We start from the raw sequence: 55,664 nt of genomic DNA, 5'->3' as shown, positions 1-55,664 counted from the left end.
CTCGATGGATGAAATCAAAAACAGTTCATCCAATTTAGCGGATATGGCAGAGAATTTAAACGACCTTGTTAGGAAATTTAAATTGTAATTAAGTCTGTTGGAATTTTCGAATTGCATTAAATGCGGAATCAAATTTAGACAGAAAATGCTACACAGAAAATTAATAATCAGGTAAACCAGCAATTGACGAGAAAATCGTGTGATTGCTGGTTTTATTTTTTTATGTGGTATAGAAGGGAAGTTGAATTCGTAGGAATACATAAATCGTATTGTCATAACTCTAAATAAAAAACGGCTGTAAATTATTTGTACAAAATTGAATAATAGGAAGTTCAATGGGGATATAAATAAAATAAAACCGACAAGAGGAGTGTAGAGATGGCGACACTTGTTGTAAAGAGAAGTATTATGCACCGATATCAAAGCATTGGGCAGGCGATTCAAGAGGCAGAGCCGGGGGATTTTATTGAAATCCGGGATGGGATATATGAAGAAAGCTTCGAAATTTCCAAAAGGCTGACACTTTATGGAGTGGGGAATGTAGTCATAAAAGGTGGCGTTTTTATACGCTATCGGACACTTGTAAATATGCGGAATCTGCGTTTTACTCAAGGGCAAGGCATTTATGTAAAGGGAGATTTACAGTTAGAAAACTGTATCATTGAGCAGCAAATGGTGCAGGCACAAGTGACCGTAAGCTTCGGTAGTTTAATGATGAAAAATGTTGATATTTTAGCGAGCCCAATCAATCATTTTGGCTTAAATATTGATAATGGCTCAAGCGTTATTCTAGTGGATACAACGATTCAGCACCATGTTAAAGCTCAAATTAATGTGCAAAATAGTGAAATCGCATTGACGAATTGCATGCTGTTGGAAGGGCATAAGAATGGTATTTTTGCAACACGTGATGTAAAAATGGAGCTTGTAGATTGTGAAATTCATGGACATAAAAAGGCACAAATTGTAGCAGGCTCCAGTTCTATTTCAATGACCAATACACTTATTCACCAAGGGCAAGATGTAGGGATGCAAGTTTTCGATAGCTCGAAACTAACAATGGATGGCTGTGAAATAAAGCAGCATCAAGATACTCACTTAGTTGTTCATCAAAGTGAATTGTTGGTGACAGATTCCATTTTTTCTGATGGAGTAGGGAATGGGCTTTATCTTGGTGAGAAATCTAAGGCGGTACTGTATGATTGTAAGATCCATCATCATGGGAAATCACAGGTGTTAATAGAAAATAGTAAAGCTGAGTTTCGTACATGTAGGATAAATAAGGGGGAAGCAACGGGAGTTACGGTTATAAACGAAGCCGATGTTTCAATGACAGAGTGCGATCTCCAAGAACACCCGAAATTTCACTTTATTATTGACTCAAGTGCGTTAAAGCTCAACCAGTGCATGATTCAATTTGGGCGGTCGGGAGGTATTTATGGCAATGATCACGCCAAGATTACACTTCAGAACACAACAATTCGAGAGCTCAAAAGTCATCACATTTATATAAATAATGCTCGACTGTTTACTGATAATTGTACTTTTGAACATATTAGCGGGAATGCGATTACTTGTATCGATGCTATTTTTGAAGTTGCGAATAGTGAATTTAACTGCTGTTATGAAGGCCCTTACGCAATAGTTTGGTCTGATAAATCAATGGGGCGTATTAGGCATTGTACAATTGATAAAGCAGATCGTCCATTTTTAGCGATGTCCAATCTATCTTTACTTGAGATGGTGTGCACAGATTTAACTGCTGTGAAAATACCGGCTATTGTACAGGGGAAGAGTCAATTATTCATCGAAGGCTATACTAACAAGACAAGATGGAAAACTGATGCAACGTCAAGAATAGTTAATTTGCCAGTCAATACTAGTGACAAGACAAAGAATGTTATATTAAATCAAGTAACTAATATCGAGAAATTAGATGAAAAATTACAAATATCAGTTGAAAATTTACAAAAATTTAACATTAATCCACCGGAGAATAATATCAACAAAACAGTATAGGAACCGAATAAAGCATTAGGATAAGTAGTTTCAATTATTTATTTTGAAATTACTTTTTTTGTGCTAAAAGCACTGAAATAATGGTGAGGAATAAATAATTAAGATTAATATATATTAAAAAAATGTGTATTTTGTATGTTGTTCTTATCCATTCAATTTTTAAGCAAATATAAATGCAAACGCTTTCGTTTTTTGACTTTTAAGTTATGCTAAAATTCGACAAAAGGACTTGTAATTTTTATAATATTAATAAATGACAGGGATCATTACAGGTATTTCATTAAATATTATTATTAAATAATAATATTGATTTTTTATAGAGGTTATAATTTTATTAAATAAAATAGATTTGGATTAATTTGGTTCCTTGTGATATCCTATAATTAGTGAAAATAGGACAAGGAATGATTGTGTTCGTTCTTTTTTTTGAGAAAAATGAATAATAATTATGAAATAATAAATGGTTTAATTGGAGGTGAAAAGAAGTATGTTTGGGCTTTCGAAGGAAGAAATTATGTTAATGCTTGAGAAGGTGGGAATAGAAGAGAAACAAAAAAATGCAATTGCGGACATTTTGCATCTTAATAATGCACGAATTGAGCAACAACTTGCATTTATTATCCATCTAGTAATTGATGAGCGCGAAAGAAGTATTTCAAACAATACATATTTAAATTAATAAATATTACATAATTTTTACTATCCAAAATAAAAGGAATTTTAAGATTTGTGTTCCTATAAAAGATCCTTTATATAACCAAAAAATATAAATCACAAGTGTGTAAAAAGCACTTGTGATTTTTTCCTTTTTGTAATTAACTACTCACAGCTATAGGGGTTATAAGGTTATTCCATAGGGGGATAACCTCATTTTTATAATTTCTTCGTAAAACAAATAATACGGTTAGCCTCTACGAAACCTAATTTAAGATGGACTGCTAAACTTTCGAGGTTTTGCATTTCACAATCACTAGCGAATTCTAAACAACCCTTATGTTTAGCCCAATGCTCACACCTGTCAATAAGAAGCTTTGCAAATCCTTTCTGTCGATATTGTTCTTTTACGAAGAGTCCTTCTAAATAGCCGACTGGGCTTGAGTGGGTACCTTCAACATAATCTGTTCGAAGTTGACATTGAGCAAAACCGACTGCTTCCTCATCCTCATAGGCAAGGAAAATCGTAGCGTTTTCATCATTAATTAGTTGGGCCATCTCCTCGCAAAATTCTTCTAACGTATGATTTGGCCAAAGTTGTAGTGCTAATAATGCTGCTGTTTGAACATCTTCCATGACGGCTTGTTTAATCATATCAATTCTCCTTTTTGAAAAAATGGTAAAAATTGAAACTTTTTGTTTTTTAGAACGTAAAAATATGAGATATAAAAATACAGGGAGGTTAATATTTTGAAGCAAGCGTTACTGGTACTTGATATTCAAAATGATTACCTTAGTACTCAAGCCCGAATGCCTGTGGCAAAGCATCAAATTGAGTCAACTTTAAATTGTATTAATGACCTGATAAAAAGAGCTGATAAGTCAAATGTCCCTATCCTCTATATTAAGAATGAATTTGAGCGAAAGCAATTATTTTCCAACCTTTTACGAAAATTCACTGCGTTAAAAGGCAGTAAAGGTGCTGAATTGGATGAACGACTTTTAAGACTCGAGGGTCCGTGTTTTTCAAAAAATGAAGCGGATGCATTTAGTAATCCCAGTTTAATAACGTATTTAAATAATAATGGCATCAACTATTTAATAGTAACAGGTATTTTTATAGAAGGTTGTGTCACTGCAACAGTGGAAGGTGCTTTAGCTAGAGATTTAGTTGTAACTGTTGTAGAAGATGCAGTCGCCGGAGCTACTGATCTAAGTAAGGAAGCTGCCTTAACAAAGTTAGCCACTCAAGAAATCTTAATCCTTAGTTCGGAGCATATTTTTGAAAGTGAATATGATAAGGAGGAATTTTGAAATGTCGCTTTTACAACGATTAATTGAGCAAGCGAAGAAACCAAGAGGATTCGTAGGTTCATTGATGTTACGAATTATGAATAAGGCACATAGTGGTATGAATACTTGGCTAATTAGACAAGAAGTAATAAATGACGGAGATATTGTGTTAGATATTGGATGTGGGGGTGGAAAAACACTTCAATCCTTATCGAAAATTAATCGAAGTGGTAAAATCTATGGTATAGACTTTTCTGAGCAAGCTGTCAAAGACTCCATAAAAACAAATCAAATGGATGTAGCAAATGGTAAAGTGATTGTGACGCAAGCAAGTGTTTCGAGCATTCCGTACACAGATAAGTATTTCGATAAAATTACAGCGTTCCAAACACATTATTTTTGGCCAGACTTAGCAAATGATGTGAAGGAAGTATTTAGAGTGTTGAAGGACGATGGGAAATTTATTATTATTTCGGAGCTTTATAAAATTAATTATCATATGAAAGCCTATAAAACAAAACCTGAAATCAAGCAGTTGTTTGAAAGTGTTGGGTTTAAAACTGTTACTATACAGGAAAACAAACAAAAAGGATGGCTTTGTATAACAGGGATTAAATGATACATAAAAATGGAGGATATATAAATGAAAAGATGTGAATGGGTCAAATTAGATGAACCTTTATACGTTGAGTATCATGATAAGGAATGGGGTATTCCTGTCTATGATGATCAGCATTTATTTGAGATGCTCTGTCTGGAAGGAGCACAAGCTGGACTTAGCTGGTGGACAATTTTACAAAAAAGAGAGGGATACCGGGTAGCTTTCGACCAATTCGATGCTTCGAAAATCATTCTCTATACGGAGGACAAGCTACAGGAGCTTCGTCAGGATTCTCGCATCGTTCGTAATAAGCTTAAAATTGCTAGTGTTGTGACGAATGCTCAAGCCTTTCTTCGTATACAGGAGAAATATGGCTCCTTCTCTGAATATATTTGGGGCTTTGTAGATCATCAGCCAATCATCAATGAGTGGTCGTCCATAGCAGATGTACCTGCTACAACAGAAATTAGTGATCGAATGAGTAAGCAATTAAAAAAAGACGGCTTTAAGTTTGTAGGTAGTACGATTTGCTATTCATTTATGCAAGCAACAGGGATGGTTAATGATCACATCGTAGATTGTATTTGTCGGAGTGAGGGTTAGTTAATGAAAATTAATGAAATAAAGGCACAGCTAGTGAGACAGGCAACCATCTTTAAAACAGGTGGAGTTAGACCTACACATGATCTGCATGAAAGTTGGATTGGCTATGTAGGCTGGTCCTTACCTGCAGAACAGTGGCCACAAGGGTTTCAGCCACTAGCTACATTATTTTTAAGGGACCTTCCTTTTGTACCCATATCACTAAAGCATATTGAGCTGCTAACGTTATTTATCAATGAAGAAATATTTGATCACCTTATAGAAGATGATTTGAGCCGTTTTTTTGAAATAAGAGCATATACATCTATAGAAGGATTAATCCAGCAAAATTGGCAGCATGATCGTATTCGTGCTTTCCCGCTTATTCCAAAACTTATTGAAAATGATTATCCGACATGGGATGGAGGAGGGATTCCATCTGATGTGGAGGATGAAATTTTGAGGCTAGAGCACGAGGAGGATTGTGAATACTTCGATGATATCGTAGAGGAAATTTACGCAATTCATAAAATAGGTGGTTATCCCGCTTTTTGCCAAAGTGGTCATGATTACGGTGAGAACTTCCCATTTGTATTACAAATCGCCTCAGACGAGAAGGCGCAGTTCAATATAGTCGATAATGGAAATTTCTATTTCTTTTTTAATCCAGAGCTACATGAGTGGCGTGTGCATTGTGATTTTTATTAGCAGTGAAATCATAAATCTATAAGGAATAAGTGAAGCAAATAAAGCATACCTAAGATAGATGTTTCAGTCATACGTACTTTGATGACATGATTAGGAGGAATAATGATGAGGAGGCAAACTTCTGAATTTAGAAAAGTAAAGAAGGTGAAGAAAATGGAAAACAAAACAGTTATTAAGAGCGGTATTAGTTTTGGCTCCGTATTGGCCATTACTATTTCTTGGAGTGTAAATCATTCAATAATATGGGCGATCATACATGGTTGTTTAAGTTGGTTGTATGTAATTTATTACGCAATAATAAGATAAAAAGTGAATAGAATGTGAAATCCAATTAAAGAAGCGGGATGAATGTGGAACCTGACGCTGTGCAATTGTTTAGAGGGAAATTGCATCGTATACATACAATAGTGATGTGCTTCGTTCATAACTTTTGAGCATTTAGCATAAATAACAAAGTGCTCTTTTTTCGATGAAAAGCTCATATTAAGAAAGATTGCAGATATCTTTCCATGTATCGTAGAAGAAAGGTTGATAGGATGACACATCAAGTGACCGCCACAAGCAATATTGATTCTAATGCTACAGGCGTTGATGAAATATTACAAAATGTTGCTTTTATTTTATCTACTTTCGTAATATCTTGCCCTTTTTACAGAGATTTAGGTTTAAGATTTGACACTCTTCCACCTTTCCAGCTTGTCAAAAGACGTAATACCGCACGTCTTTTGGAAAGCCTTCAACGTTTCGTACCACGAGCAATAGTAATAGATGTTGATTATGTTGGGGATGCATATGTAGGAAAATTAGAACCTGTTGTGAAAGTCATCGTAAACGAATAAACGATTAGGGTGAATGTTGTCCTTACCTAACACAAATTTGCCAGGCTATTTAAATGTTAGCCTGGTAAGCTATGTTATAAAAAAATCCAGGAGAGTGGGATTCATTATTTAATAAGAAAAACGTATTCTATTAAAAAGATGGAATGGAGAGAATGTATGAGAGGGTTAATAAAAGGCCTTTTTATGTTATTTTCCTTGATAGTAATAACTGCAGCCTTGATTAAATATAATCAACCTTCAATTATAGAAAAACCCATTCAAAAAAATCCCGATACAAATTATAGTGAAGAAATTGGAGGGAAATTACAAAACACGAATTTTACAAAAAAAATTATAGTAGCGTTACGAGCAGCAGGCTATTTTCCAGATAGTACAATAGGTTACTTAATTGAATCTCCAAGCAATCAACTAATAACGATACAATTACATAATTTAGATAAACTTGAGAAGAGTACAGAAAGCGAAATCCAAAGTATCGTCAACAGTATTGCGGAAACTAATGATCTTCAGTTGTTTATGGTTAATGTCAAACTTACTGATGTTCATTAAGGATGGTAAGAGCCTCTAAATAGTTACTGAAAATTTATGTGCTATAATCAAGAAAAGAGGTGATCATTCTGGGAGTATTAGTTTTAGGTGCCACTGGGCGAGTTGGTAGCCACATTGTGTCCCTAGCGTTAAAAGATGAATATAGCGTTACAGCTTTAGTTCGTAACCCAAAAAAGCTACAAATAAATGATGAAAATTTACATATCGTACAAGGAAATGTCTTAGAAAAACAAGATATAGAAAATGTCATGGCGAATGTAGATATTGTCATTAGTGCATTAAACACAGGTGGCGCAAATACTTTAACTGAAAGTATGCCGCTAATTCTTGACGCAATGGACAAAGAGCATGTGAAAAGAATTATAACTGTCGGAACGGCTGGTATTCTACAAAGTAGACTGACACCAAGCATTTTACGTTATCAATCGAGCGAATCAAAAAGAAAAACAACCTTTGCGGCAGAGGAACACCATAAAGTCTATAATTTCTTGAAGAAATCTGACACTGATTGGACAATCGTCTGTCCTACATACTTACCTGATGGTGAATACACGGGCATTTATCGTATCGAACGAGACTTTTTACCAGATGGTGGGGCAGAAATATCTGTAGCAGACACAGCAGAGTTTGTCTATCAACAAATTCAGAACAAAGAATATGTGAAATCGCGTGTAGGTATTGCGTATTAGATTTTTAAACAATTAAATAACAGAAGCGGATAAAAAGAGGCTGAAAAACCAATGTTTAAAGGTTGGGAAGCTTTGTTCATCAAAAAAGAGGGCGTTAATCTAAAAAGGTTAACGCTTTTTTCGTCTCCTTTCTTGAAAATCAGCCTTCAGATAGAATTAAATATCGTTTAACCACATTGTCATATTTCACGATGAAAGTGTCATTACGTTCTTTTACAGAATAAATCTTTGCACCAATTGGTAGAAGGTTAGCTGTACCGTTTTTAAAATCTTTAGCTTTACTAGATTTAAATTTTATTTCACCAATATATTTATCTTCATTGAGTTCAAGTTCATCGATCCATTCTATATTGGTCTTTAAAATGTTACCTTCCCATTGAAAAATATCTGCTTCTTTGTCCAATCTTAAAGCTTCTGCTGCATTAGGTTTTTTAGATTCAATAGTTTCTTCTGTGACTGTTGCACAACCAACTAAAAATAAACTAATTAATACCACAAATAATAAACAGAATTTTTTCTTCAATATTCCACCTCTCACATAAGACATGCTTCTAAGCGGTCTCACTCGCCAAATTAATTAGGCTGACAATTACAGTTTAATGGAAAAACTGGTGATAGTAAATATTGCCAATTACTAAAGGGATTATGGGGAATGAGAAGGTTGATTGACAAAGTGTATACCATTGGGAGGGGTATGAAAATGAGAAGTGAAAAATTTAAGGAGTTTAAAGAAGAGGGACATCATCGTGGGGGACGTCACAGAGGACGAGACGGCTCTCATCAACGTGGAGCTAAAACCTTCAGACGTGAAGATCCATTGCTTTTTTAGAGATGATGAATTTAAAGCGTACAACGATTAAGCAACAACTAGAGCAATCAGAGTTTCAATCTATTCAGCCAATATTAGTGGGTGAATTAAAAGCTATTGATATGGTCATCAATGAATTCATACAATTATTTGAAATACATGAAAGTGAAATGATGGCTTCATCCGACAGTCAAGAAGATGATGAAAAATCTTTAAATCATGATGAGGAAGGGAATAATCTGAATGCAAATAATTAATAATTACATTAATTCCGTGTTTTATAAGCAAGACGCTATTTTAGAGGCGGTCATTACATCTATTGAAGAAAACGGAATGCCCGCCATTTCTGTTTCTGCTTCCTCTGGAAAACTTTTATCTATGCTTGTCTCGATGACAGGGGCAAAAAACATTCTTGAAGTAGGGGCTCTCGGGGGATATAGCGGAATTTGTCTAGCTAGAGGGTTCGGCAGTGACGGGAAATTAACTTCTCTAGAATCAGAGGAGAAATATGCGCAGTTAGCATACAGTAATTTAGCGAAAGCGGGTTTTGGTGAACAAGTGACATATTTAACAGGACCTGCATTGCAAAGCCTTGAAAAACTGGTACAAAGTAATGAACGATTCGATTTTTTCTTTATCGATGCTGATAAGGATAATTATGAAAATTACTTAAATTATTGTGTGAAGCTAGCAAAACCCGATGCTATCATAGTTACTGACAATGTCCTTGCTGCAGGGAGTGTGGCAGATCCAAATGCCAAACCAAAACGTTATACGGAATTAATGAAGAAATTCAATGTAGCAGTAGCAAAACATCCTCAATTAGAGTCAATTATTATTCCAATTGGTGATGGTATGACACTTTCAAAAGTGAAGAAATAAGCACTGTTTTCATATGAGAAGGCACTGACGGATTGCATGTTAGTGCTTTTTTTAATTCTTAGCCTATAAAAACAAATAATTGAGGATCCATCCGGTAATCCCAGTTATAATTCCTACAATAATTAAGACAAGTCCATGCTTTTTCGCATTATAATCACTTCTTAAAACGATACCCATACAAACGGCAATAATACCACAAAACAATTGGAAAAAGACAAGTGCAAACAAAGCATTTATCCAACCAATCGTAATGAGTAAGGATTTAAAGCTTTTATTATTTTCCATATACATTCCTCTTTTCATGTTTTGTATATATACCATTTTATTGGAAAATCGGATTAGCGTACATGATATAATTTGGATAATAACAGTAGTATAAAATAGGGGAGCCAAGATAAGTTGCATGTAAATTACAAAAAGACTCAAAATTGTAGACATAAACTTGATTTCAGTCTAATTTCATGCGGTAGGAACAATGTACATAAAGGTGAAAAAGAGATTCTTTATCAACCATTTTATAAAGGTTAATGTTTTTTTAGGAGTTGTTTGGAATGAAGAAAAAAATAATTTTTGTTATAGCTTTAATTTTTATAGCAATTGTCTCAATCTATTTTTTTAATGAATACAAAACAAAAAGCCTTGTAAAAGATTTTCTTCATGCAAATAATTTAAGCGAAGAAATCCTTAAAATTGGTGTATTAAATGATTCAACGACAACCATAACGAACGTGGATAAAGACAATCCTATATTTCCAACATTAATAGATTTACTGGAAGATTTAACAGTGAAACGGTCTCACTCTGATTTTTCTTATACAGAAGGATACACGTTCATTATTTATCGCAATAACAATTTTTACCATATATCTGTCAATGAAAGTGGCATACTACTGATTGATGGTAAAAATTACGAAACACAAGAGGATGAATCTATTAAAGAATTGTTTGCCCTCATTAAAAAAAGCACCCAATAAAGGGCGCTTCTTCACTCTTTTCCCATACGTTTGAACTTGCTATGCTGATGCAATGAAAGCAGGAATAGCTGTATAAGCTGATTTGTTAATAATTGCTTCAACTACAGTAGTGCCAAGACTTGTTAATGTACTTGCAAATCTAGCTTGTGTAATTTTCCCTTGCCCAAAAACCGTACCCTTTCTTACTTAATTCAATTCAAGATGTAATATTGGATATGGGCGACCTGAACTATCTGTTGGTTCTTCACTGACAATCGTAAAACCATTTTTCAAATAAAACATCTTTGCGTTTTCATTGTCTTTATTTACATCAACAGACCTTATATTAAAATCTTTAATGAGTTGTTGTATTATTTGTTTTCCAAAACCTTTCCCAATTTCAGCAGGTTCTAAAAATAGCATTTCTAAGTGCTGATTATTGATACCTGAAAAACCTATCAACTCATTTTCCATAAACCAAAGCCTCACATCAAGATGTGGGAAATACATAGGAATTTCCTGTTTAATGTCTTCTTTATCTTTTAAACTTAAAAAATCATGTGTTTTGGTAACGGATCTATCCCAAAGATTGATAATAGTTTCATAGTCATTAGTTGTTGATTGTCTGTTTTTCATAAAGTTCTCTCCTTTTCTCCTTTTCTCCTTTATCACGCTCCTTTCTTTTTTTCATTTGAAGATTTTAATGATGTAGCACCAATCAAAATAAATTTTCATTTTCTATGATCCTCTCGATTTAGGGGAATTGTTCTTTTAATACTTATTAAGTAACAAAAATGGTAACATATATAGTACTAAATGAAGCGAAATAATAAAAGGGCCACATATTCGTGCCTCTTATAAGGCTAAATTAGCTTTACACTACTATTTATACCTGCAAAATAGGTTTCATCTTTTTAATATCACTATCACAAAACCCTAGACTTAACTAATTTTAGTTCCGTTTGGTACAGGCTGATCAGGTGATAATAAAATCACATCTCCTTCTACAGGAACTCCGCCAATCACTAAAACTTCAGATTTAAAGCCTGCTACACGACGGGGAGGGAAATTAACGATCGCTACTACTTGCTTATTAATAATTCCTTCTGTTGTATAGCGTTTAGTAATTTGAGCAGAGGATTGCTTGATTCCAAAATCTTCACCAAAATCAATTTTCATTTTAATAGCAGGAACTCTTGCTTTCGGAAGTTCCTCAGCTTGGATAACAGTGCCAATTCTTATATCAAGGTTTACAAAGTCTTCTATAGTTGCCATATAAAATACTCCTTCATTAATTTTCAATTAGAATAAATTCTTGTAAGTTCTTTTCGATATAATTATTAATTTTTTCCATAGTAGCTGGATAAATGTTATCGAATATTACATATAAAGATTCAAATGATGCATGGAGCTCTTTGTTTTGAATTAATTCATCTCGAGTGATTGAAAAATTATCCAATGTTGTAGGATGATTATGTTGTTTTAGTTCTTGTTCAATTTTCTCAAGGAGTAAAAGAAAAGGTTCATCGTGAAAATACTTAAAACATGTTTTGAGAGCTGCCCATTTTTTAGACTGTGCCATGAAATAGGCACTCCACCAATAAAATTCGATAAGAGATTCACTAATGTGACAATAATAAACATAAAACATAAATAATGCTCTTTGACCTTCCGTAAGTTCCTCAAAAAAACGTTCTTTCACATCGATATTAGTTTCTTCGGACATTCTTCTCTTATAGATATTAATGAGTGGTTCAAAACACCTTTGACTTAGACTGGAGCAATTAGAAACAAAATCCTCTTCTTTTACCTTTATTATCAAAATAATCACACTCCTTCCCAATAATATAACATTATTGGAATTGGGATGTGCAGTGTTTTTATCATTCATTTTGGATTGTTATTGGTTTTATATACAATTAAAAGAACAAAAATTAAAGCATTTTTTAGTTTAAACCTCAAATAATAATGATTAGAAATAATTATTGCAGGAGGTGAAAACTTGAGGAAATATTATCTGCTGATCTCTTTATGCATTTTCGGGCTATTTTTATTTTTTATAAATGAAAAAACCTTTGCAGACAAGGGAAGGAAGTATTACGAAGAAGCAGGGCAAATTTTGTGGGATATTAATACGGATGAAAAAGTTATCGCCTTAACCTTTGATGATGGTCCTCATAAAAAGTACACTCCTGACATTTTAGATATATTAGACAAGTATAATGCAAAGGCCACGTTCTTTATTGTGGGTGAAAATGCAGAAAAATACCCTGAGCTTGCTTTACGTATACATGAAGAAGGGCACGAACTAGCTATTCACACATATACGCATCCTTTTAGAACTAATGTTTCCAATTTGATAAAAGAAATAAAACAAACACATGCGACAATTTATGGTATTACTGGATATGTCCCTGTTTTATTTAGACCGGTTGAAGGGCAATACACGGATTCCATGATCGATGCGATAGCAAAAGAAGGGTATAAGGTTGTCATGTGGTCATGGCATTTAGATACATTTGATTGGAAAAGTCCTGGAGAAAAGAAAATTATTAATACTGTTTTAAAAGGAGCTAAGCCTGGAAGTGTCGTGTTATTTCATGACGGCGGTGGAAATCGTGAGCAAACGGTAAGGGCGTTGGAAAAAATCTTACCAGAGCTTGAAGACCAGGGATATCGATTTGTAACGATTTCTGAGCTACTGGAGATTCAAAAATTAAATAAGAAGGATGGAAAATGAAAAGTAAAGCTCAGTTCCCAGTATGAACTGGGCTTTACTTTTCAGTAATTTTTTTAAATTCAAAAAACGGTAGAATGGAAGTGGTAAAAATGAAACAAATTATTACATTAGGAGGAGGGGGCTTTTCTATGGAGCCTCATAATCCATTATTAGATACATATATTTTACGGCAGTCTAACAAAGTTAATCCTAAGATTTGCTTTGTTCCTACTGCAAGTGGAGACTCAGAAAATTATATTGCAGGATTTTATTATCACAACAATGCATTCCGTCCCACTTATCACTATTTTCACCTCCAACTCGAGATTTAGAAAGTTTTATTATGGAAAAGGATATTATTTATGTTGGGGGAGGAAATACTAAAAACCTTTTAGCGTTATGGAAAGAATGGAAGTTAGATAGCATTTTTAAGACAGCTTGGCATGAGGGAATCCTTTTAACAGGCATTAGTGCTGGCTCAATTTGTTGGTTTGAGGAAGGAATAACAGATTCATTTGGAGGAGATCTAGAGCCGATAACATGTTTAGGGTTTCTTCCAGGAAGTAATTGCCCTCATTATGATGGGGAAATCAATAGAAGACCAGCTTATCATAATTTGGTTAAAACTAATAAACTCTCATCTGGAATAGCTGCTGATGATGGAGTAGCTGTCCATTTTATCGATCAAGAAATTCATAAAATTGTTAGTTCAAAACCTGATGGTAAAGCATATAAGGTCTCCTTGGATAATGATATTAATGAACAAGAGTTATCTGTAGAATATTTAGGAAATATGTAATTATAAAAAATAAGCGTATTCATGACTTTTTCTGTCTTGAATACGCTTGGATTTTTCTAAGTCTGTTTTAGCTTTACAAAAAAGTACAAACAGTACTTTTCATCGTCAAACCATGTGTACCTTTCAAATTGGGTCATTCGTGCATCACACTCTTGGATCTCTTTCAACTATGCAGCATCCCAAAACTGGCCACAGTCGTATTCGAGATCTCCTAGGTCTGGGCCTCCGTCTCGGCTTGTTAGCTTTTGGTCGCAGTTCGTGCAGATGGCGACTAAAGTGGGGTTGGCTTGAAGGAACATTGAGTTCTTAAGATTGAAGACGCCTCTTACGGAATTCACTCCATGATCGCGGATTCCCTGTTGCAAGAACTCAAACCCTCCATATATATGTCCGCACTCACACTGGATAGGGCTAAAGCGGAAGGAATGGACTTCGATCCCCAGTTCATCCTTAATCCTGGCCTTCTTGTCGTTCGATATGGGCTGGATTTTGGAAGTTTTCATTCGTTCCGGCGACCAGTACCACGCCTTGACCGCTTTGGCTTGGTCATTGGTCAAGTAGAACGATGCGGACTTTCCGCTATTGATTGTCTCCTTTACGATTTCTACAACGGTGGAGTCATTCGCAGAAATTATGACCTTTCCGCTGCACGCAACAGCATCGATGTGGGTCAACATTGATTCATACATTGTAATATCATCCCTCCATTTTTAGTTTCAGCTCAACTGATTTTAACCTTGCACTATCTAATATTTCCATAAAAAGAGTTTACAGAAATTTGGTTATGTTTTATTTATTTCAGGTATTTTTTATTTGGTTTAATGCACCTGGCAATTGCTTTATTCATTCCTAATATAACAGTTGGGGTGACCACCCTAAGTTACAAATAAAAATGATCAGGCGCTCAAAAATAGTGAGTACCTGATCAAGATATAAATGATATATTTACGATAAATAAAGCTGATACATTGAAGTTTCTTCATCCAAAGATTTTGCAATGTCAAAAGCCTCTTGCTGAGTTTTATTATTTTGAATAATTTCATACATAAATCGTATTAAAAACATTAGATTTGCAGTTCCATCTATGTAATCATTTGGAGCGATATAAGAATGACAGCCACTTTTTAAGAATGCTGATGCTAATTGTTCAACACCTAATGTACAGCCAGTCGCGATAACTTTTGTATCATTTAATTTTGAATAACGCATCACCTCCTCAGGACCAAAAAATTCTCCTCGGGGCTCGTTTATTTCATAAACGTCTTCTCCTAGCTCATTAATACATAATCTTCCTTCATCACCGTGAAAATTCAGAATTAAATAATCAATCTTTTCGTCTCGATCTTCTCCTGATAACAAATCTATAAGATCGTTGGGTCTGCCTATCCAATGTACTGTAACTCTTGCCCCAAAGTACTCAAGGATTGAACGAAAGGCAAACGATTCCATATCAGTATTTGGACCAACAGCTAAACTAACATATAATTCTGGTTTACTCATTTTAATAACTCCTTTTTATCTTTATTAGGAAAGTGTACTCACTTTACAAGTCTTGATTTCTCGAAACCAAGAGCACGCTAACATTTAAAGATTAGTTAAAAAAACTGGCAAAATAATTGCCCTTGTTGTTTAGAAACGTTCCTTGTTTAGGTAACATTTTCCTATTATTGATTATAATAGGGTGTATAGTTACTATACTGTCAATGGTATGGGTGGATTTTGTTTAAAATGGGTAAATTTATAAAAATTGTTTTTTTTTAAATTAGTTGAAAAAGTACCTAGTAGAAAATTATACGGCATTAAATATCTTATTTTACCTTTTGCCCCAACGATCGTATCTCAACGAGGGATAGTCGATAAAGCTAGCAATGACGTGGATTGGTCTCCATAATCTCAAAACCAACCATCTAGTTAATCTTTCAACAAGCTTTTACATGAATTTAACGCTCACGATGAATATTAGCTGGCGACTGGGTAATCATATCTTTTTGTTGTAAAAATAAGAACGCTAATTCTATGGTGTATACAAACGAACGTTCTTGATGAGAGGGCGAGGTTATGATAAAAGACCGTGGAAATATGAAGTGGACAGTGATGATGCTACGGAGCATTTAGCTGAAATTTGAGAGAGAGCAATTTTATGATAAAAAGCGAGAATTAATTGAGTGGGAGCTAGAGGAAATTGAGCAAATGATTCAACGTGCCTTCAAATTACGGCAACTAGTTACATTAACGCTATGGCAAAATCATAATTTGGGTAACAAAACTGGATTCGTTACAGGGATAAAAAGAATGGGTTCCATTAGCCGAAGAGGGCATACTTCCGCAAATACATTTTGACTTTTGCAGCGTGTGTGGATTAGAAAAGGAACTCCGCATATACGTAGACAATGACAAAGACAAACGTTGTTATGATTGTGGTAAGGAATAAGGGAAATCAGTATGTTGGAAAGTTTGTAAAATATTAAATGAGGTGCTTCAGGGCAATAAGGATATATGAGCATGTTTTGAAAAAAGATTGATCAAAACATGCTTTTTATATTTATTCTCATATAAAGGATAAAAATTTAGTAAGACTTTACAAAGTTACAATCGCATTAAAATTTTACTGAAACAGGGAGGAGAATAATTAACAAGTATCCTTTCTATCACTATTTATTAAATTCTAATTCTTCAAGTATATGTAACGTTTCTTGTAAAAATAAATCTTGTTCTTCTTTACTTTCTAACAAAATACCATCTTCTACACGGTCAAAACGAAAAGCACGTATAATAGCTTTTGTGTAATCAGCATAAGCTCTTTCTAATTCATTTAAGGGGCGTTCTTTGTTATATGAATCAATAAATAATTTAAACCGTTCTGTTTCATTTAATCTACCTTTGTAGGGGACATGCCAAGCATGATATACACCAACTGCAATACATTCATTTAAATAAACTTCATTTCCAGCTAGATTAAAATCATAAATTGCCAGACTTCCTTGATATTGTTTTAACATGTTGTAATAACAAAAATCACCTTGAATCGCCCCTTGAGGTAAATTACCCCAAATTAGCTTTAATTTTTGACGATAATCATTATATAAAGATTCTATTTTAGAATATGTGGGGTGCGATTTAAATTGTTTTTCAAAGTCTAAAAAGCTTAACTCATTTTCATCGTAATCCCCAATTGCATCAGTTTGATTTCCACCAAATAAACTCCAAGAAGTAGCTGTGTTGAATGGAGTTGATAGTTGTTGAGAGATGTAGTGCTGAACACCTAACAAACTCCCGATTTCAACAAGTTCTGCATCTGTTATAGCTTCAATTATTTCGCCCTTTAGTTCTCTTTCTAATGAATATACTTTCTCATCAATTTCTACAACATAATAACCACTATTAGATTTTACATATTGAGAAACATTCATCCCTTTTTCTGATAGATTATTAGCAAAATTACAACATTGTTCCCAATAGGTTTTATTAGCTTGTTCTCCTTTTAAGAAATATGTATACTCAGCTTCAATTTTTGCTAAAACTCTTTCACCCATTCTAAAAATCTCTATCTCTTTGGGGATAACATCGTAATGACTACATATAAACATTATTTTTTGATTATCCATCTCAACCTCCATAAGTTTAAAAACATTCTCTTATCCAGATGTCAAATCTGTAATTTCATTTTATAGGAAATATTTACAATTGTGTATTGAAAAAAGATATTGTATCCACCGCTTAAACTAAGTGATGTAACAAACAAATGGGATATAAAAGTGAAATCGGTACACATTCAAATCGATCATCTTCGTTGTTAATAGCACCAAATCTTGTTTGAATTGGATTGACTTCAACACCATTTGCTTAACATTAATCAACCTATGCAATGGAACGGCTAGGGATGCTATAGCACCACTCCGGAAAAAATTAGCGAATGCTGGTTGAGATGGTGGTTCTTGGGGTGGGGGAATTTCACATGCCTCTATCGCTTTTATTACTCTTGATGGGATACCACATTTTTTTACAACGTTCGCATGAACAATTTTTATCACATAAATTCAAAAAAATACTCTTTTCCTAATTTCTAATTAATACTATTGTATTTAAATTATGCTTACTCGTTTGGATGTTTGTTGATATATGTCTGATAATTAATAACTTGATAGTAAGTAATATTACATAATCTATAAAAGGAGTTGAGAGAGTTGACGACAACAGTCGAGAAAGAAGTGAATACACATTTCGAAGATTTACTTTTCGAATGGCGTTGTAAAAATCAACTCCTTGTCGGGGGATATTGTTCTTCAAAATCCTACCATGTGGCTACTCAAAATACTTTTAAAACTACTTGAAGAAAAACGTACAGCTCTAGTCGTTCGTGAAGGTTACGACACACATAGAGACAGTACGTTTTCTTTGTTTACAAAAATTATTGAAGACCTCAGGCTTTCTGGAAAAGTGAAGACGAGTTCATCACCGATGACAGTGAAGTTTCCGAACGGTTCAAAGATACTCTTTCGAGGGATGGAAAAGCCTGAAAAGCTAAAATCCATCAACAACATATCACTACTCAACTCTTGTACTATGATACAAAGTTCGGAGGTTACGTGTTTTTAAATGTTTATTAAGCAATAAGAATGTCTAATTTTTAAGAGATGATTCGTCCTTTACCAAAAGGAATACATAATGGTGTACCAAATATAGGATCATTCGTCATTTTACAATCTAGATCAAAGACATGCTTTACCAACGTCTTCGTCATGATCTCTTCAGGTCTTCCTTGTTGAAAGACACCTTGGTCTCGGACAGTTATGATGTGGTCAGCATATCGACATGCTAAGTTAATATCGTGTAATACCATAATAATTGTCCGTTTTTGCTGTTGATTTAATTCAAATAATAAATCTAAAATTTCTATTTGATGTGTTAGATCTAAGTAAGTAGTTGGTTCATCTAATAAGATAATATCTGTATCCTGTGCAAGTGTCATGGCAATCCAGGCACGTTGACGTTGACCGCCTGAAAGCTCATCCACTGGTTTATCCTGTAAATGATCAACACCTGTTGCTTTTAAGGAGTTTAATACTATTTCTTCATCTTTTTCTGTCCATTGTTTGCGCCAACTTTGATGTGGGTAACGGCCTTGTTTAACAAGTTGTAGTACTGTTAATCCCTCTGGTGCTACTGGTGACTGAGGAAGAATAGAAAGTTTTTTTGCTACTTGTTTAGTAGATAATTTAAAAATATCTTGTCCATCCAATAATACTGATCCATGCTTTGGCTTTAATAATCGAGCAATGGAGCGTAAAAGTGTAGATTTTCCACAACCATTGGCGCCAATCAGCACGGTAATTTCATTCATCGGAATAGATAAATCTAGATTTTCAATGATATTGGAATCACCATAATTTAACGTAAGTGATTTAGTTTCTAAAGTTTCAGTCATGAAATTTGACTCCTTTATTTTCTAGGGTTTCTAAATAATAAATAGATGAAATAAGGAGCACCAATGGCAGCTGTAAACACACCAGCTGGTACTTCTAAAGGATTAAATGCAGTTCGTCCGATAATATCTGCTACCATTACTAGTAAAGCGCCAATTGCAGCAGATGTCGGTATTAGAACACCGAATGAAGGCCCTACAATTCGTCTCGCAATATGAGGTGCCATTAAACCGACAAAACCGATAGCTCCTGCAAAAGAAATAGCACTAGCAACTAGACTTGAACTTAATAGTAATAAGAATAAACGAGTTTTTTGTACAGATTGTCCTAAACTAGCAGATGTATCATCACCCAATTCTTGAACATTTAATTGTCGTGTAATAAAAAATGTTATTAGTAGCAGGATTAATATCAATGGAACTACAATTTGAACTTGACTCCAATCTGCACTTTTAACGCTCCCTGTAATCCACTTATTGGCTTCACTGGCTTGATAGATGGGTCCGATAATCATCAACATCGTCGTAATGGCTTGCATAAATGCAGAGACTCCGATACCGATTAATACAAGACGGGTAGGTGTCACACCATCTTTCCAAGCAAATATGTAAACAATAAGTCCAACAATGGTTGCTCCGATAAAACCTGCGAGGGGTAACCATTCAATACTAACTGTTAAGGAATGATTGGAATCACTAAACATTGCTAAAAAACCAACAACCGCAGCTCCACCACCAGCAGAAATACCGATAATATCGGGGGAGGCTAATGGGTTTTTGATAATTCCTTGTAATATTGCTCCTGCTACCGCTAATGCCATTCCAGCAAAAGCAGCAATAAAAATTCTAGGCATTCGGAAATCAACAATAATTAATTGATCAAAGTCAGATCCCTTGCCAATGAGGACTTGTAAAACTTTAATTGGATTTATAAATGAATCACCAAATGAGGCACTAAAGAAAAAAACAGCTAGTGCAATAATGCTAATTAAGGTAAGTTTTTTGGAAGCTTTTATATCAAGTAAAAAGGATACTTTATCTTGTAGTAAACGTATTGTTTTTAAATTTTTCATTATTTTTTTCCACCTTTTCGCGCAAGGTAAATAAAGAATGGTGTACCGATCATGGCTGTCATTACTCCTACTGGTACTTCTTGAGGCATAATGATATAGCGTGCTGCAACGTCCGCTAACAATAATAGAATGCCACCTAATAGTGCAGCCATTGGAATGAGCCAACGATGATCTGTGCCAACAAACTTGCGCGCAAAATGGGGTACCACAATTCCTACAAACCCTATAGGACCAGCTATTGCAACCGAACCACCTGCTAATAAAATAACAATAAGACCTACCATCAACTTCATGAATCCTAGTGGTAGTCCTAGGCCTCTCGCTACATCGTCTCCAAGGGCAAGAATATTCATTTTGGAAGAAATCAATAGAGCAGCAATCCATCCAATAACTAAATAAGGAAGTACAGATAAAAGGATTTCAAGCTTTCTCCCTTGTACGGAACCAGCTAACCAAAACAATACTTGTTCGAGTTCTGCTTCATTTGTTGCTAATAAACCTTGAGTAAAAGAAGCAAATAATGCACTAATAGCGGCACCTGCTAAAGTTATTTTGACTGGCGTTACCGCGTCCCGTCCAGCCGAACTAATAGCATAAACAGATAGAGCAGCAATCGTGGCACCTAAAAATGCAATCCATGCAAAAGATTGCAAACTTGATACATGGAAGAAAATCATTGCAAATACGACGGCAAACCCAGCTCCCGCATTAATTCCTAATATTCCTGGAGATGCTAAAGGATTTTTTGTTAATGTCTGCATGAGCACACCTGTAATAGCTAAGGAAGCACCCACACAAGTAGCGATTAGAGCTCTTGGAATACGAACATTTTGAATAATAATATGCTCGTTAGAATGATTAAACTGTGTAAAAGATTCAATAGTCGTTTGAATGGACGTATTTGCATAGCCGTATACAATACTTATCCCCATACAAAGGAGTAGGAGGGATGTTCCTACTATTAATGCAATTGTTTTTGAAAAATTATTTTTTAAAATCATATAAACTTGTACTCTTCTTTCAATAGAATGTGCTTGTAAAATAGTTAAATAAATTATTGACAATGATAGATTCTTACAATATGATTAATTTCGTTATCAGTAGATGAAAGTGATTCTCATTATCATTAAATCCACTTAAACATTCTATCATATACGTTGGGGGAAGAAAAGATGCAAAAGGCATTTCAAAAACTACTAGTTTTGCTTACTGTTGTCGCTGTATTTGTTTTAGCTGCATGTGGCAATAATAAGGAAAACACAAAAGAAGAAAGTTCAGCTGTGGGTAATTCTTACAGTGTCGAACATGCAATGGGAACAACTGAAATTAAAGACACGCCAAAACGTGTTGTCGTTTTAACTAACGAAGGAACAGAAGCACTTCTAGCTTTAGGTATTAAGCCGGTAGGGGCAGTGAAAGCATTTTCAGGTGATCCTTGGTATGACCATTTAAAGGATAAGATGGAAGGCGTAGAAGTTGTTGGGGTTGAAAGTGAAATTAACATTGAAAAAATAGCTTCTTTAAAACCAGATTTAATCATTGGAAATAAAATAAGACAAGAGAAAGAATATGCAAAATTAAGCAAGATTGCTCCGACAGTTTTCGCAGAGACATTACGCGGTGATTGGCAAGATAACTTTAAACTTTATTCAAAAGCGGTAAATCAAGAAGCTAAAGGCGAAGAAGTTTTAAAAGCATACAATGAAAAAGTTCAAGCTGTTAAAGAAAAGCTTGGCGATAAAACAAACCAAGAGGTTTCATTCGTACGCTTTATGGCCGATAAATCTCGAATCTACTATACAGATTCATTCTCTGGTGTTATTTTTGATTCATTAGGATTCAAACGTGTACCAGAGCAAGCAGAACTATTTAAAGATAATGCGAAATTAGGCAAATTAGCTGTTGAGGTAGGAAAAGAAGTAATTCCTAAAATGGACGGAGATGTACTTTTCTACTTTACTTACATGCCAACAGATGATGATTCAACATTAGCTACTGAAAAAGAATGGACAGAAGATCCACTATGGAAAAACCTAAGTGCAGTACAAAAAGGGAATGTCCATAAAGTTGACGATGTAATTTGGAACACAGCAGGCGGAATCCTAGCTGCCGAAATTATGCTTGACCAAATTGAAGAAATCTTTACTAAATAATAATAACCTGAATTAAAAAAGCGCTATACATTCATTGATGATGAATGTATAGCGTTTTTCATTTGCGCAAGTTTCGACAGCGACCACATTGAAGACTCTAGCTCTATCCAAAATCACGAAATCATTTTATGTTCACGAAGAAAAGAGAGACAATCTATTTTCACTTTAACTAACACATATTTCTTCTATTGAAACAATAATCATCCTTTTTAATGGCTAATCATTTTCAGAGGTAGCCAGGCCAGTGTAACAATAATTCCAACTAACATAAATTTGGCTAGGTGGGCTTATTACCTCAAGAAGGGTGGAAACAATATCATACATAGTTACAATAAAGTCCAAGTGAAAAATTTACCTTATAGTTGAAACAAAATATGTAATTAAACGTAAAATAAAAAAGGGGGCGTTTGAACTGAGGTATTTATTAATTGGTGTTCTATTATCACTTTGCGGTGTTTTGATATCGATGATCATTTGGGGAATGGAAAAGATTTATTTAGTTTCAGGCACGATTGGCTGTATCTTCTTTGTAATTTCAATGATTTTTTCAGGATCCATGGTTAGTGGGGATAGGATGAGGGCAAATCTTGCTTCCGAAACGACAGAACACAGGGATGAACGCAATAAAATCACTTTAAATTCCTTATACATTGCTTTACCAAATATTATAGTTGCGGTTTTATTTTATTATTTAAGAAAATGATAAGTTGAAAAAAAAATAAAAGGCCACTTGGACAGAAGTGACCTTTTTAGTTTTAAATTGTAGTATGTTAGGCTGGTTAGTTATCCTACTATTACTAGGTATATGATTTTTAGCAACAGAGGTTATGGAAATGATTAATTGTGACAATGATAAATAGCATTAACTTTTTTCGTTATAGAACTGAATAGAAACTAAATTATTGGAAAATTTAATACATGAATGTTGCACCAACAATGATTAAAAGAATGAATAGAACTACAATTAATGCGAATGCTGAACCATGGCCTCCGCCATGGCCATATCCATAGTAACCGCCACCGCAGCCACCGCCGTAGTAACCACCTCCGCCGTAGCCACCACCGTAGCCACCGCCATATCCTCCGTAACAACAGTTACCATAATTTCCACCGTAATATCCCATGAAATATCCCTCCCTTCTACAATCTATAATATGCACAGGTGTACAAAGGAAGGGAGGTTATTCATCTTGGTTTTTCACAGTTTGAATTAAAAATCCCAAAAAATTAATGATAAAAGAGTTACTAATTTTAACTTTCTTCTAGCTGGTAGCGAAAACGCAGCGTCAGCTACAAGTGTTTTCTGTAACGAAAGTGAAACGACAGGTACAGATGTTATTTGTACCGAAAGCGAAGCGACAGGTACAGAAGTCTCCCACTTGCTTTCATAGGAGATAAAATGAGAAAACAACATTTTTATAGAATAATAAAATTGAAACTAATCCAAATTTCAATCGTATAAAATAAGGAAGGTTATTAGGAGGTGTTTGTCTATGCCATTTATTGGGGTGGCTTTTTTAACTTTTTCAATCGTATGTTACGTACCGTTCTTCATCTGGCTTTCGGCTAGTTATCTAAATAACGGTGATCAATCAAAAAGAAAAAAAAACTTTTGGTTATTATTGGTGACAGTTGGATTATTAAATCCTTTGAACTTATTATTATTTAAGTTTCAGGATACATATTCTTTAGTAGTAACAATCATCATCATTTTATTATTTAGCCTATACATGTTTTCTGTTGTTCGGAAAGATAAAAGAAAAAGTATCGTTTAGTGGTGGAATGACTAACAAAAACGTTACAACTGTGACACAATAAATAATCCCCTAGAAGTAGACAATGTACACGTCTAATTTCAAGGGGATATTTTACTTTTAAAGTGGTTTATTAATTATTTGTTTCCAGACCAAAGTTGCTACTGTACCTAGACATATACAAACGGCATATATAATACCGCTAATGTTACCCCAAAATTCAAGTCCAAAAGGTAATAGAAAAGTAGCGATACCTACTATGTATGAGAAAATACCAAATAGCTTAGCTAGTTTATCTTTATCGCCAATAAAATTTTCTTCTTGGTAACCAGCTATAAGCCAAAGTTTCTTTTTTATATGGACTAGATAACCCATGAAAATAAAAATAAAAGCAAGAACAATACATGTAATATATCCACCAATCATTTTAAGTCTCCTCACATATGTTAGTTTTAAATAAATATACGAATATAACAAGAAAAAGGTTTTCCAAATTATTACTGCAGTTAATTTATTTCGCAATAGTAGAAGCGACAATCAAAAATAAATGATAGAACTACTAAAATAATATAAGAGTGACATTAATCTAAAAAAGAGTTTAGAGGGAAGGTATGGATATAAAAGCCTGGAAGTAATCATACAAAATCTGAGATATTTCATTGAATAATGCTTATATCTTTATCAGTATATGTATGAAAAAGTTAAGGGATTTCGGATAACAATGAAAGACAAATAGATAAGGGTCACTTGAACCAAAGTGACCCTAAACCACAAACTAGGAGGTGCAAAGCTAGGTTAGCTTTACACTACTATTAATATGATTTGGTAGCTATATTTATATAGTGAAATGCCTGAGAATTAGATTAAAAAAATAAATTTATAGGTAAGGTTTTAAAATTTTGTATCAATCACTTTTTCTACATGCTGTTCTTATTTATTTTATAAGAAGGCTTGTTACTTAAAGCTGCTTGTAATATTGTGTTTGCAAACTCATGGTCATTAATTACATAAGGAACTTCTTCCGGCTCAACCCAAATGCGCGAAATCGTTTCATGCTCTCGAAGAAATGGGAAACACTCTTGAATTTCCATGCTATAAAACATTTGATATCCGATTAAAGGGTACTTACTACTATCAGCATTGAATAAAGGGTTTTCTTCGTGACTGACTTCAATTGCTCCAATGAAGTTAATATTCCCAATTACATAACCTTCTTCCAATGCCTCTCTATGAAATGCTTCTTCAGGTGTTTCTCCTATTTCTATATGACCTCCGGGAAAGTTAAATCCTCTCCCGTCTACATGAACTAACAAAACATTCCCTTGATAAAAACAAACTCCGTGTACACTTGTTACTTTGCTGAAATCGTCAATTCTATGATTTTGTAACCATGTCAGTTTAAGTTGATGCCCGCTCCAGTTCACATAAGTTTGGTTGTTCATATGGTACCTCCCTTATTACTAATTAATAAAGTCATTATATTCCCATTTTAGTTAATTGGAAGATTTATGTATATTAATTTTAAACTCTGTTTTTAGTCTCCGGATGCAATTAAACAGTGCATATTTCCTTTAAAGTAAAGATTATTGAAGCGGTATCTAAGAGTTAATGAATTTAGCATGTAAAACTAAACAAAAATACAAAAAGTGTCACATTTAACTAGGTGTGGCTTTTTCTAATGCATTTACTAGCTATGAATAGAAGAGATGGGTGCAATCTTAATGCCATTAAATTAAGGTGTAGCCATATTTGTCATCAACTTTATGCAATGAAAGAGGTGGTACTATGCAAATAACAGATGGTACATGGACATTTGATTCGGAAACGATCGATGAAGCGGCAAAAAAATTACAACGAGATGAGCAGGAGAGGGAGATGCTAAATGCGTTTGCTCGGTATGCTTACCTTCGTTACAAGCAGATTAGAGATTGTGTAAACCCTCGGAAATGTAAATACATGAGAATTGATCAAGTGCGTGAACAATTAAAATCACCAGCCAAACTACGAAAAGTTAGCAGTCGATTCAATATTTCAGAAGAAGAAGTGCTTTACATTGTAGAGTTTGTGAAAAAGTATTTGAAGTATGTTAAATAAATGTAATTCTCCCGGTCAAAAATTTCAACCGGGAGATTGTTATTTTTCGTAAACTCTAATACCTTGTTCCCCAGATCAAATTTCACAAAGCAGTTTATTGTTTCTTTAGAAGTGGGAATGTCATATGAAGCCGATTGTGTTCTGGTCCGTCTCGAACTTAATGATTTTTTTCATTCTTTACTCGAATTTGTCTAAAGAGGAATGATAATGAAAAAGCCTTGTAAGCAAGGTTATCATTTCTCATCTTTCTACACTATATAGTATTATTATGTTTAGATTAAGGAGTGTGAGAGTATGAGATTTATTAAATTTCTTCTGGTCATTGTCATTTTACTCGGTGTTATAGGTTATGGGGTTTATCATTATGGTATAAAATTTGCATCCGATAAAGTTGTTAATACTATTTCAACAGAATTAGAAGAAAGCGGTCAAATGGATGAAATTAAAAATACGATTGAAAGTGACCCTCAATTAAAATCATTTATGGAAGAGGCTAAAACTGCAGACAGCAGCAAGCTACCGTTTACAACAAAAGAAGAGGCTACAAAAGTAATTATTCAAAAAGTTGGTATTTCGGAGCTTAATAATATAAGAACGAAAGTACAAAATGGTTCAATGACGAAAGAGCAGGTTATACAAGAAATGGAAGGTAAATTAACAGACGAAGAAATGACGGCTCTAAAAGTAGTTGTTTATAAAGAGTTATATAAATAAAACGTTGAAGGACCATAAAAAGGAAAAAACAGGACGTGCTATTGCAGCATGTCCTTATTTTTTTGCCTTCTTAAGCGATGATATTCTTTTTTTATCAAAATTATTAGTCCCTTATTTTATGTCAAATCAGTATATAAGTTAATGAATGACTCAACGTACTTATAAAACAAAAGGTGGGACATTATGGCAATATTTAGAGTTCGTAAAAAGGAGAATTATGTTGTGTTGGACAAAGGGTTTCTGAATGACACTCGCTTAAGTTGGAAAGCAAAAGGTTTGCTTGCTTACATGTTGTCATTGCCAGATGATTGGTCTTTTTGTATTTCTGATTTAGCCACTCATAGCAAATGCAGTCGTGAATCTACTGCTAACATTATTAAGGAGCTATCGAAAGTTGGCTATGTTCACAAAGTGCAGGGGAGAACTAATGGGGGTAAATTTAGGAAAGTGGAACTCTCAGTGTTCGAAACGCCACAAGTTGAACCGTTTAGTGAAAATCCGGTAACGGTCAATCCGGTGGTGGATAAACCGTTGACGGAATACCCGTTAACGGAAAAACCGTCAATACTAATTAATAATAAATCACTAAATAATAATTTATTAAATAATAATTATTATAAGAGCCATTCCTCAGAAGAAGACCCTCCAAAACCACAAACAGCATTCCAATGTTATGAGCAAGGTGATGGGGGTCATTGGGGAGGCAGCGAAATCCCGATTAGGTTTGGAATTAGGGGCGTTGATCATAGGAGCCGTTATAGCTTTTCTGAACGTCGGTTGGTATTTACTTCCCTCGGTTAGCATGTTCGTAGAGGAACCGTCGCCAGCAATTTCTTTGGCAGCTCGAATATTACCATCAGGTTGGGCTATGGTAGCGATCGAAGCCGTAAATCGGTCCCATTACTTTTTAGCTGTAGGTGTTCTCTGTGGGTTGGCTTTATTGTGTGGATTACTATTGATGACATGGGCAAGACTGCTGTCAGGGAGCACGAAAAATGAGGCACGTATAAATCGTTATAGCAGAAATAAATCATTGTTTCTTACTTGGGCCAACATTCTAACGCCGAAAACTTCGAAAATTGGGGTAGTTGTTCTTAAGGAACTGAAGACTTGGATGCGTGATCCGCAGCGAGGGCGATTATTGCGTATGGGGCTGTGGACGGGATTATTCTATGGCTTATTTGTATCGTTGAGCGATGTTACTTTATTAATGCCCTGGGTCGGCGTAGTCCTTGTGATGTTCACTTGCATGTTCTCGAACAATCTTTATGGGTTTGATGGCGGTGCTCTTTGGATGACTATTACTACACCGGGTGCAGAGCGAAATGATGTGCGGGGCAGGCAGATTGCATGATTATTGATTGTAGCACCCGTCTCAATCGTAATATCTCTCATATTCCTTTATTTCAGCAAGTTGGACTGGGCATGGGTTTTGGCTCTGCTTCCATCGCTATGGGGTGGAGGAGCAGGACTAATCTTGTTCCTCTCAGTTTACAAACTCATACCTGTGACAGATCCTCATCGGCGTGGACGCGGAACAATTGTCTCTGGCGATGACATGAACGCAGGGAAATTATTTATAACTAATTTATTGTTGTTGATATTGCTGTTTTTTGTTTCGATACCTACAATATTCATTTTGACCTTAGGGACGTTGCTGCTTCAAAACTTACTAATATGGACCGGTGTACCTATGGGATTGTGTACCGGCTTACTCATGTCTTGGTATTTCGGACGCTTGGCATACCGTCGTTTGGAATCTCATGGTTCAGATATCCTCTCTATCATGCACAGCGGCGGAATAACTCAAACTGTGGATAATAAAGTAGCTCAAACAGACGATACCCTTTCTAATCTCTCTGCAGGAAAGTCCGTTTTGGTAGGTCTACTCGTTACGATGGGGATAATCTTCACATTACCACAGGGGATTGTGCCCATTATTCTAAAGCTTTCAGGCGTAAAAGTACGAAGTTGGTTTATTGCTCTATATCTTCCAGAACGTCCAATTACTTATATGCATCTTCTTTGTGCTTGCTGGTGTAAGTGCTTTGATTATAACTAGAATAATAGTTCGTAAACATAAGAATATGTAGCAGTAAAACACAATGATCATTGATTTATCGGTAACAGCTTCGCTAATTACCCTAAAAATTGATCTTCCATAGCGCTTTTACAATAATGCCGGATTTCCTTAGTGTAAAGGAAATCCGGTTTTTTGGAAGCAGTTCGTAGATTTTTTAAAGATGACAATTTTGTCAGCTAACTGTCATGTTGCGAAATTTAAGGTAGTGGAGAGTTTATCTATACTCTTATGTAACGAGACGATTTCGTTATAAAAAGAGGAGGCATAAGAAATGAAGATTATGAAACTCTTAGCAATGACAATGTTATTCACTACTTTCTTAGTTGGTTGTGGTGACAAGGGTGCTTTGATAGAAAAAGACTACTATGTTCAAATTAACGAGGAATTACAATCTCCGAATAGTAATGGTCATTACGTATATGCACAAGTAGGCTATGATAAAGATGGAAATGAAAAGGTTGTAAGTTTTTTTGCAGAAAAACCTTTTAAAGAAGGAACAATCGTCTGTATCCCTAGAAGCTTAGAAGGATATACTGGTGATCCCAAAGTAATTAATATGGATGACTTACCAGAAAATATTAAGGGGAAATTTATTCAGAGCTAGATTCAAGAAGTCATTTTAAATAAATATAAATGTATCTTTAAAACAAAGTTTAACCGTTTGTAAGAAAGTTGTACCGTTTATAAAAAGATGAACTGTTTTTTAGATCTTAGAATGATAATTTATAAAAGTTTGATCAAAAATCCTGTTATATGCAGGATTTTCTCCTTATTCATCAATCGGGCCATTTATTTAAATAAAATAATTACATTTGACTTGGAGATTGTGAAGAAGATTTTTTTGTTCCTGAGTTCTTTATAAATAAAAGCAAAAATCACTATTGATTCTACCGTTACGTTAGAAACTATAATGAATGTATTAAAAGAAAAGGAGAGAAATAAATGATGTTTCCAATTGGTCAATTTTCTAGGAAAACAGGTGTCTCGATCCGTACTCTTCGCTATTATGATGAAATGAACTTGTTAAAGCCATCTTACATTTCGGGAACGGGACGTAGATTTTATGAAAATGAGGATGTAATTACACTACAAAAAATTACAGGATTAAAAACGTTAGGATTTTCGTTAAAAGATATTCAACAGCTAATGAGGCAATCACAATGGGACATAACAGAATCTTTAGAGTACCAAAAGGAGAAATTGCTTCATAAATTGGTGGACATTAAAAAGAATATTGAACTACTTGAATACACAATTTCGTTAGCCCAATCAAATCAGGTAATTGAGCCAGAGATATTTATTGCATTAATTCATAATAATTTACATATAGAATCTCAGCAGCGATGGTTAAAGGGTTATTTACCAAATGAAATTGTAGATGAGAGTTATGATGTATCAAATGGTCAAAACGTTCGTTATGATGCACACTTAATAAACATTATAAATCAATTAAAAATAGCTTATAAAAACCAATTTACGGATATCGAAGTACATACTATTCTCGAAGAGCTTTTTTCTCAAGTACCACAATTATTTAATTGGTTACTAACAGAACCAAAACTTATGGATATACAGTTGGATAGCAAGTTATTTTCGTCACCATTTAGTAAACAAGAAGAAAAATGGTTAATTGAAAAAATAGAGAACATGCTAAAGGAGCATAAAACAAAATGAACATAATATTATGGGGATTCATTGGGTTTACTCTTTTATATGAACCAATTATAGGTTATTGGTTATATCAAAGATTTAAAATACGTGTTCTGACTAATCCAGCAAGCAGGATACACTATTATAAGATTGTTATGCTAGGTTTGTGGTTACCGACACTAATTATTTTAATAGTAGTGGCAAATTCTGAACTTACATTAGAAGAACTACGCGTAATAATGCCGAGTATTAACACAAAAGCATTAGGATCAATTGTTACATATATTGTTATAGGGGGAGCTCTATTATATAGTGTTTTTCTTTTATATTACGCGATTGGATATTTTATAAGTGATAAAGTTAAAAATAAGATGAAAATAATGAAGCAAAAACAAATGAAGCAAATAACGTTTACTGAGTTACTACCTGTTACAAAGAAAGACAAAGCCATTTGGAATAAAGTAGCATGGACAGCAGGGGTCACAGAAGAAATTATTTACCGCGGATTGCTTATATTTGCATTTAACACATTATTTCCAGAATGGTCAATTTGGTTCGTTCTATTGTGTACCTCAATAATATTTGGTCTTGCACATACATATCAGAGTTTATCTGGTGTCATTCGGACAACCATTTTTGGCTTTGTGTTCGGGATGCTTGCAGTCTCATTGAACTCCATAATACCTCTTATACTTCTTCATGCTTTGATTGATTACGTGGGGAAATTAGGCAATGAGAATGAAAAAGATTAAAATTACATATTATTTTCTTTTGATTATTTGTATATGAAATTATTATGGTTGAATTCTTAATTGCAACGCTCTTTTTGATAGGTATTAAATTTTATGCTTACATGAAGAATATTCGAATTAAAACATAAGAAGTGTTATTGATTTTTCCTCTTCAATTGAATACAACTAACTATAGGAACGGTGAAAACCGTTCCTCGTATTACAGTTATTCAACTAAAGGGTGCTTGCCTTTTCATCATCATAAGGGCCATTTTATCTGGAATAGAAAATTAATGAAAATTGCTATGAGTAGAATTTTTAATTTATGTTAAAGAATTAACGCTAGTTTACTGGTATAACGAGGATATTGGAATAGTGCTGAAGAAATAACTGAAATTAAGAGTTTGGACAAAGAATACAAAAATAGATGTATAAATAATCTTGAAAAATTGATTAAGCTAATAAATAGAGATATGGATAATGGAATATTAATTAACGGTTTAGCTCAAGTAATTGAAAAATATTTAATTCCATTGATTGAGGATAAAGTTAATGAGTTGAAAGGTACTACTGAATATTAAGAAGATATAATATATAATATATATATGGGTCCTTTCCACAAACGGGCTCGGTTGTTGAGCAACACAGGAAGAAAATAATCAAACTTTTTTATAAAAACCTAACTTAAAACTGCTAAAGAGGAATTCCTTTTGATCAATCTTTTTTCAAAAGGGATTCTTCTTATTTATCGGAAAATAAGGGTTAGCGAGGTTTTTTGCTCAAACTTTATTTCAAAGCAACAATAAAGCCCAATTTCTTAATATTAAAATTAAGAAATTGGACTTTTCTCAGGAATAGCGCTCGATTGTTAAATCCAATCTTTCTTAGCCAATGATGCCATTAACTTCATAAATTTTAATCAAATATCGTATCTTTATGAGGATCTCTTAAGAATTCAAAAAGCAATTTTATTTGAGTATCTGTATTTCTACCTAAAGAGAGTTTTGGTAAATTATCTTCATGATAAAAGTGTACACCTTTTGTTTCCAAACCATTTCTTGCTTGCCCACCAATAATCTCACATTGAATAAACAATTTATAATAATGATAAGCTTGAGGTGGATGAGGGTGCTTATTCATATCCAATAAAGCAAGTAATTTCGTAGGGACTACATCGTATCCTGCTTCTTCTTTAATTTCCTTGACAATGTTTTCGCTAGGCGACAAACCTATCTCACAGAAACCACCTGGCAAAGACCATCTGTCATCAATTTTTTCTTTTACTAATAGGATTTTATTGTTATTAAATACTGCTCCTCGAACATCTATTTTTGGTGTTTGATAACCTGTTTCATTCGTAAATAAATCCTTGATTTTTTGCATTTCTAATCCAGTGTATTCTCTCATTATCTGGGCACTTAAATTTCTTAATTCTTCATAACGTTCAATATCGTAAACGTCTTTTGAAAAAGTTAATCCTGCCTGGGATATTGATTGGATCTTCTTTGCCCATTCTAACCATTTATAACTCATGACGACTACCTATATTAAGAAAATTAATAAAATGATTCACGCTGTTAAAGAAAGAATTAGGTTTTATATTAAATTCTGAAGCTTGATAATCCTGCGACCACTTAACGCCTACTGTATGTACATTTGCTTCAATTCCTGCTTGTATATCAGCATCACTATCTCCAACATACATAGCCTCATTATTTCGCACACTTAATAATGATAGTGCCTTGATTAGTCCCTCTGGATGAGGTTTTGGGTTACTAACATCATCGCCTGTTATTATGACATCAAACAGATGAACCATTTGAAGAGCTTTTAGTGAAATATCTAAACTCCTTCTTGCTTTGCCTGTAACGATACCTATTTTAATACCATTGTCTTTTAAATGTTTGATCATTTCATCAATTTCCACATTATGTTTAACTAAGTTTGAATGGTTCTCTAAATACTTTTTATAATACATTTCAATAGCTTGCGCTGTATTTGGATTTATTAGATTTTCTCTAATAATTCCGGTTTCTGATGGCCCGAACATTGCTTTAATTTCTTCTGAAGAAAGGTCTTTATTGTCAAATTCTTTGAAGACATTCTGAAAGGCGTAATAACAAATCGGTAATGTGTTTGCTAAAGTTCCATCAAAGTCAAAAATAATAGCTTTCATAAAATCCATCCCTTCATTTTTCTGTTCTAATTCCAATATTATCAAATAAAAAATTTGAAAGGGGTTAAATTTATGAAATTTTCCAGAAACATTCGAAAAAGAAAGGGAAGTGTTCAGGAAGCCGAAAATGACTGTTGTAGTTGAGAGGTCACAACTAACATAGAAACAGAATGCTTTAAATAGATAGTTCTTGAACAGATGAAAATTAGGGGGTAGCATTAAAGAACCAATCATATTGTTTGTGAAATAAAGTAATTGGAGAAGAGAGGCTGCTATATGTTGAAATTTATCGGCTCTGGAAGTGCATTTAATACAAGACTAGGTAATACTTCAGCGTATTATAAAGAAGGACATCAGATGTTGCTGATTGATTGTGGCAGCAATATTTTTCACCGCATTAAGGAAAATAATTTACTGGAAGGTATCGATCACATCCATGTATTGATAACTCATACTCATGCGGACCACGTAGGAAGCCTTGCTGATTTTATTTTTTATAGCTATTATAGCCATGGCGAAATGGCAAAACCTAATGTTTCTGTATATTCCGTTTATGATGTGAAAATTGAAGAATTGTTGGCCATTAATGGCATTATGCCAGGGGTTCATTGCTTAACAAAAAAATGTCAATCGGATACACAGTACACATTTAATATCTGTAAAGTACTTTTCGAAAGATCTAGTCATGTGAAAGAGATTCCTTCTTATTCAATTGAATTATCTATAGATGACAAGCTTATTTATTATACAGGAGATACAAATAACCTTAAAGAATCTTTACGAAATCCAATGGCATACGATTATGTTTATGTGGATACTTGTAAAGCTGATTATGAGGGCAATGTGCACTTGTCATTACGAAAACTTAGTGAGTTAGTGAATTTCGATGTACGTTCAAAATTTTGGTGTATGCATTTAGACGAAGGCTTTGTCCGTCAAGAAGCTGAAAAGTTAGGGTTCAATGTTGTAATGAACGAATTTTAAGGACGTTCGCCATCAGGAAAGCGAGTAGCGTCCATTAATGAAATTGGTTAAAAATGGTTTATCAACTCGTTTTTTGATGATAAAGTTGAATTGTTATCGGAAAGGGGGAGTAAAGAATGGGGTTCTTTATTGTAATTATGGGATTCATTATTTTAGTAGGAATGATTAGCTTAATAAAAAAGGAATTCTCTAATCATGATAGTTCAACAAGAAGTCATTCCAATCATTCGAATACTCATATTGATTATAGTTCAACAAATACATCCGTAGAAGATTTAAATAGACATGATTGTTCGGACAGTCCTTCTACTAGTTATAGTGATACAACTAGTTGTAGTGATAGTGGTTCGTCGTCTGAATAAGCGCCCAGATATTTTTTTAACAATGTAAAATGCTGTAGCGTGTGACAACGCTACAGCTAAGAATTGGTCTTGCCCTTTTAATGGCTTAGCCATCAACTGCATTATAACACATAGAACTAAAAATCATAGTTCGAATGAGATTTTGATTGAATATATCGTTGGATAGCTGACACAAATGTGTTAAAAATAGCTATTCTTTAAGTGTTTCAGCAAATGTTTTTCGACCAGGATTAACTTTATTTACGGTAACTTTTATTTTACTAAGTGAGTCTGCTTTCAATGGGATTTTGCCATCTTTCTGTATTTTTTTCCATACTTTCACGTTTTTTCGATATAGCTGCTCTGATAAGCGGAAAATATCAACATCCAATTTTAGACCTGCTTCATATGATGCTTTTATATCTTTTGTTACTTCCTTAATAATACCTTCCCTTATTTCGTCGGTGCTTACTTTTCCTTTGAAACCATTGATGATGGCATTTAATTTTATTTCCGCTTCAAATGTGACTTCATTGTTTTTTACAATTGGTTTAATAGTTGTACTTAATTTTTCTAAATCAACTGTTAAGTATTCTTTTTCTTTATTGCCTAATTTAAAGGTTACGTCTCCTCGAGTTTTTTTATGATACATCCATTGGATACCTCTTGCATCCCCATCATTTAGGTAGCCTTTAAATCCATTCTTTGAAACTATTCCGAACCCTGTTAATGCAGTTTCCGTTTTTGGTCCATCAATCGTTTCCCATTTTTTGTTAATTGTTACGAGCGGAAGATTCACTTCATGACTTGGCTCATTTAAAAAGATAACCAGTTTTCGTAAATCAACGGGCTCTACAAATGTGTTTAGATCTTTTGTATGCAATGGATTGCTTAGTTTTGAAGCTGTTAGTGATTTATTTAATACCGGTGTGATTAAAAGAACTTCTTTAATAGGTTCTTTTGTTACAAAAGCCAATATTTGATACCTCGTAGCCCGAAAACGTAAAAAACTGTCAATGACAGGAATGGAATTCTCATTTTTTAAGGCATCCTCAGAGAAAAGAATATAAGTCAAATTTCCCCAGAATACTTTTTGGTCGATGGAGCGATATAATTCAAAAAAGGCTTCTTCCATCGTTTTACCTTTAGCATATCCAATTTCTGACGGTGCTGCTTGAGGAGTAGGCCCTTCAGATTTAGCTACATTCGCAAAATTAATAATTTGCATATAAATTTCATATTGACCATCTTTATAGTCGATACCAATTCCGTCAACATAGTACATTCTTTGTGGTTCTTTAGAATCCCAACATCCAGAAAGCAATAGTGCAGCTGTTAAACTTACTATCAACGTAATTGTTTTCTTCATTTTTTGATCCCTACTTTTAAAAATTCTGTGTAATTTAAAGGGGTTTTGTATATAGCTTGGACAAAAAATGAGAGAATTATAAGTAGTGAAGAATTTAGGATAGCTATATTTAGCCATTTAAACAAAAGACCAGGTCTCATATTTTTATAATGAGACCTGGCGTATTTCTGAAAAAAACGAAAAGGGATGAAGAAAATCCCTTGATTACTTTAAATTCCTTTATTATCACGAATTTCTATAATAGTGCCTTCAGGCGATATTAACTTACAAAGCTGGCCATTTTCAACCTTATAAATAATTTCATCATTTTTTCGAATGAAATGAACATCCATATTCTTCAATCGTTCTACTTCTTGACAAAGATTGTCAACCCATAAACAGAAATGTACAATACCTTGAGCATTTGAATTGCATGTATCCAGATCTTCATTATACTTTCCAGTTTGGAGTTCAATATAAAATGCTCCAAGTTTTAACCAAGTATTAAAATGTCTATCGTGGAAATTTGGTGACTTCTGTGCTAGTTCAAATCCTAATACTTCAGTGTAAAAATTTAAAGATTCAACATATGTATTCGTTTGTATGCAAATGTGGTGCACATATTTTTCAGCCATAAATTAATTCTCCTTCTGATTTATATTCATAGTTTAATATAAATTACATCACTAATGATATGATATAACATCTAACTAACTTTAAAGACAACTATACAGCGCATTCCGTAGGGCAAGTTCCCTTGGTTCATTAGCCATGCCAAATCCATGTTTATTCATAGCGTACGCATATCCTAATCCCTCGTCTGGGTCAGCAAAGCAGAACGAACCGCCAGCTCCAGGATGTCCAAAAGAGCTTTCGCTTCGACCAAATTGCATATTAGAGAAGTGTTTCCAAAAGCCTAAAGAATATGCTATGTCAATACAATTTACATGGTCGTAGAAGCCTTCTTTTGGAGGTGTGGCGCCCATGCTTAATTCATTCAATGTTAAAGAGCTTAATCCGAGTATTTTTGCGCGGCTTGCAAATGCACCATAAATTTTTGCCATTCCTCTGACTTGCCCAACTCCGTTACCTGAAGGGAATTCAATAGATAGAATAGGACGATGATTAAAATTATTATTGGCAACAAATTTTTTAGGATCAACTAAACTTCGAGCTACTAGTGACTTAGAGTTTAAAAAGTTAAGTAACATTTTTGGCGGCAATTTAGTCATTCCTTTAAGTAACTGGATAGGGTGGTTTATTCCTTCAATAGTTGTAATTCTCTCTTCCGAAATTTCTGCAGGTAATCCAATATAAAATTCTGCGTTTAACGGTTCAGCAATTTCTTCTTTGAAAAAATCTTTTAGAGTACGGTGTTTTGGATCAGTTCTTCTAATGAGCTCTGCAATTAATGTCCCAATTGTCCATGCATGATACGCATGAAATTTTCCCACCTCCCAATCAGGTTTACTTACAGCAAGGCACTGTGATAAGCGTGAAGTATCTAGGTCTTCTAAATTTTCAATATTAAGTCTATCGAGAGCAGACAAACCAGCTTGATGTGCCAGGAGCTGTCTAACTGTAATTTTTTCTTTGCCATTTTGAGCGAATTCTGGCCAATATGTACAAACTTTCTCATCATAATCAATATATCCTCTTGAATGCGCTAGACTTAAAGCTAATGCAGCATACCCTTTTGTAGCAGAAAATACTTGTACTAAGGTGTCTTTCTCCCATTCAGCACGAGTTTTTCGATCTCGAAATCCGCCCCATAAATCAACAACGGGTTTGTCATTAATATAAACTGAAAATGCAGCTCCGACTTCTCCTCTACTAGTAAAATTCTTAATAAATTCTTCCTTCACTAATTCAAAACCGTGTGCAATAAAACCATGGATAGGAATATTATTTTTTATTCTCATATTGCTGTTCTCCTTTTGAATAAGCCATCTCTTTACAAAAAAGAATAAATTTAATAAAATTAACTTAACAGATATATGACTAAAAATCAACAAATAGTCAAATAAAGAGGTGGCACTATGATGGCAAGAATATCAACTGAACAGAGGAAACAAATACATGAAACACTTCTCGCCCAAAGTAAAGAGTTATTTATTCAGTATGGTTTTTCTAAAACAAGTATTGATGACATAGTAAATGCATGTGGGATTGCAAAAGGTTCTTTTTATTCATACTATCCTTCAAAAGAAGAATTATTTTATGCTGTATTGCGAAGAGAAGAAGAAATAAAAAAGAAAATCATTACTGAGGTGATGAGTGAATCCTTACCACCTAAAGAACTTTTAATTAGATTTTTTGATATTTCCTTTAAAGCAATAGAAGAAAATGCATTTTTACAAAATCTTTATCAAAGAGGGGAGTATGAGAAAATAGTTAAGAGACTCCCTAAAGAACTTATCGATGACCATGCCAAAGAAGATTTAGAAAGTTCGTTAGATTTTGTGAAATTTTTACAGGGGAATGGGGTTACTGAAGAAGATCCTGAAGTTCTAATCGGCATTTTTCGATTAATGATGCTTCTACCTTTGCATCGAGAAGAAATTGGTGAGCAAGCATTCGGGAAGACTGTAAAAAAAATGATTGAATGTTTATCAAATGGTTTAACTTCTTTCGGCAAATGACTTTTGTAAGGAATCGGAAAGGAGTTCTTAAAATGTTAGCCTTTAATCATCGCATCCATGCGATAACGGCTAACTGACCTGCATCGGTAAAAACGCCACGTTCTGTGGTATTACCGAAATGACCGACATCGTGTCGTCCCTTACGCAGGCCTAAGCACAAAGCCTATTCCAGACGCAATTATGCTGAGGCAAAATTGATTAAGATAAGAAAAGCTACATTCGCAGATTATCATCAAACTTTATTACCGAAGAAATAGTGTAATATTTATAAGTATAATTTACACCAAAATGGATAATTTAAATATCGGAGGTGATAATTTTGACAAACGAAAAGCGCAATAAAACTGAAGAAGAGCAAGTAGAAATTGGAGCAGATTTGAGCCCTGATGATTTAGATGTGCGTGAAGAAAATGATCTAACTAAAGAGCAAAAGAACAATGCAAATAATGAAAAACAATACAAAGAAAACACTTCCTCAAAACGTAATAAATAATAAAGAAGACGTATAAAATTTCCTACCACAATCATTCGGTTGTGGTAATTTGAATTTATATATACATATGAAAGATAATAGGATTTTAATGTAAACTGTTTATAAAGAATTCAGTAGCGCAATAAAATAGAGAAAGGATAAATAGAATGACTACAAAATTTAAAATTGAACTTCCTATTATCCCAAATGATTTAACTCAAGGAGCTTTTGAAGACATTTTGTACGATGAAGAACCTTATCTATCAAATCAACTAATTACGAATATTAGTAGAGAGAATGATAGTATTGAACGTTTAATTGTTTCTAAAGTTATGTTTCAAAAAGTATCTTTGATTAACTCGAACTTCAATAAAATCGATATAACTGATGTTATCTTTGAAAACTGCGATTTATCTAACTCAAAATTTAACGAAGGAATTATTCATCGGGTTACATTTAGAAACTGTAAGCTGTTAGGTGTTGATTTCTCTGAGGCCCATTTAGGAAACGTTTCTTTTGAAGGTTGTGTGATGAATTTATGTAACTTTGGAGTAGCAAGATTAAAACAGATTTGTTTTGATCAGTCTTCATTACGTGGTACAAGCTATTATGACTGCCAATTTAAGAAAGTGAAATTTGAACGCTGTAATATTGATGAAGTTGATTTTAGCGATACGCCTTTAAATAATGTGGATATCAGTACATGTACTTTTGAACGATTAAATGTAACAATAAAGAATTTAAGTGGTTGTGTGATTTCCACTGAACAAGCAATTGGTTTTGCTGAATTACTAGGTTTAAAGGTTAAACGATGATATTTACAAAAAAAGATAGGGGAGAAAATTTTGAATCAAAAGGTAGTATGGAAAAATGAAGAACAGTTTGGTTGCGAGTATTTCAGCATTACTAAAGAAGAAAAAAACTTCTCAGCTAAAGGGACAATTATATACGTAGAAGGGGATGAATCTAATGCTCATATTGTAGAATACAAAGTTGATTTAGACACCAATTGGTTTACTAAAAAATTGACAATAGTAGTTGATGAACACATCAGTTTAAACTTATCATCTGATGGAAAGGGTAACTGGTACGAAAATGATGGACAGGTAATTGATAAGTTAAAAGGTGCATTTGATATAGATATATCTGCAACACCATTTTCAAATTCACTTCCTATCAATAGAATGGATTGGGTCCTTAATCAAGAGGAACATTTCGAAATGGTATACATATCTATTCCATCCCTCGAGGTAAATAAAGTTCCCCAATCCTATAAATATATAAATAACAATGGTAATTTGAGATATTTTAAATACCGTTGTTATGATTATGAAACAACTATATGTGTAGACGAACAGGGTTTGATTTTAGACTATCCGAATTTATTTAGAAGAGTAAAATAAGACCAAGATATCATTCTTGGTCTATTTTTGTTCCTTAATTAGTGAGCAACTTGTCCGCCATCAGCTACATAAATATAGCCGTTACAGAAGCTTGCTGCGAGTGATACAGGTGTATTATAAAATTGGCGTGCTGTAATTTCGTAGTTCTAGATACTATTGAACTTAGAATTCGCTCATTTTGGTGGGAAATTGCTTAAAATGCAACAAAACCCAATATTCAAATAAGAAAAATGATAGTGTATTGCAATAAATATAGTAGAACATTCTATATTTTTAACAAAAACAAGTTACCTTTATTAGGATAAAGGGATGAAGGAAGGTATTATCATTTTATATTTAGGATTGATTATTATTGCTTGTTTATTTTTATATTCACAAAGAGCATCATTGTCATTGGTGGCTGATTCAAAGCTACAATTACCAATTAAAAGAATGGAAATGTTAATTGCGATTGCTCCTTTTGTTTCAGTAGTCGTGTTTTCTATTCTTTTTTTAACAGTACTGAAAGGACAATTAGCAGATAGAATATCTCATGCTTTAATAGTTTTTAGTCTTTGGATTTTTTTCACTTATTTCATAAAAACCTTATTAGGTTATTGGAAAAATAAAAATATATTATTGGCTACTTTTGTCGGAATACTATTGACCCTATATTTTATTATCCAATTGACTCCGCTAGACAATTATACAAAGTTAGTTTTTCTGAAGATAGGGAATTTCTCATTTATCATAGGTATAGTATTGATAATTTTATTTTATTCGACTTATTTACATAACAGAAAGTTTGGTTTTACGAGAGTGAATTAAGGTTTTATTTATTCACTATTAGAAAAGAGAAGCGTATTCGGAATGGTCGAATACGCCTCTCTTTTATTGTACGCATAAAAACCAAGATAGCTTAAAATTGTCTTACATTCAATAATTTTTAAACATTAACTTTCATTAAAGGAAGATGACGGTCAGGAAACACAGTAGATGGTGTAGAGCCAATGTTCTTTGCTCCCATTTTCAAATAAAAACCTTCTGCATTAGGTTCACTATCAAGCGTAAACTCGCTTATTCCTAACTCTTTTGCTTTATTTAATAAATGGTCCCATATCATTCTCCCTAATCCTTTACCAATATAATCGGGGTCTATGAATAATGCATCTAATTTCTGTTCGTTAATAGTAAAGCTATAAAATGCTATGATCTTGTTGTCATTCTCCATGACGAAAACTGGATTTTCTTCTATGTACTCTTTTGTTACTGTTAAATCCTCTTTACATTGTTGCAGAAAATCTTCTGTATATCCCCAGTAGGCTTTTGACTTATAGGCTAAATTGCTTAATAATTGACAATCTTGAACTTTTACACTTCTAATTAACACAATAATCCCTCCGATAAATTATTTTTTCTTTACTACTTTTCTTGAATGCAAGAATTGTTCATGCTTATTCATCCATTCTGTTCTTTAAAAAGTTAGAAGATAACATTAAAGAAATCCCAATAAAAATGTATATTAATGCTACAGATTTATTCGGAATTGATGAATTGTAATCAAATGGACCGAGCGATGTTGCAAGTCCACTTATAAATAAAAAGAAGCCTATCCAATAAATGAATTTCCCAAATTGAAGAATTTGTTTTCAATGGCATCGCAACTCCTAATATTTTGATTGGTTATTTGTGATAAGATAACATAATTACGGTATTTTTAAAACTACATGGAAATTTCAACTGACGTAATTTTGTTTCTGGATTTAGTTCGGTAAAGTTTTATCCCTGGACGGACAGACAGACGACCGACCTTCATCCATAACAAGAAAGGCTAGATTTGGCATTGATATCCAAAACCTTTTTTTTATTGTATGATAAAAATAAAAATATTTAAAACTATCGAAGAACTTGTAATTAAAAAGGGGAGTGGAGGTTTTGCTGAAAATTTTACAAATTGTTTTTTCAATCATAGTAGTATCCCTCTCAGCGTATGGACTTATCACACGCGATTACCAGCTGAATTTTTTAACGATATTATTCTTGGGATTATTTATGTTAACTTTAGGAATTAAAGAATTTCAGAGAGAGAACAAGTTTTATGGTTGGCTACTAATCGGGGTATTTTTATTTTCGGTATTTGTGTCAATTCAAGGTTTTCTATACAGGTCTAGCTAAATGTGTGTGTAAAAATGAACTTCTCTAAAATAGATATATTACGTGAACGAAGCCTTCATTTAAATAGAATGAGGCTTTTTATTTCTATACTGACTGTATTAAAATCAATTGATTGTAAGGTACAAAAAGGGCCACTCGTTAAAGAGTGGCCCTCTTTATGATATCCCGAGTAATTATTTTGTTACTAAAAATTCATCATAAATTATTAAATTTTGTTCCAGATGACCATAAATTGGGCTGCTTCAGATTCAAGTGCAATTAGATGATCTTCTGTGGAGGGTTCATCTGAAATCAGTCTACCTTTTTGGACGTTATAAATTGCTGGTTTTATATCAGGAGAATGCTCAATGGTGAAGTCAGATTGATTTAAAAGTGTCAAAGATGATCGGCATTTATTTTTATCAATTCGTTCGTCCTTGCCTTTGAAATATAACTTGATTAAGTAAGGAACACCATCAATCTTTAATCCAAGTTCTGGTGATGAACGAACAGTTAAATGTTCGCTATTCCAATTAGATTTTCCTGGTTCAAACCATTCAATTTCTTTATTTTTAATGAACTTTAAATGCGCTTTGACTGCTTCTAGGTAATTATTTTGTTTAGCTTGAGAAGCTTTGTCAGCAAGAGAAAGCAAGTAATCGTTACTAAATTCTTTCTCATGGAATTTTCGGATACCATCCCGTAAAGGTTTCCAGTAATCAAAAGCAGGATTGTAATCATCTTGATATTTTATTTGTCTAACCATTGAAGTTTTCCCAGTTACGCCTTTGAAAGTAAAGTCTGTAAATTGTGTAAGACCGATAGATACTTTTTTTGAAGACACTAATAACAACTCCTTTGTTTCTGAATATTCCATAAAATATCTTAGTTAATATTCAGGAGGTTTTAGCATGAACCAATTACAAATATTCGTCCATGACAACGGTCGTATATTAATGATTAATCAAGCATCATAGGGCAATCTACGAAGCTATCGGAGCGATGGAAACTAATGTGGTTTTGGAAAATTACGTTGTAGCCATTAAAGGAGCATTTATTCGAAGTGTAGAAGCACTACAGGATAGTTAGAAAATTGATAACATGGATGTGGATAAGGTCATTAATGCAGGAACAGTTAGGGGTTATCGTTGCACTTACGCTTGGAATTAGTGGATGAGTGGTGGCTCAGATGTTAAAACGGTTAGTGAGTTTTCTTAATAGGCCAGAAGATTGCCGAGATAAAAACCGTAAAGAATTTTGTGGAATATGTGAGTTACTCATTATAGTCATTGGTGTATCAGTAATTATTGCATGCTGGTAATAAAAATGCTGCCTAACAGTTACCTGTTAAACAGCACATGGATAATGTAAATATAAAACAAAAAACGGGAAAAATCAACAATTTTTTCAGAAGTTTATTTTGCTCTAGTTAAGTAATTGCAGATGATGGATTCGCCGTTTCTTTACTTTTGGAGCATGTAGGCTGCTTGATGGGACAACTATTAGGAAAGGATAGTGAAATAAAAAAAATTCTTTCTTAGATTTAATTCAGATATTTCAGTTACACTGCTAAAGCATGGTAGCTATTCAACACCAAAGCACACTCCAACATTTATGTAAAGAAAAAATTAGTACTCACAAGAATGTACCAATTTAAACAAGAATTCTTGGTACAGTAAAACCAATTTTATCACAGCCTCTTATTATTTTGATATGTGCAAGTGTTGCAAATAGATCGTTATTACCATATGTATTCAATTGAATATTTTACCACAGTAGACGAGCCTTATCCCTAGAACGGTAAGGCTCATAATACTATATTTAAAGAGAGTATTTAGTTTAATTTAATCAAATTGATTGATGCAGATAGAATAGTTCCATTATCGCAAGTAGCGAATTCGGGGCCTACATTCCTTAATTGGATAGTTCCACCAGAAGGAATGGATATAATTGTTCCTCCAGAAATCGGTACGCATATAGCCTTATCTAGTTCTAAATCTTCAGTGCCATATCTGGTTTGAATAGGATTTACTTCAGTACCATTTAGAAATAATGCCAAAATTATATCAGTTGTAGTAGGGACAATGATTGGCGATTGATTTCCAAGCACATTGTAATCAATGTAATATGGACCACCCTGAGTTACTCTGATAGTTACTGTATCGGGGTCTAAAGTAATCCCAGCAGTTTCTCCCATTCCATTCCACGGCATAGGGTCATTAGTGTCAAGTGTTATAAAATTTGTTTGAAAAAAGTTCCCGTATGCTGGTGTAGGTAATTGACGTATTTCACATGACTCTACCCCTTTTATTACTCTTGATGGAATACCACATTTTTGGCAATGTTCGCATGAACAATTTTTTTCACAGGGATTCAAAATTATACCTCCTATTTTGTTTTCTGTAGATTATTCAAATTGGGTTTTTTTATTTGTGTGTTTGTTGATATATTTTAATACTTAATGAATAATTGCTTTTAAAACTGCATCAAACAGCCAAAATGAAATGTGAAAGGGATGAGTTTGATGTGGTTTTGATAGTGGGATATGTAGAAAATAGTTCTGAGATTAATAGTAAATATACAATAAAAATGATATTTTCTATTCTCAAGAAGAGTTAATTCAAACATATTTTGGATAGAGTATCAAACGCACCTTCAGTAGTAAGAAGGTGTTTTTTTTTCCTGAAAAGTGAGTATCGAGCAGTTTTCCTCATAAGTCGCAAGGACAAAGGTACTTACTTTTAAGAGTGAAAAGTTGTTGTGTTTAATTTAAGTAAATAAAGTCTTTAATTGTTAAAACATAAGATTCACAGAAGATTACTTTTGTTATAAAAGAGATAGCAGGAACGCACGCCAAAAATAGAGGTGTGGATATCGAAATTTGCTTTAATAAAAGATTGGAGTTCTATTTTTTGGAATGATAGAATAAGTGTTAATAGAGTAGTTAAAACAAATGAGTATTTTGTGAGATAACTATAAAATCGTCTGAGGAGACGAGGAAATTCAATACGTTAATAAAAATATAAAGACTCATAGTGAAGAAATTAAAATTGAACACTTAAAGAGTCCCTTATTTGAATAAAAAATGTGTTACATCCATGATTTAAGTTTAAAACATTTAAAGTAACCTTAAAATTTACTAATATGATTTCATTCCAACTAATTGTCAAACTAAATATGTAAGCTAACACTAAAGGTGAGATAAGAACGGAAAAATTCTATTAAATTGGAGGTTTTAATTACATGCCATTATTCAAATACGGAGTGCTAAAAGGTAAAGTTGTTGACGTGAGACCTGTGGATTCATTTGACAAAACTCCTCATTACGAAGTGCATATTCGAGCAACAAAGAAGGACAAAAGTGAGGAGAATTACAGGATTGCAATCAATGTTGCCTCAAAGGTAAAGCCTTCTGAAGTACTGTATTTTGTTAGTGAGGATTTTAACTCGAATCAAATAACAATTATCCAAAATTACGAGGAGGGATTTACAGAAGTTACTAGGGAAAATCGCGAAATTGCACTAGATTATATTCGTGGAGGCTTATTTGATCCAAAAAAAATGATTCCCCTCCCTGCATCAAAAAATGGACCAGACAACGACCTTAATGAAAAAGTTAATAAATATATACAAGAAGCAATGTCTAAAAAAGCTACAGTTTATGCTTACGGAGAAAAATTTAAAACTGAAGATAAAGTAGATAAATATTTCGGTTTTTCTCCAGGTAGAGGTATTCATGATATTCACATGAATCAAGGAAATAGTAGGGATTTTAGGAAAGACGACGGGGTATGGCAAGATGGTGGTGTACTCATTCATTTTGAAAAAGAAAATAGATGGGTTGGTATATTCCTTGCATTCCAATCGCAGTCTTGGTGTACAGATGACCAAGGACATGCAACTAAGCCAGTTAGTATATGTAACCATACAAATAGAAAATCGGTAATTGAAATTTGACATTTACAATTGGATTCACCAATATTGAAAAGGATTCGATTATGTTGAATCACATTACGAACAAAAATAATAATATTCTTTTAGAAAGCCCAGAAACTCAATTAATTTTGAGCCTGGGCTTTTTAAAGTTTGCACAATATTTTACGATTTAATAACCATACTTTTTAATGGTTTTGACATGGAGCAATCATCGAGCTATATAGGAGCTTTTGCTTTGCTACCCGTTACGTCAAATGCTCATAATTTCATATACTATTTACTTTATCTATAATTTGATAATCATAGCCTTTGAGAGGTATTTTTGAATTAATATGAATTGTTATTCCGAGTATTAGGGAGATTAAACCCCATACTAAACAAATAAAGTGTACAAATTCACTTGGGATAGAATAAATGAAAAACATACTGAGACATTCACCCACCACCACCAAAATGAAATATAGATACTCTAAATGAATCCAACAAAGAATTATTAAATGTGCTGCGTTAATAATGCAAAGGATTGGCAATATTTTTGTCGAATCTAATTCATTAACTAATAACAGTACTGGAAAACAATAAACAGTTATTGCTGAAGCAAATCCGACCAATGATGAATACTGGCTTGGATTTGCTTTCATTTTCATTAATTTAAAAAATAGGGTTCCTATTATGGGGACTAATAAACCACCCCATATGTAAAATTTGATTAATATAGTTTCATCAAGAACGTAAGTTAAAGTAAATGCCAACAGCCAATATATAGAACCGGCTATAAGCATAAAACCTCCACCACGATATTGCTGTATAAAATCGAACCTATCTCTTTGAACCATAACATTTTTAGGTACAAATGGTATCCTCATATTATTGTCTCCTCCTTAATTAAATTTACTTAGTATCAGTTTTATGATTATCAGTGACTAAGATTCAAAATGGAAAAGAAAAGAGGTAGGAGTATAACCCATAGCCCAATAGAAAATTACTTGATTAAACTATAATGGTTTCAAAGAAAACTACACATAGGGTTATCTCTCCGTTACTAACTGGATGCTGATGCGGGAATAGTGAGTATTGATACAAGCAATAATTTTGATAATTTCTTTTTCATATAATATATATCATCTTGATGTTTTATTATGAATATTTTAACAGTGTTTCCTAATTTGATAAATGTGGTTTTCGCAATTGATTAACAGGAATTATTCAACAAAAACTCTCCATGATTAGCATGGGGATACTATTATGTATTAGATAAAATATGATAGGGAGAGACAGACCGAAGATCACTTGGTGGACGTTACTATGATCCATACATTGTGGCAGTTACAAAAGAATCCCACCAGATAAAGCAGTTTTAAACTTCGATTCTGGACGTTTTGATTTTGAAAATGTATATTTCCAAACTATGCTACTGAGCATCACAGAAGCGAAATAAGGACGTAAAAAACCACATATATGTGATAAATGCGAATATTGCAGGGCTACAAAGAAGTTAGAAGGTACATTCGAAATTGAGTATTTCCTAAATTAGGTGATGCAATTGGATGAATGATGTACTTACTAAAGTTTTATTGCCTGCTTGGATTTTTGAGCAGGTGAAGAATAACGATGAAATCAGTCGCTTGGTGCTGGAATGTAAGACTAAACTTGTCATTTCTTGCGCTTACCCGGGAAATTATTTTTTATTTCCTAACCTGAATAACCACTTTTCCAAATAGGTTTTGGTAAGTCTGATAAAAATAATGTTGGTTTGATGCTTCACAATATGGTTTTTGTTTAATTAAGCCTGTGATGCGAACACAAAGTAAGGCGAGTGCAAAAGGATGAAAAACTTGGATAAAGCCCAAGACTGAAATGTTCGATAACGACTAAATCAAACTAATTAAGGGTATTGCCTGATAAAGATGCAATCATTGGCCGCAGCTAATAAAGCAAATTGTAAGGTTCCAGGGAACTTAGGAGCATCGGTAAAGAGCTATAGCAAATTAGTCGTTTGAGCAGGAGCTACATGAAGATTTGAAAGAAAATTTGCAGTAAAAAAAGATGGGATTTTCCATCTAGGTACACTACTTATCTAGCACGTTGGATATATGTGTTTTGTTTCTCCCGTAAGTGAAGCAAATTACAAATATAAAAAATAATATTACGAGCATTATTCTAATAAAACCCTTTTTGTGTGATTAAACCATATATGTGATGTGATTAAGAAAAAGGGGAAATTACGATCGTGTCAGAAAGAAATTATTCAATACACATGGAGAAATCATAATGGGGATATATTTTGAAACAAAGCACGATGCTTATAATTTTGAAAATTAAAGAACATGAGGTATTCGAAAGTAGGTTGGTTGTAATAGATGAATCAGATACACCATTAATTTGGCTTGATAAAGAAACTGGAAAGGTGAGTTTCGGAGGCGCTTATTTCCGTTTGTACAAGGAGCAAAGACAGCTATGTATGGGATTGAGGCTACTAGCAAAAGCAAGTGGAATTGGACAAGCGATCCAGTATTTATTGAAGTACAACGTAGGATGTATTCAAGTAACAAACGAATTAGTGAGCTTAAGGTTGAAGAGGTGCAACAACCAATCCATTTAGTACGTGGAGAAAGAAAAATTGAGGTACTTCATAGGTTGATTAACGGAAATAGTATGCGAGGGATTGGAAAGCACATGAAATTATCGAGTACTATGATTTTCAGAGTTAGAAAAACGTTTTGAATCAGATGATTTAGTTTCTAGAGATTTGATTGTTTCGAGAAACTGTGTAGGTTATTAGAACAAATTTAAGAATTTTTATTTTCAGAAAAGTCTTGACATTGTTTTCGCCCATATTTATATTTTATATAACCGAACAGTTATATGAAAAGTGAGGAGATGATAATGCCAAATGTTTATCGAGCGTTAGGTGATTCAACGAGACGCCATATTTTAAGTATGCTTAAACAAGGAAGCAAAACTCAAAAGGAGATTGTTGAAGCATTTGATATCTCTCAACCAGCAATTAAGAAGCATTTGAATATTTTATTGGAAGAAAGAATTATTTCAGAGAACTTGAATGGGAAATATCGTATCTACTCAATAAATTACAACACACTCCAAACTGCCTATCATGAAATGCTTCAATACATCGGAGAACTACTTGATGATCAACTCGTAAGTCTTAAAAATTATGTGGAAAAAGGAGAGTTTCGAGATGAAGACAATTAAGGATTCTGTAAAGAGAGAAATTGTTGTTAATGCACCTTTGAAGCAAATTTGGGATGCGTTGACTAAGCCTGAGCATTTAAACCTTTGGTATACAAAAAATGCTGAGATAGATTTTCGTATAGGCGGAAGTGGTTATATGGATCATGGCTGGGGGGCAATATCTGAGGGTGTTTTCACAGAAATAGATCCAATGAAACGCTTTGTACTTGAGAGCATAGACGGGGATTTTACTACCATTACAACTTTAGAAAAAGTTGAAAATGGTGTTCAAGTAAGCATTGAATATCAGGCTTCCTTTATTGGCGAAATGGATCAATCTACAAAGGAAAATATGTTATTTGGTACTAGTCAATTTTTAGAAAATCTAAAGAGTGTTTATGAAACTGGTACTGATAATCGTTCAACGTTTTGGAAAACATGGATTGGTATTGCACACACAACAAACGAAGGAGATATCGGAACAAGAGTTTTACAGGTGAAGGAAGGTTCAGTAGCTGAGGTTGCTGGAATTAAACCAGAAGATATTATACTAGAGATAGATGGAGAAGATATCGGAGGATATGAATCATTTGAAAGAACTTTGAATAAAAAAAATGTTAATTGCAACGTTATCTTAACAATAGTAAGCAAAAATGAAAAATCAAAGGTAAATTGTCTTGTAGATACTTATCCTGTACCTTATTAATATTCAATTATAAAAAAAAAATTAGATATTAAAATCTGTAAACGAAACAAAAGGAACAGATGTAAAACGTGTAATGTGCAGCTCTACCACGGTTTCAAAGGTGAGTTAACTCGACAATTAAATATTTTTCCGCAGTAGACTAGCCTTACCCCTACCACGGTAAGGCTTTTTCTGTACTTTGAAAACTGCTTCAAATAGCCATAAAACAATTGGAGGCTAGTTCAAGGGTTAGGTGTAACGTTAGGAAGATCATGATGCTGAATGGAACTTGAAGGGATTAGTTATTAGCAGGGTGGAGTTTGGTATGGTTTTGAGTGTGGAATTTGCAGAAAATTGTTCCTGTTTGTTTTTATAGGATTATTATTAAGCAAAGGAGATATAGTTTTCCTTACCAAATAGTGGAGGGTTCAAATGACACCAGAGCAAATTGTTAAAAAATTTTTTGAAGTAGTACGTTCAGGAAATAATCCAGATTACGCTACTGAACTAATGGCTGACCGAGTATTGGCACACCAAGTTATTTCTGAAGAGGAATCAACTGTTTTAAGAACGCCCACAGATTATGCAGATCATGTAAAAGAAATGGTAGAAGCATTTGGCGATTTTTCATTAGAAATCCAGGAGTTTATGGTACAAGGAAATAAGGTATATGTACGCTGGAAGCAAGTTGGTACGCATGTTGGAGAAGTCGATGGATTTCAGCCAACAAGTCTTCCGGTTATTGAAATAGCAAGTGCAGTATATAGAATTGAAGAAGAAAAAATAGTAGAGTATTGGATTCAAATTGATCGTGCTGGTATTGAAAAACAACTCAACCGCAATAAAATTAATTAACATCCTTCGGGGTGTTTTTTATTTTGCCTTGATAAGTGGTATCGAGCAGTTTCGCCCTTTTTGCTGATAGGGCAACGTACTTAAATTTTTGGAGAACGTATAAATAATTGCTGAAATGGGGGTTCCTTTATAAGAGCTTTTTTTATAGAAAAGTTAGGGAATTGAGAAAGAAATTTGAATACCAAGTAGGATGACAATTACTCTAGAAAACACAGATGAATTATAGGAACGGCTTCAACTTGCCAATGAGCAAGTGAAGCAGTTAGAAGTCACGCTTAGTATGGTTAAACAATTTCAAACAAAGACGAACATTTTAAAAACCTAGCTGTTTAAGAGCACATTCATTATCAGCTTGTTGGGACATTTCCGCCCTATTTTTAAATTTAGTCTTGTTGGCAACATGTGAATCTAACTAATGTTCTGGGATAGATTGAAATCTTCTTGTGTTTCAATTGCGTAGTTTCCATCTGATAAAAACTTATCAAATGGATCGAAAGATGAATGATCTTGCATGAAAAATAAATTGAAAAATTCATCGAAAGAAACTGGCGAAGATTTCGAGGGATAAAAAATTATCATTGCACAACGTAGCACTAATAGCAAAGCCTAGGTAATCAATTATTTTTAGCCTGAGCTTTTTGTATTATTTATCATAGGGCTGATAGTTTGCATAAAACTTCTTAGCTGCTTCTTTTCGTCTTTCAACATCTTCTTTTAAGAATAAACGATCCCGAGTTAATTCCTTAATTGGAATTAACTTTTCACGCTTTACAAGTGAGCTTAAAGCCTGGCGAGATATTTGTAATTCGTCCAATACCTCAGAAGAAGTTAATATTTCAGATTGTACTAACTTAATAAATTCATCTTTAGTATTGTTGGAGTAGTATCGTGTCATTTGATTTCACCACCATTGTAACAGAGTGACCGAAATGTTTTTTCATGCTCCTTTTACCCGAGTATATTAATAACATACCATTAACTATTAAAGTTTAAAAATCAAGTTTTGTTATTAATTGAACGAAACTTGATAAATTCAGACACAACAGCGTCCGTACGTTTTATTTTTAACTTGAACTTGATTTTTTTCGCTATTTTTTGCCTGTTTATAAATTAATCGCAACAAAATCAACTTAATATCCTAATTCTCCAAAGAGGTTTTATCAAAATATGTTCAAAAAGGAACAAAAGTTGATTTACATTATTTTTCCATGGATTCAGTCTTATAGGTAGAAGGGGATAGGGAGGAATATCCTTTTTCTATGCCGTCCTCTACATTAGAAATCTGTACGGGAAAACCATTGTCTGGAGATAAGTATAGCCTTTGCCAATCAACTGCAAAACGCAAGTTCAATTGATTGTGGATGGCAATAAAACAAAACCAACTGAAAAGGATGATGATAAAATGAAATTCACCAACGAGACAACAAAAGCTGCAGTACGTGACTATATTAAACAAGTAGTAGATAAAATGCTTATTTATAAGATACACCTAGGAAAATTGACGCAGGAACATTAACTGGGGAGATTTTGAAGGACTAAAAATCATCATTGCACAACGTAGTAACTAAAAAATAGACCAAGATAGCTTAATTGCCGTCTTGGTCATTTTCTAATTTAAGATTAAAAATCTAGATAACTAACATCATCACTGTCTGGGTCATAATATTGAAAATCTGTTATTCCGTGGTTTACCTGTAAGTATTCTTTTACTATTTCAATATCTTTACCGAAAGTAGGAAATGGAGAGCTTCCGAATCTTATTAAATAGGGCCCATCTTCAGATATAGAAGCGTATAGTATTTCTTTATCATCGTATTGAAATTCGAAATTCCATCCTCTATAACAAATCAAATAAGTTCCATCGTCTCTTAGTCCGCATTTGTCTTCATAAGGTACGAAATTAACATTACATATCTTATTATTTATTAAAAATGAATTCATGTTGCCTTACTCCTTTATAATTTTTATTTTCATATTGCATTTTAATGGAAAATTTTCGATTAAGTACATAGTAATTTTTATACATAGATTAACCGACGTATACGGAACGTGTGTACGGTGGTGTGAGAGTCCGGCTAGCCCCCTACCCGATATTATGATAATTTCACCATAACTCCTTGAATAAAGGAATCTCTATATTCAGAGTCAAAAATATAAACACCTTTTTCATGAGCTTCGGTGATCAATAACTGCATCTTCTATCAGATCCCAGCCAATACCCTGGTAAAAATATGCTTCTATAAAGTACTTTATTTCTTCTATAACTATCATATTTAGCGACTCCTTTTAGCTAGTATTCAATTAATTTTTTGAGGATTAATCATCGAATTGCGGAAGGCAAAAAGCCAAATCAAAGACAGGCGGAGATTTCGAAGGACTAAAAATTACCATTGCACAACGAAGTAACTAAAATGTAAAGACCAAGATAGCTTAAATGCCGTCTTGGTCATTTTCTAATTTAAGATTAAAAATTTACATAACTAGCTTCATCACTGTCTGAGTCATAATATAGAAAATCTCTTATTCCGTGTTTTTCCTGTAAGTATTCTTTTACTATTTCTATATCTTTACCGAAAGTAGGAAATGGAGAGCTTCTGAAATATATTAAATAGGGTCCATCTTCAGGTATAGAAGCGTATAGTAATTCTTTATCATCGTAGTGAAAATCAAGATTCCATCCTCTGTAACAAATTATATAAGTTCCATTTCCGCATTTGTCTTCATAAGAAACGAAGTTAACATTCAATGGTAGTAAGAGGGGGAGGCGTGCCTCCTACTCATTAAATTATGACAAACTCTCCATAACTTCTTGAATAAAAGAATCTCTATATTCAGAGTCAAAAATATAAACACCTTTTTCATGAGAAATTTGAAGTATCTCTTCAATCTTTGATTTATCATTCTCTTTAAAGGCTTGTTCTACATATTCCAAATCTTGCTTGAAATGTTGAATAAATGTATCCCCTTCTTTTTGGATATATGAGGAAAAAAATGGATAAGATAATGATGTATCTGTTGGGATTATTATCGTTTCAATCATATATTTTAAACTTTTTAATGGAATATAAGAAATTTCTTTTTTTAATTCGAATTTTTCGATAAGAGGTAAAATTGCATTCACAAATCTTTGCATACCCTCGATAGCACTTACTTTTGTACCTTCAAAATCATTGCTCACAATAATTTTATTTACTATTTCAAATTGATTTTGATCTAACAAATTTTTTATATATAAAATTTCTTCTTTGAATTTAGTTCGTTCCTCTTTACTTATGCTTCGGTGATCAATAACTGCATCTTCTATCAGATCCCAGCCAATACCCTGGTAAAAATATGCTTCTATAAAGTACTTTATTTCTTCTATAACTATCATATTTAGCGACTCCTTTTAGCTAGTATTCAATTAATTTTTTGAGGATTAATCATCGAATTGCGGAAGGCAAAAAGCCAAATCAAAGACATGCGGAGTTTTCGAAGGACTAAAAATTATCATTGCACAACGTAGTAACTAAAATGTAAAGACCAAGATAGCTTAATTGCCGTCTTGGTCATTTTTTAATCCATGGTTAAAATTTTACATAACCCTCATCGCTGTCTATGTCAAGAAAATAAAATTCCTGAATCCCATGTTCTTCCTGAAAATATTTCTTTATCATTTCTATATCTTCTCCAAAAAAAGGGTAGGGACTAGAAAAAAAAGAGATTTTATATTTTGAGAATTCATATAT

General features: G+C 33.5%; 69 protein-coding genes and 3 pseudogenes (2 of these 72 cut by a window edge). 44 read left to right on the top strand and 28 right to left on the bottom strand.

The window, feature by feature from the left end; all coding sequences use genetic code 11:
* From JNUCC51_RS01375 to JNUCC51_RS01365, 3 genes are all read left to right on the top strand, one after another.
* Positions 1-88 carry the end of a methyl-accepting chemotaxis protein gene (locus tag JNUCC51_RS01375; RefSeq protein WP_337990483.1) on the top strand. Its footprint begins 1,595 nt before the window's first position, so 88 of the gene's 1,683 nt are visible here — the last part of the coding sequence; the start codon falls outside the window, past its left edge; it ends in the stop codon at positions 86-88.
* Positions 89-378: 290 nt separating this feature from the next.
* Positions 379-2,019 (top strand): right-handed parallel beta-helix repeat-containing protein, encoded by a 1,641-nt coding sequence (locus JNUCC51_RS01370; RefSeq protein WP_337990482.1) that lies wholly within the window; start codon positions 379-381, stop codon positions 2,017-2,019.
* A 487-nt stretch (positions 2,020-2,506) separates the two neighbouring features.
* Complete coding sequence (locus JNUCC51_RS01365; protein WP_100543123.1) at positions 2,507-2,698, top strand: hypothetical protein; 192 nt, start codon at positions 2,507-2,509, stop codon at positions 2,696-2,698.
* A 194-nt stretch (positions 2,699-2,892) separates the two neighbouring features.
* Here the strand turns inward: JNUCC51_RS01365 and aac(6') are convergent, their stop codons facing one another.
* Entirely contained in the window at positions 2,893-3,327 is a 435-nt protein-coding gene (aac(6'), locus tag JNUCC51_RS01360) for an aminoglycoside 6'-N-acetyltransferase (protein ID WP_337990481.1), read from the bottom strand.
* Positions 3,328-3,423: 96 nt separating this feature from the next.
* Between aac(6') and JNUCC51_RS01355 the strand changes: the two genes are divergently transcribed.
* From JNUCC51_RS01355 to JNUCC51_RS01320, 8 genes are all read left to right on the top strand, one after another.
* The gene (locus JNUCC51_RS01355) at positions 3,424-3,987 is read left to right on the top strand and encodes a cysteine hydrolase family protein (protein ID WP_337990480.1); all 564 of its coding nucleotides are present in this window, start codon (positions 3,424-3,426) and stop codon (positions 3,985-3,987) included.
* A gap of 1 nt (position 3,988) precedes the next feature.
* A complete protein-coding gene (locus JNUCC51_RS01350; RefSeq protein WP_337990479.1) occupies positions 3,989-4,585 on the top strand; it encodes a class I SAM-dependent methyltransferase in 597 nt (198 codons plus the stop codon).
* Positions 4,586-4,609: 24 nt separating this feature from the next.
* Positions 4,610-5,170 (top strand): DNA-3-methyladenine glycosylase I, encoded by a 561-nt coding sequence (locus JNUCC51_RS01345; RefSeq protein WP_337990478.1) that lies wholly within the window; start codon positions 4,610-4,612, stop codon positions 5,168-5,170.
* 3 nt (positions 5,171-5,173) lie between these two features.
* Positions 5,174-5,857 carry a DUF1963 domain-containing protein gene (locus JNUCC51_RS01340; RefSeq protein WP_337990477.1) on the top strand — a complete coding sequence of 228 codons (684 nt, stop codon included), beginning with the start codon at positions 5,174-5,176 and terminating at the stop codon, positions 5,855-5,857.
* Between the two features lie 105 nt (positions 5,858-5,962).
* Positions 5,963-6,163 (top strand): hypothetical protein, encoded by a 201-nt coding sequence (locus JNUCC51_RS01335; RefSeq protein ID WP_337990476.1) that lies wholly within the window; start codon positions 5,963-5,965, stop codon positions 6,161-6,163.
* A 230-nt stretch (positions 6,164-6,393) separates the two neighbouring features.
* On the top strand, positions 6,394-6,696 hold the full coding sequence (locus JNUCC51_RS01330; RefSeq protein ID WP_337990475.1) for a hypothetical protein: 303 nt from the start codon (positions 6,394-6,396) through the stop codon (positions 6,694-6,696).
* A gap of 156 nt (positions 6,697-6,852) precedes the next feature.
* Entirely contained in the window at positions 6,853-7,245 is a 393-nt protein-coding gene (locus JNUCC51_RS01325; RefSeq protein ID WP_337990474.1) for a hypothetical protein, read from the top strand.
* Between the two features lie 68 nt (positions 7,246-7,313).
* The gene (locus tag JNUCC51_RS01320) at positions 7,314-7,934 is read left to right on the top strand and encodes an NAD(P)-dependent oxidoreductase (protein WP_337992171.1); all 621 of its coding nucleotides are present in this window, start codon (positions 7,314-7,316) and stop codon (positions 7,932-7,934) included.
* Positions 7,935-8,073: 139 nt separating this feature from the next.
* Here the strand turns inward: JNUCC51_RS01320 and JNUCC51_RS01315 are convergent, their stop codons facing one another.
* On the bottom strand, positions 8,074-8,457 hold the full coding sequence (locus tag JNUCC51_RS01315) for a hypothetical protein (protein ID WP_337990473.1): 384 nt from the start codon (positions 8,455-8,457) through the stop codon (positions 8,074-8,076).
* A gap of 177 nt (positions 8,458-8,634) precedes the next feature.
* Between JNUCC51_RS01315 and JNUCC51_RS01310 the strand changes: the two are divergent.
* Positions 8,635-8,999: pseudogene (locus tag JNUCC51_RS01310) on the top strand (hypothetical protein).
* Positions 8,986-9,624 carry an O-methyltransferase gene (locus JNUCC51_RS01305; protein ID WP_337990472.1) on the top strand — a complete coding sequence of 213 codons (639 nt, stop codon included), beginning with the start codon at positions 8,986-8,988 and terminating at the stop codon, positions 9,622-9,624. The pseudogene JNUCC51_RS01310 and the gene JNUCC51_RS01305 overlap by 14 nt, the downstream one beginning before the upstream one ends.
* A 63-nt stretch (positions 9,625-9,687) precedes the next feature.
* Here JNUCC51_RS01305 and JNUCC51_RS01300 read toward each other — a convergent pair whose 3' ends face one another.
* Positions 9,688-9,909 (bottom strand): hypothetical protein, encoded by a 222-nt coding sequence (locus JNUCC51_RS01300; RefSeq protein ID WP_337990471.1) that lies wholly within the window; start codon positions 9,907-9,909, stop codon positions 9,688-9,690.
* Between the two features lie 266 nt (positions 9,910-10,175).
* Between JNUCC51_RS01300 and JNUCC51_RS01295 the strand changes: the two genes are divergently transcribed.
* Entirely contained in the window at positions 10,176-10,598 is a 423-nt protein-coding gene (locus JNUCC51_RS01295) for a hypothetical protein (protein ID WP_337990470.1), read from the top strand.
* A 186-nt stretch (positions 10,599-10,784) separates the two neighbouring features.
* Here JNUCC51_RS01295 and JNUCC51_RS01290 read toward each other — a convergent pair whose 3' ends face one another.
* From JNUCC51_RS01290 to JNUCC51_RS01280, 3 genes are all read right to left on the bottom strand, one after another.
* Positions 10,785-11,213 carry a GNAT family N-acetyltransferase gene (locus JNUCC51_RS01290; protein ID WP_337990469.1) on the bottom strand — a complete coding sequence of 143 codons (429 nt, stop codon included), beginning with the start codon at positions 11,211-11,213 and terminating at the stop codon, positions 10,785-10,787.
* Positions 11,214-11,519: 306 nt separating this feature from the next.
* The gene (csaA, locus tag JNUCC51_RS01285) at positions 11,520-11,852 is read right to left on the bottom strand and encodes a chaperone CsaA (RefSeq protein WP_337990468.1); all 333 of its coding nucleotides are present in this window, start codon (positions 11,850-11,852) and stop codon (positions 11,520-11,522) included.
* 16 nt (positions 11,853-11,868) lie between these two features.
* Positions 11,869-12,399, bottom strand: coding sequence for a hypothetical protein (locus JNUCC51_RS01280; RefSeq protein WP_337990467.1), 531 nt, complete (start codon positions 12,397-12,399; stop codon positions 11,869-11,871).
* Between the two features lie 198 nt (positions 12,400-12,597).
* On the opposite strand from JNUCC51_RS01280, the gene JNUCC51_RS01275 reads away from it, so the two are divergent.
* Both JNUCC51_RS01275 and JNUCC51_RS01270 read left to right on the top strand, forming a co-directional pair.
* Positions 12,598-13,317 carry a polysaccharide deacetylase family protein gene (locus JNUCC51_RS01275; RefSeq protein ID WP_443136989.1) on the top strand — a complete coding sequence of 240 codons (720 nt, stop codon included), beginning with the start codon at positions 12,598-12,600 and terminating at the stop codon, positions 13,315-13,317.
* Positions 13,318-13,406: 89 nt separating this feature from the next.
* Positions 13,407-14,095, top strand: a pseudogene (locus JNUCC51_RS01270) (Type 1 glutamine amidotransferase-like domain-containing protein).
* A gap of 167 nt (positions 14,096-14,262) precedes the next feature.
* Here the strand turns inward: JNUCC51_RS01270 and JNUCC51_RS01265 are convergent.
* Together JNUCC51_RS01265 and JNUCC51_RS01260 are read right to left on the bottom strand one after the other, a co-directional pair.
* Entirely contained in the window at positions 14,263-14,784 is a 522-nt protein-coding gene (locus JNUCC51_RS01265; RefSeq protein ID WP_337990465.1) for a hypothetical protein, read from the bottom strand.
* 256 nt (positions 14,785-15,040) lie between these two features.
* Positions 15,041-15,595, bottom strand: a complete 555-nt coding sequence (locus JNUCC51_RS01260) for a delta-aminolevulinic acid dehydratase (protein WP_337990464.1) — start codon at positions 15,593-15,595, stop codon at positions 15,041-15,043.
* A 615-nt stretch (positions 15,596-16,210) separates the two neighbouring features.
* Between JNUCC51_RS01260 and JNUCC51_RS24745 the strand changes: the two genes are divergently transcribed.
* On the top strand, positions 16,211-16,435 hold the full coding sequence (locus JNUCC51_RS24745) for a YolD-like family protein (protein ID WP_443136988.1): 225 nt from the start codon (positions 16,211-16,213) through the stop codon (positions 16,433-16,435).
* Positions 16,436-16,746: 311 nt separating this feature from the next.
* Here the strand turns inward: JNUCC51_RS24745 and JNUCC51_RS01255 are convergent, their stop codons facing one another.
* The gene (locus JNUCC51_RS01255) at positions 16,747-17,700 is read right to left on the bottom strand and encodes a protein kinase family protein (protein WP_337990463.1); all 954 of its coding nucleotides are present in this window, start codon (positions 17,698-17,700) and stop codon (positions 16,747-16,749) included.
* Between the two features lie 579 nt (positions 17,701-18,279).
* Here JNUCC51_RS01255 and JNUCC51_RS01250 point away from each other — a divergent pair.
* Positions 18,280-18,646, top strand: a pseudogene (locus JNUCC51_RS01250) (phage terminase large subunit); the annotation flags it as partial.
* A 76-nt stretch (positions 18,647-18,722) separates the two neighbouring features.
* Here the strand turns inward: JNUCC51_RS01250 and JNUCC51_RS01245 are convergent.
* The 3 genes from JNUCC51_RS01245 to JNUCC51_RS01235 are packed head-to-tail and all read right to left on the bottom strand — an operon-like array spanning position 18,723 to position 21,591.
* Positions 18,723-19,520: an ABC transporter ATP-binding protein gene (locus JNUCC51_RS01245; RefSeq protein ID WP_337990462.1), complete on the bottom strand. Its 798-nt coding sequence runs from the start codon at positions 19,518-19,520 to the stop codon at positions 18,723-18,725.
* A gap of 14 nt (positions 19,521-19,534) precedes the next feature.
* On the bottom strand, positions 19,535-20,590 hold the full coding sequence (locus JNUCC51_RS01240; protein ID WP_337990461.1) for a FecCD family ABC transporter permease: 1,056 nt from the start codon (positions 20,588-20,590) through the stop codon (positions 19,535-19,537).
* Positions 20,590-21,591 (bottom strand): FecCD family ABC transporter permease, encoded by a 1,002-nt coding sequence (locus tag JNUCC51_RS01235; protein ID WP_337992170.1) that lies wholly within the window; start codon positions 21,589-21,591, stop codon positions 20,590-20,592. The genes JNUCC51_RS01240 and JNUCC51_RS01235 overlap by 1 nt, the downstream gene beginning before the upstream one ends.
* Before the next feature lie 171 nt (positions 21,592-21,762).
* Here JNUCC51_RS01235 and JNUCC51_RS01230 point away from each other — a divergent pair, with 171 nt between their 5' ends.
* Positions 21,763-22,743: an ABC transporter substrate-binding protein gene (locus tag JNUCC51_RS01230; RefSeq protein ID WP_337990460.1), complete on the top strand. Its 981-nt coding sequence runs from the start codon at positions 21,763-21,765 to the stop codon at positions 22,741-22,743.
* 466 nt (positions 22,744-23,209) lie between these two features.
* The gene (locus tag JNUCC51_RS01225; protein ID WP_337990459.1) at positions 23,210-23,446 is read left to right on the top strand and encodes a DUF5316 domain-containing protein; all 237 of its coding nucleotides are present in this window, start codon (positions 23,210-23,212) and stop codon (positions 23,444-23,446) included.
* A gap of 208 nt (positions 23,447-23,654) precedes the next feature.
* On the opposite strand, the gene JNUCC51_RS01220 is transcribed toward JNUCC51_RS01225, so the two are convergent.
* Entirely contained in the window at positions 23,655-23,867 is a 213-nt protein-coding gene (locus JNUCC51_RS01220) for a YjcZ family sporulation protein (RefSeq protein WP_100542121.1), read from the bottom strand.
* 369 nt (positions 23,868-24,236) lie between these two features.
* Here JNUCC51_RS01220 and JNUCC51_RS01215 point away from each other — a divergent pair, with 369 nt between their 5' ends.
* Positions 24,237-24,518 carry a hypothetical protein gene (locus JNUCC51_RS01215; RefSeq protein ID WP_337990458.1) on the top strand — a complete coding sequence of 94 codons (282 nt, stop codon included), beginning with the start codon at positions 24,237-24,239 and terminating at the stop codon, positions 24,516-24,518.
* 99 nt (positions 24,519-24,617) lie between these two features.
* On the opposite strand, the gene JNUCC51_RS01210 is transcribed toward JNUCC51_RS01215, so the two are convergent.
* On the bottom strand, positions 24,618-24,923 hold the full coding sequence (locus JNUCC51_RS01210; RefSeq protein WP_337990457.1) for a DUF3784 domain-containing protein: 306 nt from the start codon (positions 24,921-24,923) through the stop codon (positions 24,618-24,620).
* A gap of 491 nt (positions 24,924-25,414) precedes the next feature.
* A complete protein-coding gene (locus JNUCC51_RS01205; protein ID WP_337990456.1) occupies positions 25,415-25,939 on the bottom strand; it encodes an NUDIX domain-containing protein in 525 nt (174 codons plus the stop codon).
* A 343-nt stretch (positions 25,940-26,282) separates the two neighbouring features.
* On the opposite strand from JNUCC51_RS01205, the gene JNUCC51_RS01200 reads away from it, so the two are divergent.
* From JNUCC51_RS01200 to JNUCC51_RS01165, 8 genes are all read left to right on the top strand, one after another.
* A complete protein-coding gene (locus JNUCC51_RS01200) occupies positions 26,283-26,591 on the top strand; it encodes a hypothetical protein (RefSeq protein ID WP_134026372.1) in 309 nt (102 codons plus the stop codon).
* 294 nt (positions 26,592-26,885) lie between these two features.
* The gene (locus tag JNUCC51_RS01195; RefSeq protein WP_337990455.1) at positions 26,886-27,305 is read left to right on the top strand and encodes a hypothetical protein; all 420 of its coding nucleotides are present in this window, start codon (positions 26,886-26,888) and stop codon (positions 27,303-27,305) included.
* Positions 27,306-27,488: 183 nt separating this feature from the next.
* Positions 27,489-28,106 (top strand): helix-turn-helix domain-containing protein, encoded by a 618-nt coding sequence (locus JNUCC51_RS01190; RefSeq protein WP_337990454.1) that lies wholly within the window; start codon positions 27,489-27,491, stop codon positions 28,104-28,106.
* A gap of 1 nt (position 28,107) precedes the next feature.
* The gene (locus JNUCC51_RS01185) at positions 28,108-28,659 is read left to right on the top strand and encodes a hypothetical protein (RefSeq protein ID WP_337990453.1); all 552 of its coding nucleotides are present in this window, start codon (positions 28,108-28,110) and stop codon (positions 28,657-28,659) included.
* Between the two features lie 123 nt (positions 28,660-28,782).
* Entirely contained in the window at positions 28,783-29,367 is a 585-nt protein-coding gene (locus JNUCC51_RS01180) for a hypothetical protein (RefSeq protein ID WP_337990452.1), read from the top strand.
* Between the two features lie 292 nt (positions 29,368-29,659).
* A complete protein-coding gene (locus tag JNUCC51_RS01175) occupies positions 29,660-29,992 on the top strand; it encodes a DUF1093 domain-containing protein (protein ID WP_337990451.1) in 333 nt (110 codons plus the stop codon).
* 338 nt (positions 29,993-30,330) lie between these two features.
* Positions 30,331-31,062: a MerR family transcriptional regulator gene (locus JNUCC51_RS01170; RefSeq protein ID WP_337990450.1), complete on the top strand. Its 732-nt coding sequence runs from the start codon at positions 30,331-30,333 to the stop codon at positions 31,060-31,062.
* Entirely contained in the window at positions 31,059-31,790 is a 732-nt protein-coding gene (locus JNUCC51_RS01165) for a CPBP family intramembrane glutamic endopeptidase (protein ID WP_337990449.1), read from the top strand. The genes JNUCC51_RS01170 and JNUCC51_RS01165 overlap by 4 nt, the downstream gene beginning before the upstream one ends.
* 894 nt (positions 31,791-32,684) lie before the next feature.
* Here the strand turns inward: JNUCC51_RS01165 and JNUCC51_RS01160 are convergent.
* Positions 32,685-33,302: an NUDIX hydrolase gene (locus tag JNUCC51_RS01160; RefSeq protein WP_337990448.1), complete on the bottom strand. Its 618-nt coding sequence runs from the start codon at positions 33,300-33,302 to the stop codon at positions 32,685-32,687.
* The gene (locus JNUCC51_RS01155) at positions 33,292-33,945 is read right to left on the bottom strand and encodes an HAD family hydrolase (protein WP_337990447.1); all 654 of its coding nucleotides are present in this window, start codon (positions 33,943-33,945) and stop codon (positions 33,292-33,294) included. The genes JNUCC51_RS01160 and JNUCC51_RS01155 overlap by 11 nt, the downstream gene beginning before the upstream one ends.
* A gap of 276 nt (positions 33,946-34,221) precedes the next feature.
* Here JNUCC51_RS01155 and JNUCC51_RS01150 point away from each other — a divergent pair, with 276 nt between their 5' ends.
* Positions 34,222-34,929, top strand: coding sequence for an MBL fold metallo-hydrolase (locus JNUCC51_RS01150; RefSeq protein ID WP_337990446.1), 708 nt, complete (start codon positions 34,222-34,224; stop codon positions 34,927-34,929).
* A gap of 116 nt (positions 34,930-35,045) precedes the next feature.
* Complete coding sequence (locus JNUCC51_RS01145; RefSeq protein WP_337990445.1) at positions 35,046-35,291, top strand: hypothetical protein; 246 nt, start codon at positions 35,046-35,048, stop codon at positions 35,289-35,291.
* Positions 35,292-35,481: 190 nt separating this feature from the next.
* Here the strand turns inward: JNUCC51_RS01145 and JNUCC51_RS01140 are convergent, their stop codons facing one another.
* From JNUCC51_RS01140 to JNUCC51_RS01130, 3 genes are all read right to left on the bottom strand, one after another.
* Entirely contained in the window at positions 35,482-36,639 is a 1,158-nt protein-coding gene (locus tag JNUCC51_RS01140) for a Ger(x)C family spore germination protein (RefSeq protein WP_337990444.1), read from the bottom strand.
* Between the two features lie 209 nt (positions 36,640-36,848).
* Complete coding sequence (locus tag JNUCC51_RS01135) at positions 36,849-37,253, bottom strand: VOC family protein (RefSeq protein WP_337990443.1); 405 nt, start codon at positions 37,251-37,253, stop codon at positions 36,849-36,851.
* A gap of 81 nt (positions 37,254-37,334) precedes the next feature.
* Positions 37,335-38,540, bottom strand: coding sequence for a serine hydrolase domain-containing protein (locus JNUCC51_RS01130; protein ID WP_337990442.1), 1,206 nt, complete (start codon positions 38,538-38,540; stop codon positions 37,335-37,337).
* 120 nt (positions 38,541-38,660) lie between these two features.
* On the opposite strand from JNUCC51_RS01130, the gene JNUCC51_RS01125 reads away from it, so the two are divergent.
* From JNUCC51_RS01125 to JNUCC51_RS01105, 5 genes are all read left to right on the top strand, one after another.
* On the top strand, positions 38,661-39,260 hold the full coding sequence (locus JNUCC51_RS01125; RefSeq protein WP_337990441.1) for a TetR/AcrR family transcriptional regulator: 600 nt from the start codon (positions 38,661-38,663) through the stop codon (positions 39,258-39,260).
* A 310-nt stretch (positions 39,261-39,570) separates the two neighbouring features.
* Complete coding sequence (locus tag JNUCC51_RS01120; RefSeq protein WP_337990440.1) at positions 39,571-39,753, top strand: hypothetical protein; 183 nt, start codon at positions 39,571-39,573, stop codon at positions 39,751-39,753.
* A gap of 146 nt (positions 39,754-39,899) precedes the next feature.
* On the top strand, positions 39,900-40,547 hold the full coding sequence (locus JNUCC51_RS01115; RefSeq protein ID WP_337990439.1) for a pentapeptide repeat-containing protein: 648 nt from the start codon (positions 39,900-39,902) through the stop codon (positions 40,545-40,547).
* A 30-nt stretch (positions 40,548-40,577) separates the two neighbouring features.
* On the top strand, positions 40,578-41,135 hold the full coding sequence (locus tag JNUCC51_RS01110; RefSeq protein ID WP_337990438.1) for a putative glycolipid-binding domain-containing protein: 558 nt from the start codon (positions 40,578-40,580) through the stop codon (positions 41,133-41,135).
* A gap of 309 nt (positions 41,136-41,444) precedes the next feature.
* Complete coding sequence (locus tag JNUCC51_RS01105; protein ID WP_337990437.1) at positions 41,445-41,942, top strand: hypothetical protein; 498 nt, start codon at positions 41,445-41,447, stop codon at positions 41,940-41,942.
* A gap of 118 nt (positions 41,943-42,060) precedes the next feature.
* Here the strand turns inward: JNUCC51_RS01105 and JNUCC51_RS01100 are convergent, their stop codons facing one another.
* Positions 42,061-42,504 (bottom strand): GNAT family N-acetyltransferase, encoded by a 444-nt coding sequence (locus tag JNUCC51_RS01100; RefSeq protein WP_337990436.1) that lies wholly within the window; start codon positions 42,502-42,504, stop codon positions 42,061-42,063.
* A gap of 662 nt (positions 42,505-43,166) precedes the next feature.
* Between JNUCC51_RS01100 and JNUCC51_RS24740 the strand changes: the two genes are divergently transcribed.
* On the top strand, positions 43,167-43,289 hold the full coding sequence (locus JNUCC51_RS24740; RefSeq protein ID WP_443136987.1) for a DUF3953 domain-containing protein: 123 nt from the start codon (positions 43,167-43,169) through the stop codon (positions 43,287-43,289).
* Between the two features lie 205 nt (positions 43,290-43,494).
* On the opposite strand, the gene JNUCC51_RS01095 is transcribed toward JNUCC51_RS24740, so the two are convergent.
* Positions 43,495-44,112 (bottom strand): hypothetical protein, encoded by a 618-nt coding sequence (locus JNUCC51_RS01095; protein ID WP_443136970.1) that lies wholly within the window; start codon positions 44,110-44,112, stop codon positions 43,495-43,497.
* 990 nt (positions 44,113-45,102) lie between these two features.
* Complete coding sequence (locus JNUCC51_RS01090) at positions 45,103-45,645, bottom strand: hypothetical protein (protein WP_337990434.1); 543 nt, start codon at positions 45,643-45,645, stop codon at positions 45,103-45,105.
* Positions 45,646-46,511: 866 nt separating this feature from the next.
* Between JNUCC51_RS01090 and JNUCC51_RS01085 the strand changes: the two genes are divergently transcribed.
* Positions 46,512-47,225 carry a YukJ family protein gene (locus JNUCC51_RS01085; RefSeq protein ID WP_337990433.1) on the top strand — a complete coding sequence of 238 codons (714 nt, stop codon included), beginning with the start codon at positions 46,512-46,514 and terminating at the stop codon, positions 47,223-47,225.
* Between the two features lie 245 nt (positions 47,226-47,470).
* On the opposite strand, the gene JNUCC51_RS01080 is transcribed toward JNUCC51_RS01085, so the two are convergent.
* Entirely contained in the window at positions 47,471-48,070 is a 600-nt protein-coding gene (locus tag JNUCC51_RS01080) for a DUF7010 family protein (protein WP_337990432.1), read from the bottom strand.
* A 681-nt stretch (positions 48,071-48,751) separates the two neighbouring features.
* Here JNUCC51_RS01080 and JNUCC51_RS01075 point away from each other — a divergent pair.
* The 5 genes from JNUCC51_RS01075 (at position 48,752) to JNUCC51_RS01055 (ending at position 51,936) form a co-directional block, all read left to right on the top strand.
* On the top strand, positions 48,752-48,925 hold the full coding sequence (locus JNUCC51_RS01075; protein WP_337990431.1) for a hypothetical protein: 174 nt from the start codon (positions 48,752-48,754) through the stop codon (positions 48,923-48,925).
* Positions 48,926-49,661: 736 nt separating this feature from the next.
* Positions 49,662-49,928, top strand: a complete 267-nt coding sequence (locus tag JNUCC51_RS01070) for a hypothetical protein (RefSeq protein WP_337990430.1) — start codon at positions 49,662-49,664, stop codon at positions 49,926-49,928.
* 162 nt (positions 49,929-50,090) lie between these two features.
* The gene (locus tag JNUCC51_RS01065; RefSeq protein ID WP_337990429.1) at positions 50,091-50,417 is read left to right on the top strand and encodes a metalloregulator ArsR/SmtB family transcription factor; all 327 of its coding nucleotides are present in this window, start codon (positions 50,091-50,093) and stop codon (positions 50,415-50,417) included.
* Positions 50,404-51,102: an SRPBCC domain-containing protein gene (locus JNUCC51_RS01060; RefSeq protein WP_337990428.1), complete on the top strand. Its 699-nt coding sequence runs from the start codon at positions 50,404-50,406 to the stop codon at positions 51,100-51,102. Before JNUCC51_RS01065 ends, JNUCC51_RS01060 begins: the two co-directional genes overlap by 14 nt.
* Before the next feature lie 411 nt (positions 51,103-51,513).
* A complete protein-coding gene (locus JNUCC51_RS01055; RefSeq protein WP_337990427.1) occupies positions 51,514-51,936 on the top strand; it encodes an ester cyclase in 423 nt (140 codons plus the stop codon).
* A gap of 643 nt (positions 51,937-52,579) precedes the next feature.
* Here the strand turns inward: JNUCC51_RS01055 and JNUCC51_RS01050 are convergent.
* Positions 52,580-52,831, bottom strand: coding sequence for a DNA-binding protein (locus JNUCC51_RS01050; protein ID WP_337990426.1), 252 nt, complete (start codon positions 52,829-52,831; stop codon positions 52,580-52,582).
* 426 nt (positions 52,832-53,257) lie between these two features.
* On the opposite strand from JNUCC51_RS01050, the gene JNUCC51_RS01045 reads away from it, so the two are divergent.
* Positions 53,258-53,452, top strand: coding sequence for a hypothetical protein (locus JNUCC51_RS01045; RefSeq protein WP_337990425.1), 195 nt, complete (start codon positions 53,258-53,260; stop codon positions 53,450-53,452).
* Positions 53,453-53,556: 104 nt separating this feature from the next.
* Here the strand turns inward: JNUCC51_RS01045 and JNUCC51_RS01040 are convergent, their stop codons facing one another.
* From JNUCC51_RS01040 to JNUCC51_RS01030, 3 genes are all read right to left on the bottom strand, one after another.
* Positions 53,557-53,877, bottom strand: a complete 321-nt coding sequence (locus tag JNUCC51_RS01040) for a hypothetical protein (protein ID WP_337990424.1) — start codon at positions 53,875-53,877, stop codon at positions 53,557-53,559.
* Between the two features lie 844 nt (positions 53,878-54,721).
* Entirely contained in the window at positions 54,722-55,309 is a 588-nt protein-coding gene (locus JNUCC51_RS01035) for a hypothetical protein (RefSeq protein ID WP_049665648.1), read from the bottom strand.
* A gap of 193 nt (positions 55,310-55,502) precedes the next feature.
* Positions 55,503-55,664 carry the 3' portion of a hypothetical protein gene (locus JNUCC51_RS01030; RefSeq protein WP_337990423.1) on the bottom strand. The gene runs 153 nt beyond the window's last position, so 162 of the gene's 315 nt are visible here — the last part of the coding sequence; its start codon lies off the right edge, out of view; the stop codon is at positions 55,503-55,505.

The organism is Lysinibacillus sp. JNUCC 51, from assembly GCF_015999525.1.
Taxonomy (GTDB): Bacteria; Bacillota; Bacilli; order Bacillales_A; family Planococcaceae; genus Lysinibacillus; species Lysinibacillus xylanilyticus.
The sequence above is the reverse complement of the archived record's forward strand: the minus strand, read 5'-3'. Positions and strand labels throughout refer to the sequence as shown.

Bases quoted from the DNA above. Each gene is read 5' to 3' on its own strand.
- JNUCC51_RS01155 (WP_337990447.1), bottom strand. From the start codon at position 33,945: ATGAAAGCTATTATTTTTGACTTTGATGGAACTTTAGCAAACACATTA.
- JNUCC51_RS01050 (WP_337990426.1), bottom strand. From the start codon at position 52,831: ATGACACGATACTACTCCAACAATACTAAAGATGAATTTATTAAGTTA.
- JNUCC51_RS01330 (WP_337990475.1), top strand. From the start codon at position 6,394: ATGACACATCAAGTGACCGCCACAAGCAATATTGATTCTAATGCTACA.
- JNUCC51_RS01265 (WP_337990465.1), bottom strand. From the start codon at position 14,784: ATGTATGAATCAATGTTGACCCACATCGATGCTGTTGCGTGCAGCGGA.
- JNUCC51_RS01190 (WP_337990454.1), top strand. From the start codon at position 27,489: ATGGCAATATTTAGAGTTCGTAAAAAGGAGAATTATGTTGTGTTGGAC.
- JNUCC51_RS01300 (WP_337990471.1), bottom strand. From the start codon at position 9,909: ATGGAAAATAATAAAAGCTTTAAATCCTTACTCATTACGATTGGTTGG.
- JNUCC51_RS01255 (WP_337990463.1), bottom strand. From the start codon at position 17,700: ATGGATAATCAAAAAATAATGTTTATATGTAGTCATTACGATGTTATC.
- JNUCC51_RS01150 (WP_337990446.1), top strand. From the start codon at position 34,222: ATGTTGAAATTTATCGGCTCTGGAAGTGCATTTAATACAAGACTAGGT.
- JNUCC51_RS01335 (WP_337990476.1), top strand. From the start codon at position 5,963: ATGAGGAGGCAAACTTCTGAATTTAGAAAAGTAAAGAAGGTGAAGAAA.
- JNUCC51_RS01175 (WP_337990451.1), top strand. From the start codon at position 29,660: ATGAAGATTATGAAACTCTTAGCAATGACAATGTTATTCACTACTTTC.
- JNUCC51_RS01235 (WP_337992170.1), bottom strand. From the start codon at position 21,591: ATGATTTTAAAAAATAATTTTTCAAAAACAATTGCATTAATAGTAGGA.
- JNUCC51_RS01115 (WP_337990439.1), top strand. From the start codon at position 39,900: ATGACTACAAAATTTAAAATTGAACTTCCTATTATCCCAAATGATTTA.
- JNUCC51_RS01350 (WP_337990479.1), top strand. From the start codon at position 3,989: ATGTCGCTTTTACAACGATTAATTGAGCAAGCGAAGAAACCAAGAGGA.
- JNUCC51_RS01230 (WP_337990460.1), top strand. From the start codon at position 21,763: ATGCAAAAGGCATTTCAAAAACTACTAGTTTTGCTTACTGTTGTCGCT.
- JNUCC51_RS01135 (WP_337990443.1), bottom strand. From the start codon at position 37,253: ATGGCTGAAAAATATGTGCACCACATTTGCATACAAACGAATACATAT.
- JNUCC51_RS01085 (WP_337990433.1), top strand. From the start codon at position 46,512: ATGCCATTATTCAAATACGGAGTGCTAAAAGGTAAAGTTGTTGACGTG.
- JNUCC51_RS01200 (WP_134026372.1), top strand. From the start codon at position 26,283: ATGCAAATAACAGATGGTACATGGACATTTGATTCGGAAACGATCGAT.
- JNUCC51_RS01210 (WP_337990457.1), bottom strand. From the start codon at position 24,923: ATGATTGGTGGATATATTACATGTATTGTTCTTGCTTTTATTTTTATT.
- JNUCC51_RS01145 (WP_337990445.1), top strand. From the start codon at position 35,046: ATGGGGTTCTTTATTGTAATTATGGGATTCATTATTTTAGTAGGAATG.
- JNUCC51_RS01170 (WP_337990450.1), top strand. From the start codon at position 30,331: ATGATGTTTCCAATTGGTCAATTTTCTAGGAAAACAGGTGTCTCGATC.
- csaA (WP_337990468.1), bottom strand. From the start codon at position 11,852: ATGGCAACTATAGAAGACTTTGTAAACCTTGATATAAGAATTGGCACT.
- JNUCC51_RS01370 (WP_337990482.1), top strand. From the start codon at position 379: ATGGCGACACTTGTTGTAAAGAGAAGTATTATGCACCGATATCAAAGC.
- JNUCC51_RS01070 (WP_337990430.1), top strand. From the start codon at position 49,662: ATGTATGGGATTGAGGCTACTAGCAAAAGCAAGTGGAATTGGACAAGC.
- JNUCC51_RS01055 (WP_337990427.1), top strand. From the start codon at position 51,514: ATGACACCAGAGCAAATTGTTAAAAAATTTTTTGAAGTAGTACGTTCA.
- JNUCC51_RS01195 (WP_337990455.1), top strand. From the start codon at position 26,886: ATGAGATTTATTAAATTTCTTCTGGTCATTGTCATTTTACTCGGTGTT.
- JNUCC51_RS01125 (WP_337990441.1), top strand. From the start codon at position 38,661: ATGGCAAGAATATCAACTGAACAGAGGAAACAAATACATGAAACACTT.
- JNUCC51_RS01225 (WP_337990459.1), top strand. From the start codon at position 23,210: ATGATCATTTGGGGAATGGAAAAGATTTATTTAGTTTCAGGCACGATT.
- JNUCC51_RS01065 (WP_337990429.1), top strand. From the start codon at position 50,091: ATGCCAAATGTTTATCGAGCGTTAGGTGATTCAACGAGACGCCATATT.
- JNUCC51_RS01295 (WP_337990470.1), top strand. From the start codon at position 10,176: ATGAAGAAAAAAATAATTTTTGTTATAGCTTTAATTTTTATAGCAATT.
- JNUCC51_RS01205 (WP_337990456.1), bottom strand. From the start codon at position 25,939: ATGAACAACCAAACTTATGTGAACTGGAGCGGGCATCAACTTAAACTG.
- JNUCC51_RS01040 (WP_337990424.1), bottom strand. From the start codon at position 53,877: ATGAATTCATTTTTAATAAATAATAAGATATGTAATGTTAATTTCGTA.
- JNUCC51_RS01160 (WP_337990448.1), bottom strand. From the start codon at position 33,302: ATGAGTTATAAATGGTTAGAATGGGCAAAGAAGATCCAATCAATATCC.
- JNUCC51_RS01325 (WP_337990474.1), top strand. From the start codon at position 6,853: ATGAGAGGGTTAATAAAAGGCCTTTTTATGTTATTTTCCTTGATAGTA.
- JNUCC51_RS01060 (WP_337990428.1), top strand. From the start codon at position 50,404: ATGAAGACAATTAAGGATTCTGTAAAGAGAGAAATTGTTGTTAATGCA.
- JNUCC51_RS01215 (WP_337990458.1), top strand. From the start codon at position 24,237: ATGCCATTTATTGGGGTGGCTTTTTTAACTTTTTCAATCGTATGTTAC.
- JNUCC51_RS01165 (WP_337990449.1), top strand. From the start codon at position 31,059: ATGAACATAATATTATGGGGATTCATTGGGTTTACTCTTTTATATGAA.
- JNUCC51_RS24740 (WP_443136987.1), top strand. From the start codon at position 43,167: ATGTTAACTTTAGGAATTAAAGAATTTCAGAGAGAGAACAAGTTTTAT.
- JNUCC51_RS01240 (WP_337990461.1), bottom strand. From the start codon at position 20,590: ATGAAAAATTTAAAAACAATACGTTTACTACAAGATAAAGTATCCTTT.
- JNUCC51_RS01290 (WP_337990469.1), bottom strand. From the start codon at position 11,213: ATGAAAAACAGACAATCAACAACTAATGACTATGAAACTATTATCAAT.
- JNUCC51_RS01220 (WP_100542121.1), bottom strand. From the start codon at position 23,867: ATGGGATATTACGGTGGAAATTATGGTAACTGTTGTTACGGAGGATAT.
- JNUCC51_RS01035 (WP_049665648.1), bottom strand. From the start codon at position 55,309: ATGATAGTTATAGAAGAAATAAAGTACTTTATAGAAGCATATTTTTAC.
- JNUCC51_RS01140 (WP_337990444.1), bottom strand. From the start codon at position 36,639: ATGAAGAAAACAATTACGTTGATAGTAAGTTTAACAGCTGCACTATTG.
- JNUCC51_RS01345 (WP_337990478.1), top strand. From the start codon at position 4,610: ATGAAAAGATGTGAATGGGTCAAATTAGATGAACCTTTATACGTTGAG.
- JNUCC51_RS01075 (WP_337990431.1), top strand. From the start codon at position 48,752: ATGAATGATGTACTTACTAAAGTTTTATTGCCTGCTTGGATTTTTGAG.
- JNUCC51_RS01130 (WP_337990442.1), bottom strand. From the start codon at position 38,540: ATGAGAATAAAAAATAATATTCCTATCCATGGTTTTATTGCACACGGT.
- JNUCC51_RS01105 (WP_337990437.1), top strand. From the start codon at position 41,445: ATGAAGGAAGGTATTATCATTTTATATTTAGGATTGATTATTATTGCT.
- JNUCC51_RS01080 (WP_337990432.1), bottom strand. From the start codon at position 48,070: ATGAGGATACCATTTGTACCTAAAAATGTTATGGTTCAAAGAGATAGG.
- JNUCC51_RS01340 (WP_337990477.1), top strand. From the start codon at position 5,174: ATGAAAATTAATGAAATAAAGGCACAGCTAGTGAGACAGGCAACCATC.
- JNUCC51_RS01245 (WP_337990462.1), bottom strand. From the start codon at position 19,520: ATGACTGAAACTTTAGAAACTAAATCACTTACGTTAAATTATGGTGAT.
- JNUCC51_RS01260 (WP_337990464.1), bottom strand. From the start codon at position 15,595: ATGAGTAAACCAGAATTATATGTTAGTTTAGCTGTTGGTCCAAATACT.
- JNUCC51_RS01305 (WP_337990472.1), top strand. From the start codon at position 8,986: ATGCAAATAATTAATAATTACATTAATTCCGTGTTTTATAAGCAAGAC.
- JNUCC51_RS01185 (WP_337990453.1), top strand. From the start codon at position 28,108: ATGTTCGTAGAGGAACCGTCGCCAGCAATTTCTTTGGCAGCTCGAATA.
- JNUCC51_RS01365 (WP_100543123.1), top strand. From the start codon at position 2,507: ATGTTTGGGCTTTCGAAGGAAGAAATTATGTTAATGCTTGAGAAGGTG.